This window comes from Paenarthrobacter sp. AB444, assembly GCF_028736865.1.
Classification (GTDB): Bacteria; Actinomycetota; Actinomycetes; order Actinomycetales; family Micrococcaceae; genus Arthrobacter; species Arthrobacter nicotinovorans_B.
Window position 1 is genome coordinate 455,345 of sequence record NZ_JAQZBY010000001.1, and the last position, 57,671, is coordinate 513,015.

Annotated in this window: 45 protein-coding genes and 1 pseudogene (2 of these 46 running past the window's edge); 30 read left to right on the top strand and 16 right to left on the bottom strand. The window is 60.1% G+C overall.

Translation table 11 applies throughout. The features are described 5' to 3' along the window. The 6 genes from PQ627_RS02090 to PQ627_RS02110 form a co-directional block, all read left to right on the top strand. On the top strand, nt 1-1,106 hold the 3' portion of the coding sequence (locus PQ627_RS02090; protein WP_274258156.1) for an aldehyde dehydrogenase (NADP(+)). It extends 364 nt beyond the left edge of the window; the window shows 1,106 of its 1,470 coding nt (coding positions 365-1,470); its start codon lies off the left edge, out of view; it ends in the stop codon at nt 1,104-1,106. After that, entirely contained in the window at nt 1,103-2,278 is a 1,176-nt protein-coding gene (locus PQ627_RS02095) for a fumarylacetoacetate hydrolase family protein (RefSeq protein WP_274258157.1), read from the top strand. The genes PQ627_RS02090 and PQ627_RS02095 overlap by 4 nt, the downstream gene beginning before the upstream one ends. A gap of 145 nt (nt 2,279-2,423) precedes the next feature. Next, entirely contained in the window at nt 2,424-2,990 is a 567-nt protein-coding gene (locus PQ627_RS02100) for an Lrp/AsnC family transcriptional regulator (protein ID WP_274258158.1), read from the top strand. A gap of 33 nt (nt 2,991-3,023) precedes the next feature. Then, complete coding sequence (locus tag PQ627_RS02105) at nt 3,024-3,836, top strand: HpcH/HpaI aldolase family protein (protein WP_274258159.1); 813 nt, start codon at nt 3,024-3,026, stop codon at nt 3,834-3,836. Nucleotides 3,837-4,024: 188 nt separating this feature from the next. Beyond that, nucleotides 4,025-4,444 (top strand): DNA-directed RNA polymerase subunit alpha C-terminal domain-containing protein, encoded by a 420-nt coding sequence (locus PQ627_RS19990; protein ID WP_443192735.1) that lies wholly within the window; start codon nt 4,025-4,027, stop codon nt 4,442-4,444. A gap of 267 nt (nt 4,445-4,711) precedes the next feature. After that, on the top strand, nt 4,712-6,292 hold the full coding sequence (locus PQ627_RS02110; RefSeq protein ID WP_274258160.1) for a DUF5597 domain-containing protein: 1,581 nt from the start codon (nt 4,712-4,714) through the stop codon (nt 6,290-6,292). Between the two features lie 150 nt (nt 6,293-6,442). Here PQ627_RS02110 and PQ627_RS02115 read toward each other — a convergent pair whose 3' ends face one another. Then, nucleotides 6,443-7,096: a TetR/AcrR family transcriptional regulator gene (locus tag PQ627_RS02115; RefSeq protein ID WP_274258161.1), complete on the bottom strand. Its 654-nt coding sequence runs from the start codon at nt 7,094-7,096 to the stop codon at nt 6,443-6,445. Nucleotides 7,097-7,254: 158 nt separating this feature from the next. Between PQ627_RS02115 and PQ627_RS02120 the strand changes: the two genes are divergently transcribed. The 3 genes from PQ627_RS02120 to PQ627_RS02130 all read left to right on the top strand — a co-directional run bounded on the left by PQ627_RS02120 (nt 7,255) and on the right by PQ627_RS02130 (nt 12,740). Next, on the top strand, nt 7,255-8,709 hold the full coding sequence (locus PQ627_RS02120) for an MFS transporter (RefSeq protein WP_274258162.1): 1,455 nt from the start codon (nt 7,255-7,257) through the stop codon (nt 8,707-8,709). Between the two features lie 106 nt (nt 8,710-8,815). Then, nucleotides 8,816-10,828 carry a hypothetical protein gene (locus PQ627_RS02125; protein WP_274258163.1) on the top strand — a complete coding sequence of 671 codons (2,013 nt, stop codon included), beginning with the start codon at nt 8,816-8,818 and terminating at the stop codon, nt 10,826-10,828. Nucleotides 10,829-11,132: 304 nt separating this feature from the next. Then, entirely contained in the window at nt 11,133-12,740 is a 1,608-nt protein-coding gene (locus tag PQ627_RS02130; RefSeq protein WP_274258164.1) for a family 20 glycosylhydrolase, read from the top strand. Between the two features lie 282 nt (nt 12,741-13,022). Here PQ627_RS02130 and PQ627_RS02135 read toward each other — a convergent pair whose 3' ends face one another. From PQ627_RS02135 to PQ627_RS02145, 3 genes are read right to left on the bottom strand one after another with little or no spacing between them, the layout of a single operon-like run. After that, on the bottom strand, nt 13,023-13,778 hold the full coding sequence (locus PQ627_RS02135) for an SDR family NAD(P)-dependent oxidoreductase (RefSeq protein ID WP_274258165.1): 756 nt from the start codon (nt 13,776-13,778) through the stop codon (nt 13,023-13,025). Nucleotides 13,779-13,798: 20 nt separating this feature from the next. Beyond that, nucleotides 13,799-15,445, bottom strand: coding sequence for a hypothetical protein (locus tag PQ627_RS02140; protein ID WP_274258166.1), 1,647 nt, complete (start codon nt 15,443-15,445; stop codon nt 13,799-13,801). Between the two features lie 6 nt (nt 15,446-15,451). Then, nucleotides 15,452-17,206, bottom strand: a complete 1,755-nt coding sequence (locus tag PQ627_RS02145; protein WP_274258167.1) for a DUF5605 domain-containing protein — start codon at nt 17,204-17,206, stop codon at nt 15,452-15,454. Between the two features lie 416 nt (nt 17,207-17,622). Between PQ627_RS02145 and PQ627_RS02150 the strand changes: the two genes are divergently transcribed. From PQ627_RS02150 to PQ627_RS02195, 10 genes and pseudogenes are all read left to right on the top strand, one after another. Continuing rightward, nucleotides 17,623-18,618 carry a LacI family DNA-binding transcriptional regulator gene (locus tag PQ627_RS02150; RefSeq protein ID WP_274258168.1) on the top strand — a complete coding sequence of 332 codons (996 nt, stop codon included), beginning with the start codon at nt 17,623-17,625 and terminating at the stop codon, nt 18,616-18,618. Nucleotides 18,619-18,725: 107 nt separating this feature from the next. Continuing rightward, complete coding sequence (locus tag PQ627_RS02155; RefSeq protein ID WP_274258169.1) at nt 18,726-20,873, top strand: beta-galactosidase; 2,148 nt, start codon at nt 18,726-18,728, stop codon at nt 20,871-20,873. Beyond that, nucleotides 20,860-22,209 (top strand): ABC transporter substrate-binding protein, encoded by a 1,350-nt coding sequence (locus tag PQ627_RS02160; RefSeq protein ID WP_274258170.1) that lies wholly within the window; start codon nt 20,860-20,862, stop codon nt 22,207-22,209. The genes PQ627_RS02155 and PQ627_RS02160 overlap by 14 nt, the downstream gene beginning before the upstream one ends. A 53-nt stretch (nt 22,210-22,262) precedes the next feature. Further along, on the top strand, nt 22,263-23,168 hold the full coding sequence (locus tag PQ627_RS02165) for a carbohydrate ABC transporter permease (RefSeq protein ID WP_274258171.1): 906 nt from the start codon (nt 22,263-22,265) through the stop codon (nt 23,166-23,168). A gap of 2 nt (nt 23,169-23,170) precedes the next feature. Then, nucleotides 23,171-24,094, top strand: a complete 924-nt coding sequence (locus PQ627_RS02170; protein WP_274258172.1) for a carbohydrate ABC transporter permease — start codon at nt 23,171-23,173, stop codon at nt 24,092-24,094. Further along, nucleotides 24,091-24,930: pseudogene (locus PQ627_RS02175) on the top strand (glycoside hydrolase family 43 protein); the annotation flags it as partial. The gene PQ627_RS02170 and the pseudogene PQ627_RS02175, both read left to right, overlap by 4 nt. A 174-nt stretch (nt 24,931-25,104) precedes the next feature. Further along, nucleotides 25,105-25,563 (top strand): hypothetical protein, encoded by a 459-nt coding sequence (locus PQ627_RS02180; RefSeq protein WP_274258353.1) that lies wholly within the window; start codon nt 25,105-25,107, stop codon nt 25,561-25,563. A 4-nt stretch (nt 25,564-25,567) separates the two neighbouring features. Next, nucleotides 25,568-26,527 (top strand): ROK family protein, encoded by a 960-nt coding sequence (locus PQ627_RS02185; RefSeq protein WP_274258173.1) that lies wholly within the window; start codon nt 25,568-25,570, stop codon nt 26,525-26,527. A gap of 343 nt (nt 26,528-26,870) precedes the next feature. After that, a complete protein-coding gene (locus PQ627_RS02190) occupies nt 26,871-28,355 on the top strand; it encodes a beta-N-acetylhexosaminidase (protein ID WP_274258174.1) in 1,485 nt (494 codons plus the stop codon). A 209-nt stretch (nt 28,356-28,564) separates the two neighbouring features. Then, a complete protein-coding gene (locus tag PQ627_RS02195) occupies nt 28,565-30,058 on the top strand; it encodes a carboxylesterase/lipase family protein (RefSeq protein WP_274258175.1) in 1,494 nt (497 codons plus the stop codon). Between the two features lie 352 nt (nt 30,059-30,410). On the opposite strand, the gene PQ627_RS02200 is transcribed toward PQ627_RS02195, so the two are convergent. After that, nucleotides 30,411-30,992, bottom strand: a complete 582-nt coding sequence (locus PQ627_RS02200) for a TetR family transcriptional regulator (RefSeq protein ID WP_274258176.1) — start codon at nt 30,990-30,992, stop codon at nt 30,411-30,413. Between the two features lie 80 nt (nt 30,993-31,072). Between PQ627_RS02200 and PQ627_RS02205 the strand changes: the two genes are divergently transcribed. The 11 genes from PQ627_RS02205 (at nt 31,073) to PQ627_RS02255 (ending at nt 45,256) form a co-directional block, all read left to right on the top strand. Then, nucleotides 31,073-32,554: an MFS transporter gene (locus PQ627_RS02205; RefSeq protein WP_274258177.1), complete on the top strand. Its 1,482-nt coding sequence runs from the start codon at nt 31,073-31,075 to the stop codon at nt 32,552-32,554. Nucleotides 32,555-32,638: 84 nt separating this feature from the next. Continuing rightward, on the top strand, nt 32,639-33,643 hold the full coding sequence (locus PQ627_RS02210) for an SDR family NAD(P)-dependent oxidoreductase (protein WP_274258178.1): 1,005 nt from the start codon (nt 32,639-32,641) through the stop codon (nt 33,641-33,643). A 45-nt stretch (nt 33,644-33,688) separates the two neighbouring features. After that, nucleotides 33,689-35,545 (top strand): flavin-containing monooxygenase, encoded by a 1,857-nt coding sequence (locus tag PQ627_RS02215; protein ID WP_274258179.1) that lies wholly within the window; start codon nt 33,689-33,691, stop codon nt 35,543-35,545. After that, nucleotides 35,542-36,579 (top strand): SMP-30/gluconolactonase/LRE family protein, encoded by a 1,038-nt coding sequence (locus PQ627_RS02220; protein ID WP_274258180.1) that lies wholly within the window; start codon nt 35,542-35,544, stop codon nt 36,577-36,579. The genes PQ627_RS02215 and PQ627_RS02220 overlap by 4 nt, the downstream gene beginning before the upstream one ends. A 39-nt stretch (nt 36,580-36,618) precedes the next feature. Next, the gene (locus PQ627_RS02225) at nt 36,619-37,809 is read left to right on the top strand and encodes an NAD(P)/FAD-dependent oxidoreductase (protein ID WP_274258181.1); all 1,191 of its coding nucleotides are present in this window, start codon (nt 36,619-36,621) and stop codon (nt 37,807-37,809) included. A 68-nt stretch (nt 37,810-37,877) separates the two neighbouring features. Continuing rightward, complete coding sequence (locus PQ627_RS02230) at nt 37,878-39,104, top strand: cytochrome P450 (RefSeq protein ID WP_274258182.1); 1,227 nt, start codon at nt 37,878-37,880, stop codon at nt 39,102-39,104. 29 nt (nt 39,105-39,133) lie between these two features. Next, on the top strand, nt 39,134-39,328 hold the full coding sequence (locus PQ627_RS02235) for a ferredoxin (RefSeq protein ID WP_274258183.1): 195 nt from the start codon (nt 39,134-39,136) through the stop codon (nt 39,326-39,328). Nucleotides 39,329-39,414: 86 nt separating this feature from the next. Further along, on the top strand, nt 39,415-40,422 hold the full coding sequence (locus tag PQ627_RS02240) for an SDR family NAD(P)-dependent oxidoreductase (protein ID WP_274258184.1): 1,008 nt from the start codon (nt 39,415-39,417) through the stop codon (nt 40,420-40,422). A gap of 382 nt (nt 40,423-40,804) precedes the next feature. After that, nucleotides 40,805-41,146 (top strand): hypothetical protein, encoded by a 342-nt coding sequence (locus tag PQ627_RS02245; protein ID WP_274258185.1) that lies wholly within the window; start codon nt 40,805-40,807, stop codon nt 41,144-41,146. Further along, a complete protein-coding gene (mobF, locus tag PQ627_RS02250; RefSeq protein ID WP_274258186.1) occupies nt 41,143-44,703 on the top strand; it encodes a MobF family relaxase in 3,561 nt (1,186 codons plus the stop codon). The genes PQ627_RS02245 and mobF overlap by 4 nt, the downstream gene beginning before the upstream one ends. Nucleotides 44,704-44,722: 19 nt before the next feature. After that, the gene (locus PQ627_RS02255; RefSeq protein ID WP_274258187.1) at nt 44,723-45,256 is read left to right on the top strand and encodes a hypothetical protein; all 534 of its coding nucleotides are present in this window, start codon (nt 44,723-44,725) and stop codon (nt 45,254-45,256) included. Nucleotides 45,257-45,276: 20 nt separating this feature from the next. Here the strand turns inward: PQ627_RS02255 and PQ627_RS02260 are convergent, their stop codons facing one another. The 11 genes from PQ627_RS02260 to PQ627_RS02310 form a co-directional block, all read right to left on the bottom strand. After that, nucleotides 45,277-45,558, bottom strand: coding sequence for a hypothetical protein (locus PQ627_RS02260; protein WP_274258188.1), 282 nt, complete (start codon nt 45,556-45,558; stop codon nt 45,277-45,279). Between the two features lie 100 nt (nt 45,559-45,658). After that, complete coding sequence (locus PQ627_RS02265; protein ID WP_274258189.1) at nt 45,659-46,165, bottom strand: single-stranded DNA-binding protein; 507 nt, start codon at nt 46,163-46,165, stop codon at nt 45,659-45,661. Between the two features lie 51 nt (nt 46,166-46,216). After that, a complete protein-coding gene (locus tag PQ627_RS02270) occupies nt 46,217-47,365 on the bottom strand; it encodes an ArdC-like ssDNA-binding domain-containing protein (RefSeq protein ID WP_274258190.1) in 1,149 nt (382 codons plus the stop codon). 83 nt (nt 47,366-47,448) lie between these two features. Beyond that, nucleotides 47,449-47,949, bottom strand: coding sequence for a hypothetical protein (locus PQ627_RS02275; RefSeq protein WP_274258191.1), 501 nt, complete (start codon nt 47,947-47,949; stop codon nt 47,449-47,451). Continuing rightward, the gene (locus PQ627_RS02280) at nt 47,946-49,256 is read right to left on the bottom strand and encodes a type IV secretory system conjugative DNA transfer family protein (RefSeq protein WP_274258192.1); all 1,311 of its coding nucleotides are present in this window, start codon (nt 49,254-49,256) and stop codon (nt 47,946-47,948) included. The genes PQ627_RS02275 and PQ627_RS02280 overlap by 4 nt, the downstream gene beginning before the upstream one ends. 488 nt (nt 49,257-49,744) lie before the next feature. Then, on the bottom strand, nt 49,745-51,010 hold the full coding sequence (locus PQ627_RS02285; protein WP_274258193.1) for an ATP-binding protein: 1,266 nt from the start codon (nt 51,008-51,010) through the stop codon (nt 49,745-49,747). A gap of 185 nt (nt 51,011-51,195) precedes the next feature. Then, nucleotides 51,196-52,677, bottom strand: coding sequence for an SCO6880 family protein (locus PQ627_RS02290; protein ID WP_274258194.1), 1,482 nt, complete (start codon nt 52,675-52,677; stop codon nt 51,196-51,198). Continuing rightward, nucleotides 52,670-54,085 (bottom strand): type IV secretion system protein, encoded by a 1,416-nt coding sequence (locus PQ627_RS02295; protein ID WP_274258195.1) that lies wholly within the window; start codon nt 54,083-54,085, stop codon nt 52,670-52,672. The genes PQ627_RS02290 and PQ627_RS02295 overlap by 8 nt, the downstream gene beginning before the upstream one ends. Nucleotides 54,086-54,091: 6 nt before the next feature. Then, nucleotides 54,092-54,379, bottom strand: a complete 288-nt coding sequence (locus tag PQ627_RS02300; RefSeq protein ID WP_157372120.1) for a hypothetical protein — start codon at nt 54,377-54,379, stop codon at nt 54,092-54,094. 109 nt (nt 54,380-54,488) lie between these two features. After that, complete coding sequence (locus PQ627_RS02305; RefSeq protein ID WP_274258196.1) at nt 54,489-56,144, bottom strand: DUF6119 family protein; 1,656 nt, start codon at nt 56,142-56,144, stop codon at nt 54,489-54,491. Between the two features lie 509 nt (nt 56,145-56,653). Next, a protein-coding gene (locus tag PQ627_RS02310; protein WP_274258197.1) for a C40 family peptidase crosses the window boundary here: on the bottom strand, nt 56,654-57,671 show its 3' portion. It continues 5 nt past the right edge of the window; 1,018 of the gene's 1,023 nt are visible here — the last part of the coding sequence; its start codon lies off the right edge, out of view; the stop codon is at nt 56,654-56,656.

Consider the following 57,671-nt stretch of genomic DNA (forward strand, 5'->3'; position numbering starts at 1 on the left):
CGAATTTTCCGTTTGCATTCAGCGTCATCGGAGGGGACAGCGCCTCGGCCCTGGCGGCAGGATGTGCGGTGGTGCACAAGGCCCACGATGCCCACCTCAGCCTTGCCACGCTGACGGGTGAAATCGTCACGACAGCATTAGCAGCTGCCGGCGCACCGACTGGGCTTTTTGCTCTGGTCAGCGGCCGTGAAGCGGCCGGAGCTCTGATCGACCACCCGCTGGTGAAGGCCATTGGATTTACTGGTTCAACCGCCGGCGGACGAGCCCTGTTTGACAGGGCCAACCGCCGCCCGGAGCCTATACCCTTCTTCGGCGAGCTAGGGGGTATCAACGCCGTCGTAGTTTCAGAAGGCACATGGAAAGAGCGGCGGGAAGAGACCCTGCATGGCTATGTTGATTCCTTCACTTTGGGGATGGGCCAATTTTGCACTAAACCCGGGCTTCTGCTCATTCCTTCCGGTGACACGGAGGAAGTTCGGCGGACGTTGTCTGATGCGGTGGCCGGCGTAACCCCGGGCCGCATGCTCAGCGACAATCTCCAAGCCGGCTACGTCAACGCTGTCAAGAGGGTCCGAAGCTCAGCTGCCGTGGACGTCCTAGTCGAGGGCGACTTTACCGACAAGCCGAAACCGACGCTTCTGCACACGACGGCTGCAGAGGCTCTGACCGACCCGGGCGTTTTGACGGAAGAGATGTTTGGCCCAGCGAGTGTGATCGTGGAATACACCGGGCAGACCGAGCTTTTGGATGTTATCCAGGCGCTCGAAGGACAGCTCACGACGACCGTTCATGCTGAACCCGGCGAGGACCTGTCCCCCATCCTCACGCGACTCGCGGACATCAGCGGACGCGTAATTTGGAACTCCTGGCCGACCGGAGTGACCGTCAGCTTCGCCCAACACCACGGCGGCCCCTACCCGGCTACAACCTCGACCACCACCTCGGTCGGGACTGCAGCAGTTCGTCGGTTTCTGCGACCCGTGGCATATCAGGGTCTCCCGCAGGAGTTCCTGCCCGAACCAGTGCGATCCGACAACCCATGGAATGTACCGCAACGAATCAACGGCGTTTGGGTACGCCCCTACGAAAGTGAAACCTCCCAGTGACTGAAATCGTTTACCCCGTAGTTCCTGCCGATGCCGGGGAGGCACTGCTGATCGGAAGGGTGTGGGATCCGCTGACATCCGGCCCCCGGGTCGTGGCCGTTCAAGGCGATGGCGTGTACGACCTCAGTGAACTTTGCGGAACCGTCTCCGAGCTCCTGGAGCGCAACAGCCTTCGAGAAGACATTTTGGAAGCGCTCCTGGTTCCTCGTTGGGAGCTCGATGACATCATCCAGGCCTCTCTCGCGCAGGATACGGCGGAGCCCCACCTTCTGGCCCCAGTTGACCTGCAGGTAATCAAGGCATGCGGTGTGACGTTCGTAGACAGCATGATCGAGCGCGTCATCGAGGAGCGCACAGGCGGGGATCCTGCATTGGCGGCCCAAGCCCGAGATCTCGTCAGTGATGCGCTCGGTGACAACATCGCTTCTGTCCGGCCGGGATCCCCGGAAGCGGCAAGGGCCAAGGCCGTTCTTCAGGAACAGGGCTTGTGGTCTCAATACCTGGAAGTGGGCATCGGTCCGGATCCGGAAGTCTTTACCAAGGCTCCGGTGATGTCCTCGGTCGGCATTGGTGCTGGAATCGGAGTTGCCAGGTCATCCTTGTGGAACAATCCTGAACCGGAACTTGTCCTCATCGTTAACTCGGCAAACCAAATTGTCGGAGCCACACTCGGAAATGACGTGAACCTTCGCGACGTGGAGGGACGCAGTGCCTTGCTTTTGGGAAAGGCCAAAGACAACAACGCCTCCAGCTCACTGGGACCGTTCATTCGTCTTTTCGACGACAATTTCAGCCTCGAAACCCTGAGGTCTGAAGAGATCCTGCTGCACGTGGCCGGTAAAGACGGATTCACCCTTGAGGGTCGGAACAGCCTGGCCAGGATCAGTCGCCCCTTCGAAGAACTGGTCGCTGCTACCAGCGGCGATCACCACCAGTACCCTGATGGCTTCGCTCTCTACACTGGCACCCTTTTCGCGCCGACGACAGACCGTGACGATGCCGGACAAGGCTTCACGCACAAACGAGGCGATGTTGTCAGTATCCACAGCCCGCACCTCGGTACCCTCGTGAACACCGTCGCCGCAGCTGAGGAACTGCCGCGCTGGACTTTCGGCGTCGGTGAACTGTTTCGCTACCTGACTGCCCAGAACAGAGCCGCTTCCCAGCACTGAGACAGGTGCGGAGGAAACTCGACATATTCCAAGCGTCAAGCAATTCAGTCGTGTGAAAATTCATTTGATCGGAAAACGTGAGGAGAAGAAGACAGGCGTACTAGGCTCATTCAAGAATCTACAACGCACCAGATGAGGGAGAGCAATGTCCGAGTCCAAGCAGCGAGCAGTAAGTGCGCCACACGGAAAAGCAATAGCCCCGGGCGGCGCCTTGGAAGAGATGCCCGATGAGGTCGACGTTGACGACATTGATCTTTCACTCCTGTCTCTGCTTGCCAACGATTCGCGGGCCTCACAACGACAACTTGGCAGGGCCGTCGAGATGTCTCCGTCGGCTGTGGGTGAACGCTTGGCAAGGCTGGAGCGCCTTGGCGTCATTAAGCAGTACACCGTTTCACTGGACTGGGCACGGCTAGGCTATCCCGTCGTCGTTCATATGCCGGTCGTTGCCGTTACGGGAACAGATATCGGTGAAATCGTCCAGGCTTTGACGGCCCTGCCGGAGGTTGAGTATGTCAGCGTCGTTTCCGGAGCCTACGACCTACTGGCTCAGCTGAGGGTCCGCGATCACCGACACCTCAGTGAACTCCTCCTGGAGCGAATCTGGCCCATCCCCACCGTGCAGCGCACGGAAACCTTGCTTTGTCTGGCTGCCACGAAGCAGCGGCCACTGACCGTAAAACTGCTGGAACAGCTGAGGGCTCAGACCTAGGCTGCTCCACTCAATTGCCATGAAGGACACCTTGTGCAGGAAAATCCCCTAAAAGCCAGTCTACTCAACAACTCGCCGACCCTGGGATGTTGGCTGACCCTGGACTCGACGGCGGTCGCCGAAGTCCTTGCTCACTGCGGCTTCGAATGGCTCGTCATAGACATGGAACATGGGCCCAGCAACGAAATATCGGTGACCCAGCAGATTCGTGCCATCGAGTCCGCAGCCGCCCGCGGAATAAACGTAAGCCCTGTCGTCAGGGTTACCGCCAACGACCCGTCCTACGTCAAACGGGCAATGGACGCTGGCGCGTCCAACATCCTCTTTCCGAACATCATGACCGCGGCCGAAGCGCGCTTGGCCGCCCAGTCGATGCGCTACCCGGTCGGACACCAGGCCGGATCCCGTGGCGTAGCCGGAATCGTCCGCGCAGCAGGATATGGGATGAACCCCGCCCTGGTAGCAAGTGCCAATGATCGAGCATGCACCATTGTCCAAATTGAATCCGCCGAGGCCGTGGACAATGTCGAGGAAATTGCCCGTGTCGACGGCGTCGACTGCCTCTTCATCGGACCTGCAGACTTGGCTGCCAGCCTGGGTCACTTCGGCGATGCCCGCCATCAGGACGTGCAGCACGCCATCATCACCACAATCAAAGCCGCCGAAGTTGCGGGCAAGGCCACTGGCATTTTTGCTGTGAGCCCCGAGGAAGTCAGGCATTACAGGAACCTGGGAGTCAGCTTTATCTCCCTTCATTCGGACGTAGCATGGCTCGCCAGTGGAGCATCCTCCGCTCGGGCCATGACGGAGGACGAACAGGCCACGAGCTTGACCCCGACGTACTAGTCCGGACGGACCGTGCGCCGGTCAGTGCCCTCGCAACAAGCACTGACCGGCTGCTCGGTCCGATTCCGCGAACGCGGCCAGCGGATGGTCCAAAGAACCTCAGTCCCTGAGGCCCTAGCTGCCATGGCTCGATGGGGTTCTTCGAACTAAGTCCGCCTACAAACTCCTTCGCTCACCAAGAGTGGATCATGGCCTGGACCGCCGAATGGGTGAGCACAGCAACCGGCCCACAACGCGTGCATAGGCATACCGTGAATCCAGTTACCGACGAGGCACCCTTCTCTCAGGCGCTCCGCTCGTCTGAGCTCGCCAGATCGCGCCCCATCTCGCACCTCCAACTCCCCTCCCGCGCGTTGCATTCACTTGCCCGCCACGGAATCCTCAACATCGGTGTGCTGATTACGTGGTCTCGTAGTGAGCTGCGCCGAGAGGTCATAGGACTTGGGGACAAATCCCTGGACACAATCGAGTCCTCTCTTGCCACTCAAGGTCTAAGCCTGTCCTTAGAGCCAGCCGCTGGCCGCCCGCAGTCCTTCACGCCACTGACGAACGCCAGGCACATCAGAAACCACAACACCTGGACCAACTCGGAGGATTTAACCAACTAATGGTCCGCCGTCCGGTCCTCATGCAGCCCGGTCTGCTGACGTATCATCTGGAACCTGTCACCACCAAGAACAGCCAGCCTTGACTTTTAACCTTGTTAGCGCTAACAATTGCCTATCTTGATGTTCATGAGCATCCATGATCGCTGAATTCGAGGAAGCCGGCCGAGGCGAATCCGTCGCTCTCGTCGCGTCGTCCGGATCCCAGCCGCCCCTGAGCTGGTAATCAATCAAAAAGAAAGCAATCGCATGCGCCCAAGGATCCAAATCGTGGACGGTTCCCTCCACATCGACGATCAGCCATTCACTGTACTCGGAGCAGAACTGCACAATTCAAGCTCCAGCACCGCGGCTTTGATTAAGACAGCTTTCGAAACGGTCAATGCGGTAGGTGCGAACACCGTTTTGGCACCCGTCTCCTGGGCCCAGATGGAGCCTGTCGAAGGCCGGTTCGATTTCACGTTGACCTCCACCATGATCGCCGAAGCCCGCAAGCGGGGACTCAAACTCATCATCCTCTGGTTCGGCTCCTGGAAAAACGGACAGTCCAGCTACGCCCCTGAATGGGTCAAACGGGATACGACCCGATTCCCCCGCTGCAGCACGCTGCAGGGACCCTTGGAAGTCCTTTCCCCTTTTAGCGATGCCGCTTCCCAGGCCGACGAGATGGCTTTTGCCGCCCTGGCAGAACACATCAGCGTCGAGGATAAGGACGGCGCTGTGATTATGGTGCAGATCGAGAATGAAGTTGGGTTGCTTGGCGACGGTAGAGACCGAAGCGCACTCGCCGAAGAGCGCTGGCACTCTGTCGTACCCGACGCAGTTGTGCGCTCTCTTGAAGACTTCCCTGACAGCCCTCTCCGCAGGGAATGGCAGAAGCACGGCCATCTGGATTCGGGTACCTGGCCTCAGCTCTTTGGCGAGAACGATGCAGCCGAAGAGGCCTTCATGGCTGGGGCATACGCACAGTATGTTCAGCGTTTGGCAGAAGCTGGCAGGCGACACCTCCCGGTACCCTATTTCGTTAATGCGTGGCTCGATGCCCCGCTGCCGCACCCCCAAGAAGAAGGGGCTTCCGATTCTGCGTTGGCAGGCGGACAGCGCCCGGGGGAATACCCGAGCGGCGGACCAGTTTTGCGGGTGACGAACATCTGGCGAGCCTGTGCGCCCAGCTTGAGCCTCTTGTGTCCAGATGTTTACTTCGGAAACTTCGACGAGATCTGCGCAGGCTACGGGACGGCATCATCAGGTCTCTTCATTCCCGAAATGCGGCGAGACGTGACGGGTGTGGCTCAGATGTTCTGCGCCATCGGTCAATTCCGCGCACTCGGTGTTTCGCCATTCGGTGTGGACTCTTTAGACACTGATACCGACGAGGGCCGAATCCTGATCGATGGTTACCAACTCCTGGGACGCGCAGGACAGTTTCTTTACGGTCATGACAAAGAGCGCCGACAAACGGGCGGATTCATGCTTCTGGATACCGAAGAGGCCACCACCCTTAACTTTGACGACTACCAGGTATCAGTAACCGCTCACGCGCCGTTCGGAGGCCGGTCCCAGGAGCCGGGGTACGGTCTGATAATTCAAGAAGTTCCGAACTGCTTCGTGGTGATTGGCAGGGGTTTCACCGCAGGATTTCGTGCGAATGATGGGGCCAACGCTGGAATTCTGGACGTGGCGGAGCTGGATGAATCGGACGAAGTCATCAGCTGGCGCAATGGCGATGAAAGCGGTGCCGGACAGGCGGTCCGATTCAGCAGTTTGCATGGAGAAGCGGGGTCCCCACTGCCGATCCCAATATGGTCGAAGTCGTCAGGTGTCATGCGTGTCAGGTTGTACAAATACTGACGCGAATATGCTTCCGGGGGCAGCCTTCAACGGCTGCTCCCCCGGTTGGCATACCGAACAGCTATCTTCGTTCCGGAGGCGCCATTACAGGGAATGTGGCGTGAAGGCACCGCAATTTGGACGGTTGGACTGACGAGTCAAGTGGCCCGGTCAGGCGATATTTGTAGCTCCTTGCTCCGTCCGCCTGGCAGCCGCAGCAATGGCGCCGGCGATGTCTTCCGGTATCCCGATCGAACGAAGGAGATATCGCAGATGCGCGTCCACATCCATTGACTTGTCGTAGAACCATTGCACCAATAGCCCCTCAGTGGCGGCCTGGATCAGCGCGGCGGCTAGATCGACGTCGGTGTCCTCTGGCAGGCGGTCAGATTCCTTGAGCAACTGAAGCGTGGCCCCAATAACCTCTCGAATGGATTCGTACCTGGCGCCGAAAAAGGAATGCGCTGGGTGATCTGGCTCTGTGGCATCGGCACTCAACCTGAGCGTTAGTTCAAGAAGGCCAGGGGAACTGGCAGAGGCGCCAGCAGCTTCCACGACTCGCTCCGTGAACGAGCGCTGTAGTTCCTGCGGCTCATGGTTGATTGTCGCCGCTAGCAGCTCGTCGCGGTGCCTCAGGATCTCCATGAACAAGTTGTCCTTGGACCCAAAGTAATGCAGCAAACCGTTCTGGCTCAGCCCCACCGCATCGGCCAGTTCCTTGACTGTTGCATTGGAGTAGCCGTTCCGATTGATCACCTCCAGAGCCGTATTCAAGATTTCTGCGCGCTTCTCAATGCCCTTTCGGTACGGGCCCCGTGCTGCCATAACTGCGATTTTACGGTGCCAGCCTCGACTGCTCAAAATCGCATAGCATGCGGTTTCACTTGCAAGAACCAAATCCGCATGTCATGCTGTTTTCAACTAGCCGATCAAGTGACTGGTTTCACAGCGTCGGCCATCATCACTGTCGATGGGACTTTGGCATGACTGGCACTACGGCGACGACGCCGAAAAAATCTGAATCTTCACTCCGCGAGGTCGTTCTCGATCCCTTGGCGCCGGGTATGTCCCCGCTGCTGGTGAGGGGCAAGCGTTCACGGCGTTACCTGACGTGGTACACCATCCTCACGGCGGCAACCACCATGGTGTGGGGCGCAATACTCAACATCGTCTTGCCGAATCACGTTCAAATGTTGGAGTTTGGCACCTGGTTCACGGGCGCGGACGCAACGTTGGACTTGCAGCAGCTCGCTCTGCTGCAACAGCAGGTCGTTGACGGTCTTGTGAGCCCGTCGGCGGAGCAGGCTCGACAGCTCGCTCTTCTTGCGGACTTCAACGCAGCTCGCGCGCAATCCCTCTCGGTCATCACATCCGTCGGCGTTGTGCTGACCATGCTCCTCCAGCCTGTCATCGGCGTCCTCGCTGATCGAACACGGAGCCGTTGGGGCCGCAGGGCCCCTTGGATCCTATTTGGGACGGTGATAGGTTCCGCCTTGCTGTCCTTGGTCCGCTTTGCTCCTTCGATTGCCGTACTTGCAGTGCTCTTCATGCTTGCTCAGGCTGCCCTCAACGTCGCCCTGGGTCCACTTGCAACTACTGTGGCTGACCGCATGCCCGAGCATCGCCGGGGCACTGCCTCCGCTTTGGGGGGCTTTGGGAACTTCTTCGGTGGCCTGGTAGGTGGGCTTGGCGCAGGTGCGTTCTTTGCAACCATGGGCCTCGACCTCTACTTCGTCGTCTCCATGATCGTCACACTTGTCGGGATCATTTTCGTGCTTGCCGCACGCGATGGATCATCCAAGGAACTGCACGTTGAGAAGATCAACTGGAAAGACTTTTTGGTCGGTTTCACCATAGCCCTTAAGTCGCCAAAGTTCCGGTGGGTTTGGGTCGCTCGCATCCTGCTGACCTTTGGCTACACGGTGTCTACGGCACTCAGCCTCTACATGCTGCAGAGCTTTGTAAAGCCCGCTCTCAGTCAAGCTGAAGCGACCCAGACAGCCCCACTTCTGATGCTTGCCGGCATACCGGTCACAATCCTGGCAATTTTCGTTGCCGGTCGGCTCTCTGATAAAACGGGCAAGCGGAAGATCTTTGTCATCGTAGCCTCAGCCCTCATGGCCCTCTCCATGCTGATCCCGCTGCTAATGCCTACTGTCCCCGGACTGTTCGTTCAGGCCATCGTCGGCGGCTTTGCCTTCGGCATTTACCTCCCCGTCGACCAAGCACTCTTCATCGACGTTCTGCCGGACCAAAGTGCTGCCGGGCGGGACCTCGGCGTCGCAGGCCTCGGATCAAACCTCGGCCAGGCAGTTGGACCGATCCTGGCTGGTCTGATCGTCTCGATCTCAGGCGGCTATGCGGGTATATGGGTAGCCGCCTTCGTGCTGGTTGGCCTAGCAGCGGTAGTCCTGTTGCCGCTGAAGGGCATCAGGTAATTCGACAGCCTAGACATCTGGGCGACCGGCTAACCACGCCCGCCTCGAGTACGTAAAACCCTTAAATAAATTCTGAGTCGATCGACTCCAACATCAAGGAGACTCCGTGGCAACACGAGTAGACGTTGACCTCACCTCAATGCAATGGCATGCAGACCCTGCCGACGATTACTTCGGGGCGCCATTCATTGACCAGTCAGAATGGCATGAATCGCCGGTGCCGCACCACTATGTACATGGCGGCTTTACGGGGACTGACACTCGATTCTCATTTTACCTTCCGGAGGAGACGGCCTATGAAGGCCGCTTCTACCAGCACGTGACTCCTGTGCCTCAAAGTGAAAATCTGGCCACACAGGAAGGGGAAGCCGGCTATGACTTGGCATTCTTCCTGGGGACGGGTGCCTACTTCATTGAAACAAACGGCGGGGGCCCGAACGCCGCTAATCCTTTTTCGGGCCTCGACCCCCTCATCGGCGCCTACCGCGCAAATGCAGCAGCAGCAAAGTTCTCACGCTTGGTGGCTGCCGCTCTCTATGGTGACCACCGTCCCTACGGATATCTTTTCGGCGGGAGCGGAGGGGCCTACCGTACCTTGGGTGCCTCCGAAAATACAGAGGGCGTGTGGGATGGCTTCGTGCCCTTCGTTCCAGGCAGCCCCATGTCCATCCCCAATGTCTTTAGCGTCCGCATGCATGCGCATCGGATCCTCCGCGATGTCTTTCCCGAGATTGTAGACGCCTACGACGTGGGCGGCGATCCATCAAGTCTGCGCCTGACAGAAGAGCAGTCTGCAGCCCTTCAAGAAGTCACGCGGATGGGGTTTCCGCCGCGTTCTTGGTTCGGCTGGAAAACGATGGGAATGCACGGATTCAGCGTCCTTTACCCAGGAGTTATGGCCGCCGATCCAACGTATGCCAACGATTTCTGGACAATCGATGGATATCTGGGTGCGGACCCTCGCTCCTCAGTTCACAGGGATCGACTGCAGCTAAAGACAACCATCGAAGAACTGCTCTCCACATCGGCAAATAAGGGTGAGGTCCAAAACGGAGGCGGCGTCGATGAGTCGTTCCTGGCTCTCGGTGGCACTGCTCACTCCGTTACAGCCCTCAGGTTTGCAGATGATGCTCAGGGGTGGTTCCTTGGCGCACAGTTGACAGTGACCAGTGGCGATCATGCGGGTGCCACAATCCGGCTCGCCCAGGTCACTGGCCGCATCGCAGAAGTCGAACCTAATCAGGCGGAAATTATCGCGAAGCTCGAGGTTGGCGATCAGGTTCTTATCGATAACTCCAACTTTCTGGCGGCGCAGACTTATCACCGACACCAAGTGCCTGACAGTGAGTACACAGTCTGGGACCAGTTCAAGAGCGAGTCGGGGGAACCGCTGTATCCGCAGCGTCCGATGCTCGTCGGTCCCCTCTTCGCTAAAGGGGCCGCCGGAACTGTTCCAACGGGCAACGTCAGCGGGAAAGTCATCACCGTCGCCGCGCTGTTGGACCGTGAGGCATTTCCATGGCAGGCCGACTGGCTTCGGCGCCGAGTGGAAAATCACCTGGGCGATGACGCCGAAAACCGTTTCCGGATCTGGTACATAGACAATGCGGTGCACGGGGACGCTGCAGAACAAGAGTTCGCCGATCGCACAGTCAGCTACCTTGGGGCGCTCGAGCTTGCGCTGGTGCAATTGGCGGCATGGGTTGAGCGCGGCATTGAGCCATCGCCGAACAGTGTGTACGAAATTGCCGACGGACAAGTGGCCGTACCTGCGCGTGTCGAGGATCGCGGTGGGATCCAGCCCGTGGCCGTTCTCCTGGCAGATGGGGTTCCGAGTGTCGAGGCCCGGGTCGGCGAATCCGTCAGCTTCACACTTGAGGCGACCGCACCTACCGGGAGTTGCATCGTCGAAGTCGTTCCGGTAGAAGACGGAGTGCTTCAGGAAGCTTTGCCAATAGAGCCTGGCCTGCACGTGACTGTTGGCCTTGAGCGGACCTACGCCGCTCCAGGAACCTACTTCCTCGCCGCTCGTATTGCGGCCCAACCAGAAAGCTACGCTGACTCACCCAACTGTCGGGTACTGAACATCGTTCGAGCCCGCGTGACCGTCAAGGAATAGGGGCGAACGGCAGACAGTTTCCTGCATCCATCACCGCGGGATTCACTCTGGAATCTTGCTGAAAACACGAAGAAGGGCGCCCAGACATGGTCGCCCTTCTTTCGCTCACTTGAGATGCCCCGCAAGGACCTCGGAAGATGCAGTCGCAGCTTGAAGGAGCTCACGTCAGAAAAGGAAGCCATGGATATAAGTAACCCGGAAATCCGACGGTAAATGAATGCGAGACTGAACTAACCATGCTGAGCCCCCTCACGCGCACCCAGGTAGAGGTGTCCACGGTGGTCACCCAGAAGGGAATCAAGCTATGAGCATCCATTCCGTTATCCCGGCGCCGCTACAGGTCACACCCCTTTCATCCTCGGTACCTGTGGGCGCACTCAGATCACTCACGGTCAGTGACGTCCGCTTCCTACCGGTGGCAGCACGATTTCGTGAAGACCTCCGTCTATGGGCAGGCGTGTCGTTGCCCGCCCCGGAAGTGACCTCCGTTCCCCCAACAGGCGGAATCCATGTGACCCGCCCTCACGGAAACGGCGTTCGATCGCGCACACTTAGCAGCAAAGAAGCCTACGGCTTGTCGGTCACCTCTGAAGGCGTCATCGTTGAGGCCCATGACTCCGAGGGACTCTACAGAGGGTTGACTTCCCTAATACAACTCGTGGGGACCGCGGAGGGCGATCTTTCTCAACTGAAAATCGTCGACAAACCTGCATTGAGGTGGCGCGGCCTTTCCCTGGACGTAGCAAGGTCCTTTGTTTCCGTTGAAGACATCAAGCGAACTATCGACGTCATCGCTCTGTACAAGTTCAACACCCTGCACCTGCACCTGACCGACAATGAAGCCTGGAGGCTGGAGATAGAGTCCTGGCCGCTGCTGACACCTCCGCCCTCCCACGGGGAGGCCCGACAGTATTACACCAAGTCGGAGTTTTCGGACATCGTCAGCTACGCCGCTGAGCGTTTCGTATCCGTAGTTCCAGAAATCGATATGCCGGGGCACTCAGCAGCTGCAATCCGCGCTTACCCGCAGCTCAGTTCACAAGGGGTAGCCGCCGCCGATGAACAGTTCCCCGTTGCCAATATGGACGGCGCCCCCGGATTCGTGAGCAAGTTCGTACGGGACGTGCTCAGTGAGTTAGCAGCGATGACACCAGGGCAGTACCTCCACATCGGCGGAGACGAGGCATTCGGGATGACGCCAGATGACCAGGCCGACTTTGTTCGGAGCGTCGTGAGCGTAGTAAAAGACCTCGGCAAAAGCGCAATTGGCTGGCAGGAAACATGTCGAGCTCAGCTCGGCCCTGCTCAGGTCGTTCAATATTGGATAGATTTCGCGGATGAACTGGCCGCGCGGAGCAACGAACCCAGGGCATACGCTTCAACGAGTGCCTCGGAGGACGCGTCGGAAACTGCCCCGGGGCTCGCAGGAGAAACGGCCGCGTTGCTTGCCGAGAGCTTCCTACGAGCCGTGGGTGACAAGGAACGGATCAACGAGCAAAGCACCGATGTCATACTGTCGCCGACACGGAATGCCTACCTCGATCGTCCGTATGCGGAAAGCTCCATATCCATCGGACAAAAGAACCTCGGTGATCGTCTAGGACTGCCGTTCTACCCTCCAACCCACCTTCAGGATTACCTCGAATGGAATCCGGTCGCAGCGGCGCAGCCCATAAATCGGGAACGAATTCTTGGCATAGAAGCAGCACTATGGGGCGAAACAATTCACAGCCCCGAAGACTTGGAGGCGCTACTGCTTCCGCGGCTGCCGGGTCTGGCGGAAGTTGGCTGGGCGGAGCCGGGCACGGCTAAATGGGAACATCACCGGGCCCGCCTTTCCATGCATGCTCGCCTGTGGAACCGGTTCGGGTGGAATTGGTTCCAAGTGGACTCCATCGACTGGAGAGTCTGACGATCGTCATCTTCAAGCAGCCGGTTCCAAGGAGTAGCTGGCTTCCTCCTCGGGGAGCTCACGAACTGCGGCCGTAGCAATCCCCCGGCTCGGGAACCATCAATGTGCCCGAAGAAGAGACCGATCTCCTCAGCAAGCAGTGTTGCGATCAATCCCGGGTCGGACAGGGTTACATTGCCGTCAGCGGAACCAGCGGAGATGCACCCATACTTCGAACCTCCCCCGCAGGGAATACGTCAGTCGAACTGCCCTGACGATTCACCTGCGACGGCGGCCTGGCCCCTATAAGGCGGTGAGGCCGCCGTCGACCGTAAACAGCCCGCCGGTGGCATAGGCGGAATCGTCGCTGGCCAGGAAGACCATGATGCCTTCCACGTCCTCGGCACGACCGGGGCGTCGGAGCATGGTGGCATCCACCAGCCCGGCCCGCTGTTCCGGGTTCTCGGCAATGGTCTGCACCAACGGGGTTTCCGTGTAGCCGGGGACCACGGTGTTGACCCTGATTCCCTCGGCTGCGTAATCGGCGGCGACCACCCTGGCGAGGCCGTGGACGCCGGCCTTGGAGCTGGTGTAAGCAGTGAAAGTGCCTCCGCAGGCCACCACGGCGGTGGGGCTTCCGGTGCAAATGATCGAGCCGCCGTGCTTCAGGGAACGAACGGCGTGCTTGAGGGTCAGGAAAGCGCCGCGCTGGTTGATCCGGACAGTCTTTTCCCACACCTCCAGGTCCAGCTCTCCGACGCGTGCGTCCTGCCCGAAGAGCTGGACCCCTGCGTTCGCGACCACCACGTTCAGCGACCCCTGCTCAATCACCGCAGCGTAGGCCGCTTCGACGCTGGCTTCGTCCGAGACGTCCATCAGAAGCGGCCGGGCAGCCTCCGAACCGGTTTCCTTGGCGGCGACAACGGCAGCCTCGTAGTTCAGGTCAGCGAAGTACACCGTGGCCCCTTCGGCCACGAAACGGCTGGCCACAGCCCGGCCAATGCCGGACGCGGCTCCCGTGACCAGTGCGGTCTTTCCTTCGAGTCGTGCGTTCATCATGATTCCTTTTCCAAAGTTCCTCAGGGCAGCAGCACAGTGGTGGTCTGCCATGGTGCAAGTTCCACGTCCCGGTATTCCCCGGAGGGGCCGATGAACCGTATGGCAGAGGCGAAACCTGTCAGGTTGGCTGCGAACACCAGCAATCCATCCGCCGTCCGTATCGGGTAGGCGGCGACAGTCCCGGGTTCCGTGCAGGTCAGCACCTCCCGCCCACGCAGTGAAGCGAGTTGAAGCAACAACTCTCCTGCCGGAGCCCCAAGCTCGACGCCGTAACTCACGGAGGCCACCCCGGGAACGGTCAAAGCCGCAACACTGCCCAACAGCCACGCCGCCGCGAAAGGTGTCTCCCGCAGAGGATCACGCGATGGAAGTTCCTCCGCAAGAGGGGCCTCCGTGGCAACTGCATTGAACCGGGGAGCCAAGGTCACGGGCCCAAGATGCAGCGGCCTGCTACCTGCAATGCGGCCCGCCTCCCGCGCCGTCAGCGATTGCATGGCCAAGGTCTCGATGACCGCCTCGCGTTCCACGGCGTGCATCTGCGGCGTGATCGAGTAGGTTACTCCCCCGGCTTCCGGAACAGCGCTGCCCGGGTTGCGGTTGAGCTCGGTGAAGTGGCCGCGCGCCCCGGCGAGCAGTTCGCCGTCGTACGTCAATTCCTTGGCCTCAACAGCAACCGCATCCCACAACTCCGCCTCCGTCACGTGGCTGGCGGCACTGTACACGCCAAGCCGCACGACTCGGTCCAAAGGCAGGGACCGCAGTACGGCAACGGCCTCCGCCGGGGAGGAGGCAACAATCCGGGCATCAAGCGGAAGACCCAGCCTGGAAGCCAACTCCACAGCAGCTTCCACGGAGACACAGCCACTCCCCGGCACGGGGTCCAAAGCGAGCTCCGCGAGCAAGGACCCAATCCCAGGCAACGCGCAGGGCCCAGGCATCGGGTCCGAGGCGAGCTCCGCAAGCAAGGACCCAACCCCCGAGATCCCCAACTCCGGAACCACCCCCACGGCCTCCGACCCAACCCGCACCGCCTGCCGGGCACTCAGCCGAAGGCTCTGGCTGACCGTGTCCCCTTCCCGATGCATCACAGGGAAGGGCCGCGACAAGGGTGTGCTGTAGGTCTTGAACGAGGCGTCCGTCCAATTCCGCTGGTCCTCGGTTTCGAACACGTCGCCCTCAAAGTTCAGTTGGTACGCAACACCGTCCCGTTCCCAGGAAAGCGCAGCGATATCCACGAACGGCTGATGGGCACTGATGTGCTCGGGGAAGGCCGACTCCGTAAGGACCCCCGCAGGAGACGTCACCGTCACGGCCCGCCCGGCGTCGTCGGGCCGGTGCAGGACCACCAGGCCGATCCGGTTCGAAGCGAACTCCGCCATGGCGGTCCCCTCGAAGACGACGGAAACGCCGAGACCGTCCAACACCACGGACACCCGTCCCGCGTACCGGTCGGTGTAGCCCTCCCATTCAACGTCCAGGCCCAAGCGCAACGAATCGCCGGTTTCCTCAACCCGGCAGGACACCACCGAAGGGGTCAACGTGAGCCAGTTGCGGTTCCGCACCACGGCCCGGAGCCCCCGCAACACGGGCAATCCCCTGTGCCGGATATCGGCAAGCTCATCGCCACGGAGGTCCACCGTCCACGGACCAAACGCATACATGCCCATGAACCGCTAGGCCTCCACAGCGCGCAGCCGCAGCGCGATGAATTGCCGGCCCGGGAGTTCCACGCGGAAACGCCCGGAGAACGTCCCCGGGAGTGTCTCCATCGTCATGTTCCACGTGTCGATCACGTCGATTTCAAAGGTGATGTCCTGGGGCTTCACGAACCGGCGGTAGGTGGGCTGGAAGAAGCCGAAGTAGATGAGCTCGTGCTGGTTCTCCAACCCCGCACTAACCACGTCCCAGTGTCCCGGGAGCGGTTCGAACCGTCCGCCCGGTGCATCTTCCTGGATGCGGCGGAGGAAGCCGATGCGCTCGGGGCTGCTTCCCTTGAAGGATCCTCCCTTGGCCCACCAGAGCACGTCCTCGGAGTCCATGTACGTTTCGCCGTGGCCTACGTACCCGCCGCGCATGGCGCCTTCCCAGAAGCGGCGCGTCATTTCTTCGCCGGTGATATTGCCCCAGCCTTGGTCGATGTTGCCCTCATAAGCGCATTCATCGATGACGATCGGCTTGCCGTATTGCTCGCGCCATTCGGTGGTCATTTCGGCCGTCTTGTAGATGTCCCGGCGCTGGATGCTGCAGTGCGTCACCCACGGCCGGCTGTGGTCGTAGAACTCGCGGCAGTTGTGGATGGAGAGCAGGTGCGCGTTGGGATCGTTGGCGGTCACGATGTCCGCGATGCGTTCCCAGTCCTCGGTGGACTTCTCGAACATGAGGTCGTATTCATTGGCCAGGGACCACCAGATGTTTCGCTTGGAAGCCAGCCGAGCCACGGCGTACTTCACAAACAAGTCGTCCTGGTCCGGGCTCATGGTAGAGAAACCCCAACGGTCGTAGGCGTGGAACAGGATCAGGTCCGCTTCGATGCCCAGTTCCTCCAGCTGGTCGATGCGGCGCTCCAGGTGTGCCCAGAAAACAGGGTTGGGACGCAGGTAGTCGAAGCCCTCGGCAACTGATCCCTCATACGGGTAGATCTCCGGTTCGTTCTCGTTAAACAGGTAGGACTTCGGGAACACGCACATGCGCATCTTGTTGAATGGGCCCTTGGCCAGGGTCTCCAGGGTCTCCTGTTCCAGGGCGTCGCCCTGATGCGTCCACACGTAGGAAGTGGTGCCGATCGGCAGGTAGGGGGTGCCGTCGTCGTAGGCGAAGTGGAATTGCTCGGCGACCCGCACCAGGCCGCGCGAGGCGGCCTCACCGGCGTCGAACGTTCCACTGATGCCGTTGAGCGAACGGGCGTTGCTGCGCGTCGTGAAGGTCCACCGCCCGGCTTCCGGTACCAGCAGACGAATCCGGTAGGTGCCGTTGCCGTCGTAGAAACCGGGAACGGTGAGCTTCGTGCCGGCGCTGGTGAAGTCCGCAAGAAGTTCGACGTCGGTGAACGGGTTTCCATGTTCGGGCCCCTTGAGCTCCACTTCGAACGGCGACCATTTCGCGGCCGTCGCAGCGAAGCCCGCCTTCGCGCTGCCTTCCGTGGTGCCATCCGCTTCATAGTCCGGCTGCGGGACAGACACGTTCGACGACGGCAGTGCGGGCGTCTGCGACGGGTCGATCGCGGTGATCCTTGCCAGGATGTCGGCACAGAGCACCTCATCGTCCCGGAGGCGCTCTTCGGTGCCAAGGATGAGCCCAAGCGGGTAGTGGTACAGGGTGTGCAGGATCGGGTTGCTCGCCAGTTCGGGAATTTCAGCGGAGATGATCCGATGCGCGGAGGCGTCGCGCATCACATCGAAGAGCGGTGTGTCTGGGGTGAAGGTAGACATGGTTCCTTTCAGGGTCAGCCGGCAGCGCATCCGCGCCATACGAAAGGACCAATGCCACTTCTGACTTTGGCTTTCAGGCGCCGGTGACCATGAACGGCTACTCTACGTGCACAACAAGACTAAAACAGCATCGCATGCGGTTTTAAATTGGACAACCATCTCGACCATACCGTCGCTAAGATTGCTCTGGCATGTGGATATCTCGAGGATGAGGTTGGTCCGAAACTTGCCCTGCTGCGGCCTCGCCACCCGGGCCCCAAACCCATCCGCGGCCTGGCTTGAGCATCCCGATGTCGACCCCGAACACTGGCGCGGCAGCCGCAACCAAGCCGCGGGGCCCGAGCCGCACATCGACTTTCTGCCTGACCCAAGAACCGGTGTTCGCCCCAAGGCGGATAACACGATAGGAATGTGATGTGAAAGCAGCAACGATTTATGATGTGGCCCGCGAGGCGGGTGTTTCGCACCAGACCGTGACCCGGTATCTCCAAGGTTTCGAAGGAATGCGCCCCGCCACGCGCGAACGCGTCGCGGCCGCCTTGCGAACCCTCGACTATCGCCCCAACAGCGCAGCCCGGCTGCTGAGAAGCCAACACACAAACCGTATCGGTGTACTCGCTGACCGCATCGACGAAAGCGGTCCGAGTCGAATTCTCAGAGGAGCTAGCCAACTGGCTCATGAACGGGGATATGTACTGGACATTGTGGTGGCGGACGGCACGAGTCCGGCAGCAGTCGAAGCCTCCCTGGCAGTACTCACGGAACATCAGGTCGCAGGCATCCTCGCCACAGCTCAAACCCAAATCGTCTACGAGGAACTCCGCAGACATTCCTTCAGTGGCCCAATGGTCCTGGGCTCGCAGTTCGGCGTTAGCGACGAAGGCCCCTCGCTGAGTGAACTCGCCGGCCGGCTCGCCGCTGATCACCTGCTGGATCTCGGACATCGCCATATTGGTTATGTCGCAGGATCCCAGATGTGGCTCGCCTCCGCTGGACGTTTGGAAGGATTCCGGCGGAGGGTCGAAGAACGGGGAGGCCAGCTCGCCTGGGTGCGGGAAGGCGACTGGTCTGCCGCCTCGGCTTACCGGGTCTGGGAGGAACTCAGCTCCGCCGAGAGGCGGATAACCGCCGTTGGAGCTGCCAACGACAGTATGGCCATGGGACTGATATCGGCAGCCCACGCCTCCGGCCTGTCGGTACCGAACGACCTTAGCGTCATGGGCAACGACGACATACCGGAAGCGGCATACTACCTTCCAGCTCTGTCTACACTTGCCATGGACTTCGAGGCCGAGGGCCGAGTGGTGCTTGATGCACTCATTCGCGAAATAGAGGGTCGAAACCAGACGGCGAAGCCGTCGCTTGCGAGCCCTCGAATCGTGGCCCGGAAATCTACGGCCCGCCTGCGCTAAGCCATGTAGCAGGTCTACCGGGTCTTGCCATAAGCAGCAAATGAGACTAACCTCACTAGAAATGTTGTCGACAACATACCTAATTCTTCTAAGAAAGCGATTCATTTATGGCTACGAAGCCAACCTTCTCCGGGATCCTTTTCGGGGCCGCGTACTACGCGGAGTACCAGCCGCAGGGGACCCTTGAGAGGGATCTCGATCTGATGCGCAAGGCCGGCTTCAACGTTATCCGGGTCGGCGAATCGGTGTGGTCCACGTGGGAACCGCGAGAGGGTGTATTCGAACTGGATTGGCTGGAGCCGGTCCTGGATGGCGCCTACGAGCGGGGAATCGGCGTCATCCTGGGTACGCCGACCTACGCCATTCCTCCGTGGCTTCAGCGACTCCACCCCGAGATAGCGGCCGAACGGCGGACGGGGACCCGGAATGGCTGGGGTGCTCGACAGGAAATGGACCAGAGCGAACCAGCTTATCGGTATTATGCAGAGCGCGTGGTAAGGAAGGTCATCGCCCGGTACGCGAACCATCCGGCTGTTATCGGCTTCCAGGTTGACAACGAACCGGGCTTCCAGTTGCCACATAACGAGCAAACGTTTCAGCGCTTCATCGAATGGCTCAAGGACCGGTACCGCACGGTAGAGAACCTGAACGAACAGTGGGGTCTGGTCTACTGGTCCCACAGGCTCTCCGACTGGGCGGACTTGTGGAGGCCTGACGCCAACACCGTGCCCCAGTACCAGCTCGAATGGAGACGATTCCAAGCCACACTGGCAACGGAACTCATCGCTTGGCAGACCGCCATCGTCCGTGAATATGCGAACCCCGACCAGTTCATCACGACGTGCCTTTCCTACAGTCGATCTCAAGTTTCGGATGACGAGATCGTCCAGCCTTTGGACGTCGTCGCCGGCAATCCCTATTACAAGATGCAGGACGGACTTGAGCACGGCGTCGAAGTGCCTCGACCGGAACTGTGGTGGTCCACGGGAATCTGGGCCCTGTTTGAATGGGGCGACCGGGCGTACTCCTCTGCTCAATCACAATTCCTGGTCACTGAGACGAATGCGCAATCCGTCGGCGACCCATGGCAGAACCATCCCCCGTATCCGGGCCAAATCAAACAAGCAGCTTTCGCTCTCTTAGCACGCGGCGCTCGAATGATTGAGTATTGGCACTGGCACACACTTCACTTTGGTGCGGAAACTTACTGGGGAGGGGTTCTCCCGCACAGCCAAGAACCCGGTCGGATTTATCACGAAGTCGCCGAACTCGGCGCGAGTCTGGAAAAAATCGGGACAACGCTGGACAACTATGTACCCGACGCTAACGTGGCCATGCTCTACTCCACGGACACGAAATGGTCTTATGAGGCGTATCCCCCACTCCCGGCACCAGAAGGAGGACCAGACCGGAGGGCGTATGAAAAAATCTTTGATGCGTTCTACCGAGGATTGTTCGACGCCGGAGCACAGGTGCGCATCCACCACGTTCGTCAGTTCTTGGACACGCCTTTGAACGACTTTCTGGCACGATTTCCCATCTTGGTGGTGCCCGCACTCTACGTCGTGGACGACGTGACCCTGAAGTGGCTGAAGGAATACGCAGCCGCGGGTGGTCACCTTGTCACCGGAGTTCGGAGCGGCTACGGCGACCACCTTGCTCGTGCCCGAATGGAAGTTGCTCCGCCCCTCATGACGGACGCAGCCGGCCTGACCTATGACGAATACAGCAACCTTGACCGGGAACTGCTCGTACAGGGTGCCGGGAGATTTGACCTCGAAGAGGGCTCGGCGGGCATAGATTGGGTAGACATCCTCAAAGTTGGATCCGCTTCCACCCTGGTTACGTTCGACCACAATGAACTTGGCGCCCATGCAGCAATCACGACCAACAGCTATGGGAAGGGCAGGGTCACCTATGTGGCCACAGTTCCTAACCCAGCCCTGGGAAGGAGTCTGGGACGCTGGCTCGTTCCGGACAACGCCCGTCGGAGGTGGGCAGCTGACCCGGCAGTAACCATCTCCACGGGAACAACGGACAAATCCACTCTCACTTTCGTCTCAAACTGGTCTGCGGAAAGCGCGGAGATCACGGCTCCTTTCTCTGTACGACATCTCGAATCGGGCGCCGAATACAAAGCAGGCAGCCTCGTGACCCTTGAGCCTCGTTCCACCCTATTGTTCGAGGCCGCCCACACCAATCAACTCGCTCATTCACCCTCCCAACCTACGGAAAGAAATCATGAAAACACGTAAGACAGCAATGCTGCTGGGATCGATCACGCTTGCCAGCGCGATCGTGCTAAGCGGCTGCGGCACCTCCTCACCTGGCGCTACCCCCTCGACAGGTCCAGTTTCCCAGGCCGATATTGACAAGGCACTCGACACACCCACAACGCTCACCTACTGGACCTGGATCGACGGCGTCCAGCAGTCAGTTGACATGTTCAAAAAGAAGCACCCGAAGATCGATGTGAATGTTGTCAACGTCGGCTCCGGAGCAGACGAATACGCCAAGCTGCGGGCGGCCCTCAAAGCCGGCAAGGGTTTCCCCGACGTGGCCCAAATCGGCTACGACTATCTCGGTTCCTTCCAGCAGACCGAAAGTCTCCTGAACCTTGCTCCGTACGGAGGCGACAAGCTCAAGGACCAGTTCACTGAATCGACATGGAACCAGGTATCAAACAAGGACGGCGTCTGGGCTGTTCCTCAGGACTCCGGTCCGCTAGGGACTCTGTACCGGGACGACATCTTTAAGAAGGCCGGTCTCGACGGGGCTCCTGCAACTTGGGACGACTTCGCAACCGCTGCGGAAACCATTAAGTCGAAGACCGGTTCCTACATCACCAATATGCCAGGCAATGACATGCCGCAGTGGGTGGGCATGTTCTGGCAGGCCGGAGTGAAGCCCTTCGAATACAAGGGCGGCACCGAAGTCGGCATCAAGGTCAACTCCGACGAGGCCAAGAAGGTCATCGGCTACTGGCAGGATCTCATCAAAAAGGACCTGGTCTCCGTGGACCCTGACTTTACGGATGAGTTCTACCAAGGTCTTGCCAAGGGCAAGTACGCCAGCTGGGTTGTTCCTGCATGGGGCCCCCAGTTCCTTCAAGGAACGGTGAAGGACACCAGCGGGTTGTGGCGGGCAGCGGAACCTCCACAGTGGACCAAGGGTGCCCACGTTTCAGGTAACTGGGGTGGATCATCCAACGCGGTCATAGCCAAGACCGCCAATCCCATTGCAGCTTACGAACTGGCCAAGTTCGTGAACTCCGAGCTTGAGTCCACGATCCACCTCGCTAACGACGCATCCCTTTTCCCAACGACAACGAAAACGTTGGAGTCTGCGGAATTCACCGATGCGAAGAGCGAATTTTTCGGTGGCCAACAGGTGAACAAGCTCTATGCAGAGATCGCAACGAACGTCGATCCAAACTTCGACTTCCTGCCCTTCATGGATTTCGCGAACTCGTCCTTCAACGAAACGCTTGGCACGGCAATCACCAACCGCGGTGATCTCCTCGCCGGTCTGGACGCGTGGCAGGACAAGTTGGTCAACTACGCGAAGCAGCAAGGCTTCACCGTCAAATAACACATCGCCTGCCCGGGGCCAGCCCCGGGCAGGCACCATCAAAGAAGAAGACAATGAGCACAACCACCATCCGGCGCCGCCCCAGCCGCCTGCGTCGACCGCAAACCATTGCGGCTTGGACGCTGATAATACCCTTCCTAGTCGTTTTCGTCGCCATGTTTGTCGTACCGCTGGTCTACTCGGCATACCTTAGCCTTTTCACCTCCCAGCTCGTCGGAGGGACCGTCTTCAGTGGATTCTCGAACTATGCCCGCGCCCTGCAGGACCCTAGTTTTTGGGCCGGGCTCGGCCGGGTCTCTCTGTTCCTGTTTATCCAGGTACCGATCGGCATTGCGCTCTCAATCTTCTTTGCACTCGCGCTTGACAGCGGTCGTGTCCGTGGCAGCAAGCTCGCCCGACTCTTGATCTTTGTTCCGTATGCCGTTCCCAGCGTCGTAGCTACCCTGATGTGGGGATACCTGTACGGCAACAACTTCGGCCTGATCACGCAGATCTTCGAGGCCTTGGGAATGACCAGACCTGACCTGCTGTCAGCCGATAAGATCACCGGATCGATGATGAACATCCTGATCTGGGAATACGTCGGCTACAACATGATCCTTCTCTATGCTGCCCTGCGGTCAATTCCCACAGACCTGTACGAAGCAGCCGAAATTGACGGTGCGGGTCAATGGAGAATCGCATGGAGCATCAAATTGCCCGCCATTCGGCCCGCCATCCTCCTGACCGTCATTTTTTCAATCATCGGATCATTCCAACTCTTTAACGAGCCCAACCTTCTCTTCAACATCGCGCCGAATGCCGTCGGCACCGACTACAGCCCGAATCTCTACGCGTACAGCCTGGCATTCAAGAACCAAGACGTGAACTACGCTGCTGCGATTGCCTTCCTCCTCGGACTCATCATCGCTGTTATCTCATTCATCGTGCAGACGCGCGCAACCCGAAAGGAGCGATAGAGATGACTGCCTTGAAGGAAGAACAATCCACTCAGATGAACCGGACACGCGTCGCACGCCGCAACCCTTCCTCCCCACAGCGAAAGCAGCGGAGCACACTGATCACCGTTTTCCTGTGGATTTCAGTGCTTTACTTCGTGCTGCCTCTACTCTGGTTGTTCGTCTCCACCACCAAGAACAACAGTGATCTCTTCGGAACCTTCGGTCTCTGGTTCGGCAGATCCTTCGAGCTGTTCAACAACGTGGGAAACCTTGTTTCCTTCCAGGACGGAGTCTTCTGGCAGTGGATGCTGAACACCGTCCTCTACGCATCGGTAAGTGCGATCGGCGCGGCGCTCCTGTCGACGGCATGTGGATATGCGCTTGCCAAGTACCAGTTCCGTGGAAACTCGGCGGTGTTCGCCATCATTCTGGGAGCCATCATGGTTCCGCTAACAGCCCTTGCATTGCCTACATACTTAGTCTTTGCAGCAGGCAACCTGACTGACACCCCGTGGGCCATTATCCTGCCCTCACTCGTAAGCCCATACGGCGTCTACCTTATGAAGGTCTATGCCGCGGATGCCGTTGACGATAGCCTCCTGGAAGCGGCCCGGATAGATGGTTCAGGCGAAATGCGCACCTTCGCGACTATCTCCATGCGTTTGATGGCGCCAGGATTCGTGACTGTGTTGTTGTTTCAGCTCGTGGCGACGTGGAACAACTACTTCCTCCCACTCATCATGCTCAACACACCGAATCTCTATCCCGTAACCGTTGGGCTTGCTCAATGGCAGGCAAACGCTTCGGCGGGTGGTGGCGCGCAGGTCCTGTTCTCAACTGTGCTCACCGGTGCCATGGTGTCCGTCATTCCTCTCATCGTAGCGTTCCTGTTCCTACAGCGCTTCTGGGTCTCCGGCCTCGCAACGGGTGGAGTGAAGGGATGATTCCGTCCCGGCCAGTCATTCCAGGATTTCACCCAGACCCGAGCATTTGCCGGGTTGACGGCAACTACTATCTCGTGACCTCCAGTTTCGAATACTCCCCCGGCGTACCGATCTTCCGATCTGATGACCTTGCGAACTGGAGTCAAATCGGCAACGTACTGAACAGGAGTGAGCAGCTCCATAACGTCGGTATTAGGGATTCGGGGGGCATATACGCCCCCACACTCCGCCACCACGAAGGCACGTTTTGGATGGTGACGACAAACGTAACGGATGGGCCGGGGCAAATCCTCGTCACCGCAGAGAACCCAGAGGGTCCTTGGTCAGCCCCTGTACGAATCCCCCAGGCATTGGGTATCGATCCTGACCTCGCTTGGGGAGATGACGGGCGATGCTGGCTTTCGTGGTCGGGACGCCTGACCGGGGGAAATCATGCAATCCTTCAGGCGGAGCTGGATCCAACTAGTGGATCGCTCCTGAGCGAGCCTTCAGCTATATGGCATGGAACTGGAGGCCAGTATCCCGAGGGCCCCCACCTCTTTCGACGAAACGGCTACTGGTATCTCGTCATCGCCGAGGGCGGAACAGAACGTGGTCATGCGGTCACCGTGGCCAGGTCCACAACACCAAACGGTCCGTTTGAGTCCTGTCCCTCCAACCCGTTGTTAACGGCGAGGAGCACGGACTGGCCTATTCAAAATACCGGACATGCCGACTTGGTTCAGCGACCCGACGGATCCTGGGCCGTCGTCTTCCTCGCCGTACGCACCCAGGGCTCCACACCATCTTGGCATGTCCTCGGAAGAGAAACATTTGCCGCGGCAATTGAATGGCAGGATGATTGGCCCGTGATGGGTTCCCCCATTGAACCGACAGATGGGGGCGTTTTCACCGAAGCCCTGGCGGGGTCCGTCCCGCTTTCGTTCGTTTCACCTTCGGGTCTGCCAACTGGGCAGCTGCGAAACCATGATGCGAAATGGGAATTGGAGTCAACAGGGCCACACACCTTCGTGGGCCGCCGCCAAGAGCACCTCTTCACAAGCACGCGTGCCATCCTTGAATCAGGTGCAGCTTTGGAGCTGCGTATCGACTCCCGCCATCACGTCACTGTGAGCGCCGGCGACGGGATACATGCCGTCGCAACAATCGGCGGCATCCAGGTTCATCTTGGTGAACTGGCCACCAACGGCGCGACAGCGGTCGAAATCCTCACCGCACCGCCCACGGGACCTGAAGGCACACCCGAGCACGGTCCAGATCTGGTAGTTGTGCATGCCCATCTCAACAACGAGTGGCAGGAAGTCGGGCGGATCGACGGACGTTACTTCTCCACTGAGGTTGCAGGCGGGTTTACCGGCCGCTTCATCGGAATCAGCACACAGGAACAGCAGGCACTCTTCAGCGACTTCGTCTACCGTGGTAGCGACGACTACGAGCTCCTTCTCTCCGCACTGCCAACGGAGTCATGAAGATATGACTAGCCTTTCCCCTTACCCGGATTCCGGGCAGCACACGATGGGCATCGATATCGGCGGCACAAAAACGCAAGCCGTTGTCCTCGACCGGAACGGCGGTGTTGTAGCGTCGGCATCCCTGCCCACACGACAGGGCGCCGAGTCGGTCATAGAAACCACCCATACTGTCTACGACATGGTCAGCAAATCCACCGGACCAGTCACCAGCATCGGTGTCGGAGTACCGGGGGTCGTCGACGCATCTGGTCGCGTGCAGCATGCAGTCAACGTGGGCCTTGTGGACGTAGATCTGGCCAGGGCCCTCACGTATCGTCTCGGAACCAAGACAGTTGTTAGCAATGACGTCAGCATGGCAGCTCTGGGCGCCGCGCACCACCGCGACGATGCAAAGTCCCTGGCTCTGCTAAACCTAGGCACCGGTCTGGCGGTTGGACTGGTCATTGGAGGCGAACTCTACAAAGGCGAGACATCCGTGGCCGGCGAGATCGGCCACCTCCCCGTCGATGAAACAGGGCCACGGTGCAAATGTGGGCAGCGGGGCTGCCTCGAGCTGTACGTCTCGGGTTCAGCCATCGCCCGCATGTGGCCAACCACTCACGGCCACCCGGCCGCAGATCTTTTCTGCAAAGCCAGCGCCGGGGAACCGGCGGCCTTGGAGATCCAGGAGAGGTTCATATCCCGCCTCGCCTGGACGGTGCAGCAGATTGTTGTCGCCTTCGATGTGGCAGAGGTGGTCATCGCCGGAGGACTGAGCTCCCTGGGGCGGGGCCTGACTGAACCTCTGTTGGATTGCCTCCGAATCAAGGCCAGAGAGTCGCCGTTCGTAGAGTCCCTTGAGCTCGAACGACGGGTTCAACTGCTGCCGGCTGACTACCCCGCCGCCGCCATCGGGGCGGCCCTCCATGGTGCCGGTCTAGCCGGCGGGATGACACGAGACGCGATACCGAGTTCCGCCTAGCGCTGAACACTGTTGGCATGCGGCCGGCAATGACAAAACCCGACTCCCCCTGCTGGTGCCGTTACTAACGAATCCAACACCAAAAACTGCACACCTGAGCCATCTGTCCTCAGAGACGGCTCAGGTCGCTGCCAAGAGACTCTGTGGTCAAGTGCCGCCGCAGAGAAGACATACACAACAACACGAAAGGCAAGACGGAATGAAGAGTAAGTACAGCGCCGTGCGTATACTCGCAGGTGTCATCGCAGCAAGCGTCAGCGTGGGGATGGCCGTTGGAGGGCCTGCAACGGCGGCCCCGAATGACTCCACATCCACAACATCCACGACAACCACATCGCCGCCCGTGACAATTCCCGCTCTACGATCCTGGACCCCCGGACAAGGACAATTCACGTTCACGCCGACAAGCCGTATCCTCATTGCCTCCGGCGACATGCCCAAACTGAAGTCCGTCGCAGACCTCCTTGCCTCCGAACTCGGCAGTAGATTCGGCCGAAAAGTTCAGGTGGCAGGCAACGGGAACAACCCTCGCCCGGGCGACGTTGTGCTGCAGATTCAAGGCAACGCCGCGGACATCGGCGGTCAAGGCTACAAGCTAACTGTGAACAACAGCATCACCATAACCGCAACAACACCAGATGGAGCCTTCAACGGCACACGCACTGTTCTGCAGTCACTAAAAAACGGAACCACGGTCTCCGCCGGGACAGCGACCGACTGGCCAACGTACCCCGAACGTGGAGTCATGATCGATCTGGGCCGCATGTACTTCACGCTCGACTGGCTCAAGGCACGCGTCCGGGACATGGCAAGCCTCAAGCTGAACACCCTAGCCCTTCACCTCAGCGATGATGAAGGTTGGCGTGTGGAGAGCAATCTTGGGCTGCAGTCCGCCCAGTACCTGACCAAGAACGAGATCAGCGCGCTCGTGGATTACGCAGCGCAGTACCACATCACAGTCATTCCCGAAGTCGACATGCCAGCCCACCTCGGAGCACTGTTGCAAAAGTATCCGCAATACCGCCTTGTCGATAAGGACGGCAACGTCTCCCCAACAAAAATCGACTTCACGATCCCTGCGGCACGCCAACTACTCAAGCAGGTCGTCGCTGAGTACCTGCCTTTGTTCCCCGGGAAGTACTGGCACCTCGGTCTCGACGAGTACCTTTCCAACAGCCAGTTCAACAACTACCCGCAACTTCTGAACTACGCCAAGACGACCGTTGGACCCAATGCAACCGCCAAGGACTCCATCATCGCTTTTGGCAACGAGATGAACGCGTTTATCCGCGACGCCGGAAAGACCGGACGAGCCTGGAACGACAATGTTGGACCCGGTACAACAATTGAACTCGACAAGAACATCGTGATCCAGTATTGGACTGACTCCGACAGCGAGGACTTTTTTGGCCCCAACGGCCCCTTCACGCCACAGACGCTTCTCAGTAAGGGCTACGAGATCGTTAACGACAGTCTCCTGCCGACCTACGCGTACCCCACTGGTGGCCAGACACCCCAGATCCATCCGAACTACCTGTATGACTCTTGGTCGGTTGATCAGTTCTACGGGTACCTCTACTTTGAGCAAAACGGCCAGTACGTCAAGGTTGCGCCAACAAAGACAGTGCCAGTCGGTGCTCCCGGCGTCCGTGGATCCATGCTCAACGTCTGGAACAGCGGGGGCACCTGGACTCAGGACGAGGCAGCCGCTGACATCTACCCGCGCATGCGTACCATGGCACAAAAGACATGGAACTCACCTCAACCGGCGGCCAACTACACCGACTTTCTGACCATCATCAATCAGGTGGGATCGCCCAACGACTGAATCGAAGCCGAACAGCCGCCCGCGCGTAAACGTGCCGGCGGCTGTTCGGCCAGACGTACCGCTTGAGCTTCATCGCTGCCCGAACCTCTCGAACGTTCCCATGGCAAGATGCACCACAACGTCACCGATGGACGCCGGCCGTAGGGACTGAGACGTATTCACTAAAGCTCCCCACTGCACAAAATCTGCCGCCATCCGAGAGGGCATCCATGTCGCCACGTTCCACTGATCCAGTCGTCAGAACCGAAACCGGCCTTGTCCGCGGTTTCTGGCGCATCTCTCCCCCCAAGAACCGTGCGTCGGCAGCGTTCCTCGGTATCCCCTTTGCGCAGGCACCCGTCGGGGACCTTCGCTACGCGGCACCAGTACTTCCACAGCCGTGGGAAGGACTTCTCGACGCCACCCAATACGGCGCCACGGCCCAACGCGGTGACCCTGGCATCACCCTGATCCCTGAGCCTTCAATTGCAGGCGACTCCGTCCTGAACGTTAATGTCTTCACTCCTGAGCCTGCGGAGTTGGACGATCCGCTACCTGTAATGGTTTGGATTCACGGTGGCGGCTATATCAGCGGTTCGCCCGCTTCACCCTGGTACGACGGTCGAACATTCAATCGCGGCGACGTTGTCACGGTCACAATTTCGTACCGCCTGGGTTTTGAAGGGTTTGGTCACATTCCCGGGGCTCCATCGAACCGGGGTGTTCGTGACTGGCTTGCGGCCCTGGAGTGGGTCCGCCGTAACATCTACGCATTTGGGGGCGACCCATCGCAAGTTACCATCGCTGGCCAATCCGCTGGCGGCGGGGCGGTGCTTACGCTACTTGCGATGCCGGCAGCCCAGCACCTATTCCGCGGTGCTTGGGCACTATCTGGCGCCCTTGCCGATATCCCCCACCCGCGGGCCGCAGCTTTGTCGGTACAACTAGCTGAACGTCTTGGTGTTGAATACTCGCTGTCGGGCTTCTCTGCCGTGACCGAGCAACAGATCATCGATCTGCAGCAGAAGGCAGCGGTCTCTGAAGAAAATGATGACCTGTCGGCTATAAAAAGCGTCCTTTCATCGGGCCCTGCCATTGGGCCGACGGTCGACGGTGAGCTTCTACGAGAGCCTTCGTTAGAGTCGCTCCGGAAAGGCATCGGAGCCGATAAGCCTCTAGTGCTCGGTTCAACGGATGACGAGTTCACCATGGCCACGGATCACGTGAGGAGCAAACTGCGGTTCGTGCCGCCGTCAATCGCTTTATCGAAACTGGTAAACGGCCGCACGCAACGGCGAGCCTACCTGGCTGACAACCGAGCACAGCGACGCCTGGGGACGGCCGCAGTGGTGGGCCGCTACATCGGCGACGCAATTTTTCGATCGACGGTAGTTAGAACGGCGCAGGCCCGCGGTTCGGCCCCCACTTGGGTGTACCGATTCTCGTGGGCTTCTCCCACCCGCCGCTGGGCTTTGCATTGTGTCGACGTCCCGTTTTGGTTCAACTGCCTGAACGAACCCCACGTAGCTGACATCGCGGGAGACAAACCTCCGCAGAGCCTCGCTGACGAAGTGCACGGCGCTGCGCTCAAAATGATTCGAGAAGGCCGACCTGGGTGGAAGCCCTGGTCAGAAAGCTCGGGAACAACGCGCATTTTTGGAGGGGCGGTTTCCGGCCCTGACGTTGTGCCTGATGGATATCACAGCGTGCGCGCCCTCGTTTAAGAGCCGAGACGCACACTTCCGCCTCCAGCCAAATGCCTAAAGCTCCGGGAGCATCTGCCGGTCCGCCGGTGCTGCGTCCTGTCTGTCTTGGGAATGCCCATGCGGTCGCATGGAACTACGGCTCCGTCGTTCTCGGCCGGACCCTCGACGACGTTCTGACTTCAGAAGCTTGTGGTACGCGCCTGTCGCTTGGACCCGACCCGATAATCTCCCCCGGTACTGCTGCGGGGCTCAGCACGCCCAATGCGCCTAAGCACTTTGACATCCCAGCTCGTGGGGCAAGGACCTGCCATCATGATTTTCTTTCAGATCCCAGCGACGAGGCACGGGGAATCACTGCAGCTTCCAAACACTATCCACCCGACCCGGCGTTCTCGAGGCGTTCGAACACCTCATCGACGATCACCCGAAAGTCCGCTCCGTCCTGCGGGGCCCAACGCTCCCAAGCGACATCGACTGCGGCAAGGCCGGAGGTTGCCAAGATGCGTGCGGTAAAACTGTCGCCGACGTGTTGGTCAAGTGCGGCAACAAGTGCCTCCGTGTTGACGGCACGGCGTTCCAGCAGCCGTCGCTTCAACGCCGGTTCGCTGGCGATCAGCCTCAACCGTGCCCGCAGGGCCTCAGGCTCGGCAGTGGCGGTCAGAACAACAGGTTCAATTGCTGCCCGCACCAAACGCCAACCGCTAGGGATTGACTCTTGGGGCAGCTCCCTAAGCGCGTCTAAATAGTTGATCTTCGCGCTTTCAACGGACGCGACCACAACATCTTCCTTGCTGCCAAAGTATCGAAAGAACGTAGCCCTGGAAATCCCGGCCTCCTTGGCCGCGTCGTCAACTGTTACGGCGTATCCGCGCTTGAGGAACACGTCCAGGACCGTCCTCGCCAAATCAGCCCTTACGGCCTCACGTGTTCTGTCCCGAATGTTCATATCCATAATCCTAGTATAGGATCTGAGATGCAGTATCAAAACAGATATTGAATCTCAGAGATTCCCAGCGCTTTCAAGGAGAGCCAATGAGTTCAGTCGGCACGGCGACGGAAACGTCAGCCACCACTAAGGGAGTACGACCCAGTGCGGTCATTGCCGTGCTCGCGTTCGCGGGCATGAGCGCGTCGTTTATGCAGACCATCCTTATTCCAATTCAGGCCAAGCTTCCCGAGTTGCTGAACGCGGATCGCGGGGACACTGCATGGGTGATCACCGTCACGCTACTGGTCTCAGCGATTTGCACCCCGATCTCGGGGAAGCTCGGCGACATGTACGGTAGGCGCCGCGTCGCCGTCGTCCTTCTCGCCCTTTTGGTGAGCGGATCGATTATTTGCGCATTGTCCTTGGGCACCGTTCCTTTGATCATCGGACGAGGTCTGCAAGGAACGGGTATGGGTGTCATACCTCTTGGTATCTCGATCCTTCGCGACACTGTGCCAAAGGAACGCCTCGGTTCTGCTATTGCACTGGTGAGCGCAACTCTTGGTGTGGGTGGCGCGTTGGGACTGCCTATCAGCGCACTAGTCACCGAACATTTCGACTGGCACGCACTCTTTTGGCTCGCCGCCTGCCTTGGCTTGGTGTCCCTGGTTCTTTACTTCCTTGTGGTCCCCGCAAGAAGCACAAAGACTCATGGTCGCTTCGACTACGTTGGGGCAGCGGGACTGGCCCTTGGACTGACGGGCCTGCTCCTTGCTGTTTCCCGTGGCAATGAGTGGGGATGGACGAGTGCGTCGACGTTGACTTGGCTGGGCGTCGGAGTGATCACTCTCCTGCTCTGGGGGTGGTATGAACTGCGCCAGCAAAACCCGCTGATCGACATGCGAGTCAGCGCCCGCGGAGCTGTCCTAATGACAAATCTCGCGTCAATCGCAATGGGCTTCGCGTTGTTCTCCTCCAGCATCGTCTTTCCGCAACTCCTTGAGCTTCCCGAATCCACCGGGGGTCTTGGACTCAGCCTGCTCAACGCGAGCCTGATCCTGATGCCGTCTGGCCTTGCAATGCTCGCGATGTCTCCCGTCGCCGGCCGAATCGAACGCCTGATTGGGCCAAAGCCCCTACTCACGGCCGGGGCGGTCATTATCGCGGCGGCATACCTGGCGGCGGTCCTCCTGGACATGAACATGTGGCTGGTTCTTGTAATCAACACCGTGATCGGCGTCGGGATAGGCCTGGGCTATGCCGCAATGCCCACCCTCATAATGCAGGCTGTTCCAGCCCACGAGACGGGTGCCGCGAACGGCCTGAATACACTGATGCGGGCGCTTGGCACGAGCGTAGCGGCCGCCGTCATCGCCGCAGTCCTCGCGAACTCCGCGGTAGCTACAGCAGCAGGACCGATACCGACAAAGGCCGGATTCGACCTCGCCCTTATGTTTGGGCTGGCCGCCGCCGTCCTCTGCGCAGTCATTGCAACCCTGATCCCCCGGCCCAAGCGAGCTATCGACAATGAGAACGCCCTGCCGGAAACCATGGCAGAGGAGCACGAACTACTGCCGACGAAGTAGGACCCCCGGCCGCGCTGGAGGCTGCCTGCCAGCGCAAGATGCAAACACAAGTAGAACCAGATTCCGACTAAGGAGACCCACACCGTGAGCAAGACTCCACTGACCTCGAAAAGTACCATTCAGGACTGGCTGAACGACGCCGTGGGCGGCCCCATCCTGCGCGGACTACTCGTCCGGGGAGGCCAAACGGAAGAGGACCTGCGACCGGCGCTCCAGCTCAGCCTCCGCTCCCTTGTCGAGCTTGGTCAGGGACGGTTTCCTGCAGAACTTGTGGACACCCTGGTCAAGGAGGCAAACGGCGGAGTCATCCCCGCAGAAGAGCAGGAAGAAGCCCACCAAACGTCCCGCGGTCAGCGCTTCCTTGGCAGGACTGTGATCGTGACCGGAGCAGGATCAGGCATCGGGCGTGCATCCGCGAGTCGCATCGTCCGCGAGGGCGGCCGTGTCGTAGCCGTGGACGTGGCATCCGGCCGACTCAACGATCTCGCTGCCGCCTGCCCGGACGGATCGCTGGTTCCTGTAACAGCGGACATTACTTCCAGCGAAGGCATCGAAGCGATTATGGCTGCGGCAGGCGAACGGATAGATGGGCTTGCCAATGTTGCAGGAATCATGGACGGCATGACGCCTCTGCACGAAACGGAGGACGAACTGTGGCGCCGCGTATTCTCCGTAAACGTCGACGGCACTTTCGCGCTTAGCCGCGCCGTTCTGCCGGTAATGATCGCACAGGGTCGCGGAGCAGTGGTCAACGTCGCCTCGGAAGCTTCCCTGCGAGGGAATGCTGCAGGCACGGCCTACACCGCTTCCAAACACGCGGTGGTGGGCATTACCAAAAGCGCGGCGTTCCTCTACGGCCCGTCCGGCGTCCGGACCAACGCCGTGGCACCAGGACCCACGGCCACTGGAATCGAAGGCAGCTTCTCCTCAACGTTCACCCGTGATCGCCTCGCCGCTTTTATGGCACTCATCCCGCCGGTCGCCGACGCCGACCAAGTGGCAGCGTCGATCACCTGGTTGCTCAGTGATGATGCCGCCAACGTCAACGGCATCACCCTCGCTTCGGATGGTGGATGGTCCGTGCAGTAGAAGTGCACGGCATCCCCATTCCCTCAAGAAAAGGAACAAACTGCCATGAATCAGACTTCCACATCAGCCCCAGCCAGTAACGGCGTTCAGAACCTCGACATAGAAGCGCTCCGGGCCAAATACCGCCATGAGCGTGATCGGCGCATCCGTCCTGATGGCGCGACCCAGTATCGACGCACGGCCGGAAAATTTGGTTACTACGCAAAAGATCCCTATACCGCGAAGATCGAACGGGAGCCCAAAACCGACAGGGTGGAGGCACTCGTCATCGGGGCCGGTTTCGGAGGCCTGCTGACCGCATCACGTCTGCGCGAACAAGGTCTGCAATCGGTCCGACTGATGGATGAGGCCGGTGATGTTGGCGGCACGTGGTATTGGAACCGCTATCCGGGTATTCATTGCGACATCGAATCCTACGTCTACATGCCGCTCCTCGAAGAGGTCGGCTACATGCCTAAGTGGCGCTACGCCCCAGGGGAGGAGATCCGGCAGCACGCTATGGCCATTGCCCGGCATTTCGACCTCTACAGGGATGCGCTCTTCCAGACTCGGGCGACACGGCTCCAATGGCTGGATGAGCCGGAAGAGTGGCTGGTCGAAACCGATCGCGGTGACCGCTTCCGCGCCCGTTTCGTCATCACATCTTCCGGAACGCTGACGCAGCCGAAGCTCCCCGGTATTCCAGGCATCGAGTCATTTCGGGGCCACACTTTCCACACGAGCCGGTGGGACTATTCCTACACAGGAGGCACCCCCGACGGCGGCCTCGCGGCCCTGGCAGACAAACGGGTCGCGGTGGTAGGAACCGGGGCAACAGGACTGCAGGTGGTGCCGCACCTTGGTGCCGATGCAAAGGAGCTCTTCGTTTTCCAGCGGACCCCCTCAACGGTTGATGTTCGCGACAACCGCCCCACGGACGCCGAATGGGCAGCGTCCCTCAAACCCGGCTGGCAGCGTGAACGTATGCAAAACTTCCTTGCCGTACTCGCAGGGGAACCAGTGACGGAAAGCCTGGTGAAGGACGGCTGGACAGCGACCACGCATTTGCAGCGTAAGATCCTGTCCGGTTCGGTAGACACCAGCCTGTCTGCCGAAGAGCGCGAGCGGCGCGACGAGATCGATGACTTCCTGACTATGAACCGGCTCCGGACCCGCGTGGAGGAGATTGTAGAGGAACCGGAAACGGCTGAAGCGCTGAAGCCTTGGTACCGCTACATGTGCAAGCGCCCGGGTTTTAGTGATACCTATCTTCAAACATTCAACCGGCCGAACGTAACGCTGGTCGACACTGCAGACACCGGTGGCATCACTCGCATGACCGAGACTGCGGTCGTCGTTGGGGACACCGAATACGAAGTGGACTGCGTTATCTTCGCAACTGGGTTCGAAGTGGGCATTTCAGGCGTAATGTCGGGGACGCTGCCGGTCCTCGGGCGCAACGGTCTGCCCCTCCTTGAGGCATGGGCGAACGGGCCCCGCACCCTGCATGGCATGTCCTCCCACGGATTCCCCAACCTCTTCCATCTCAGCGGCCCGCAGACCGCGAACTCGGTGAATTTCGCCAATATCCTCCTCGAACATGCCGAGCACATTGCGGCGGTCATCGGACGAGCACGCCGAGTGGGCGCTCACTTCGTCGAACCCACAGCTGCCGCCGAAGAGCTTTGGGTGCGAACGGTCCTGGATACAGCCGCGGACAACCGGCAATTCCAAGCAGAGTGCACACCCGGCTACTACAACGGCGAGGGAACCCGCTCAATTTCCGGCGCCTCATACAGCCCCGGCCCTGTTGCGTTCCACCGGCTTCTCCGTGAATGGCGAGAGGGTGACATGAAGGACGTCCTTTCCCTCAGCCAGAAAGCAGACCTGCGTGCAACCGAAACCGCGGGCGCAGCGCGATGAATTCCCCCCTCGCTAAATCCCGCTGTCTCGCATCAGCCGCAGCAGCCCTGTTGACTTTGGTCCTTGCGGGCTGCAGCGGCGACATAGCACCGGCCGTGTCCCCGGCGGCCAGCGACAGGACTGCGACGCAGCAAGCCAACCGGGTGATGCGGGTCACTGACGTCCCCAAGACGACCGGCATGACCTTGCTTGAGGGACCAACCTTTGGCGGAGACGGCAATCTTTATGTTGTCGACGTGACCGCACCGTCGGGGGCACCCAAAGTGTTGAGAGTGGACACGCAGAGGAAAAACGTCAGCACCATCTACACCGACGACCGCAGCGTGCTCACGTCCGCGCAGTTCAGCCCCAAAGACGGTAGGCTGTACGTCACGGATTTTGTGAGCGGAGCGATCCGCAGCATGCGCGCTGACGGTCAGGACGTGCGGGATGTGTTCGCTGGACCGGTCGACGGAAAGCCCATGCAGCCGGACGACATTTCCTTTGACGATGCCGGCAACTTGTACGTCACGGACGCAGCCGGAGCCAGTGAGCCGTATTGGGCGGCAAAGGGCCGCGTAATTCGTGTTGACGGTGTCAAAGCCGAGGCTACGGTCCTTGCCGACGGCCTCGCGTCCCCCAACGGCATTGGGTTCTCCCCCGACGGACGCGACCTTTGGATAGGCCTCAATACCGGCAACCGCATCGACCATCTCAAACTAACCATGGATGGCAAGTCCGTAGCCACTGCCCATCCCGCGATCTACGCCTCCGCTGGTGCAGCGCAGGTGGACTCGATAGCAGTCGACGCAGCTGGGAACCTTTACGTGGGACTCCATAACCGCCCCGCTGTACTTATCTACGGCGACAACGGGCAGCTCCTGAAGACGATTGCCGTCCCCGCGGAAGACGCGTCCGAAGTCAGTTCTGCCACAAATGTAGCCATCAAGCCGGGCACAACAGAAGCCTACGTCACCATAAGCGGCAGCGGGGGTGGATTCCTCTACTCGTTTGAGGCGCTGGCACAGGGAATAAGGCAATCAAACGGTGGTTAGGCGCGACCTGACACCCCCATCGACTTTCATGGAGGAGTAATGCTCGAAATTGATCAGGATGTCCTCATCGTAGGCGCCTCGGCTGCGGGGTTGTGTACTGCGGAGGCGCTGCGACGGGAAGGCCACCGGGGCCGTCTGACACTGATGGATGCGGAGCCACTGCACCCCTACGACCGGCCGCCGCTGTCCAAGCAGCTTCTCGCGGGTACGTGGGATGCCAGCAGGGTGTACCTCCGAACCGAAGCTGAACTTGAGGCGCTGGGCGCCGAGTGGGCGCTGGACGAACAGGCAGTGCACCTCGAGACGTCTGCGAGATCAGTGCGAACGGCCACAGGTCGTCTCTTCAGCGCCGACGCTGTCGTCCTGGCCACCGGCTTGGTCCCGCGCCGACTGGGGGGCTTTGAGGACGTGCGCGGCCTGCACGTCTTGCGCAGCCTGAATGACGCGCTGGCCCTTCACGCTCGCCTGCAGGGAGGGGGCGTGCGGCTCGTTGTAGTCGGCAATGGTGTCATGGGTTCCGAAGTGGCAGCCACGGCTGCCGGCATGGGAGTTGAAGTGACGCTGGTTGGGCGATCGAGCCTGCCCATGGCCTCGCAGTTGGGTGACTTTGGGTCTTCCTTGCTCGCAGCGAAACACGTGGCTGCAGGTGTTCGGCTCATCGGGGCACAGGGTGTTCAAGACATAACTGTCTGCGAAGGTGAGGTGAGAGGTGTTGTCCTGCTGTCCGGTGAATTCCTGCCCGCAGATGATGTTGTCGTCGCCATAGGGTCCAGGCCAAATATCGACTGGCTGGCCCACAGCGGACTCAACCGCGAAAACGGCATAGGCTGCGACGCGCGCTGCCGTGCTGCCCCAGGAATCTGGGCCGTCGGAGATGTTGCCCGATGGCACCACCCCCGCTTGGGTGATATTCGGCTCGAGAACCGGACGAATGCTGCCGAACAAGCCATCGCCGTCGCATCCGACATACTCGGTGCAGGTCAGCCCTATGCCCCTGTCCCCTACTTCTGGTCGGACCAATACGGCGTGAAAATCCAGGTCCACGGCAGTATTCCCGCGGGGGCTCGTATGACGATAACCGACGGAGAGCCAAACACCGACCGTTTCGTCGCCGTCGCTGACTCTTCAGAGGGTGCACATCCGACAGGTGTCTTGGGCTGGAACATGCCTAAACAGACGCGCCTTCGGAGAATGGAGCTCGAAGAGGTTCTGGCACCAGCGTTTCCCTAAAGGGCGGTTTGATCACCCCCTGTCCCATCCGTACCGCCTGGCCGTACGTCCAAAAATATGGAGGAAATATGACAGCAATTGACGAACCCTTCAGCACACCCCTGGAAGACTTGACTTTCCCCATGAGCAGGGACGGAAAATGTCCGTTTGACCCGCCACCGGCCGGAATAGCGGCTCAGAATGCAACTCCGCTCCACCGTGTCACTCTGTGGGATGGCAGCCGCCCGTGGCTCGTCACCCGGTATGCAGAACAGCGGGCCCTGCTGAGCGACCCGCGAGTCAGCGCAGATGTCCGGAATCCGGGCTACCCGAGCCCCGCCGCACACTCGGGAGGGGGCGGGTCACTCAGTTTCATCCTGATGGACGACCCCGAGCATGCGCGCTTGAGGCGAATGGTGACTGCACCATTCATGGTGAAGCGAATCGAATCCATGCGTCCGGCTGTCCAGAAAATCGTCGATGAACTGCTTGACGAGATGCTCGCGGGTCCGAAGCCGGTGGACCTCGTCCAGGCCTTCGCGCTGCCCATGCCTTCGCTGGTGATTTGCGAGTTGTTGGGTGTCCCCTACGCCGACCATGATTTCTTCCAGGAGAACAGCAACCTGATAATCAAGCGCGGCGTCAGCAGCGAGGAACAGCGGAAAGCATTGGGGTGGCTTATTGCGTACCTGAGACAGCTGTTGACCGTGAAGCTGCAGCACCCCGAGGAGGACATCCTTACTGATTTGGCCCGTCGGGTGGACATTGGTGAACTCACAGCCGATGAAGCTGCGCAGATGGGCGTTCTGCTGCTGGTCGCGGGCCACGAGACAACAGCCAACATGGTCGCACTTGGCACCTTGGCGCTGCTTCAGCACCCCGAGCAACTGACCCGCTTCCGCCGCATTGAGGACCCCGACCTTAGCTCAGCGGCGGTGGAAGAACTCCTTCGCTACCTCACGATCGCGCATGACGGACGAAAGCGTGTTGCCACCCAGGACATCGAGATTGCCGGCCACGTCATCAAGGCCGGTGAGGGACTGATCATCGCAACGGACTTGGGCAACCGTGATCCGCTTGCGTTCAACAACCCCCAAAGCCTCGATATCAGTCGTGACGCCAGGCATCACGTCGCTTTTGGCTTCGGCGTTCACCAGTGCTTGGGCCAACCACTGGCAAGAATGGAGCTCCAGGTCGCCTACACCACACTATTTCGCCGGTTGCCTAACCTGGCTTTGGCCGCTGAACTCGTAAACCTTCAATTTAAGCACGACGCGGCGGTCTATGGCGTCTACGAACTGCCCGTCACTTGGTAACGGCTGGGAACAACCTACAAAGGAGAAGCATGAAGATAGCCCTCGATCAGGAAAAGTGCGTCGCATCCGGCCAGTGCGTGACGGCCGCGGACGCTGTTTTCGACCAACGCGACGAGGACGGAATTGCGGTCTTGCTTGACGTCAGCCCAGGACCGGAAAGAGAAGCCGAGGTACGCCAGGCCGCCGCGGTGTGCCCTGTTTTGGCAATCCGGATCGAAAGCTGACCCGGCCTCAACCTAGCGCGGCACCAACTTCTGCTGGCTGCAGAGCTTGGTATGAACAAACTTGACGGAAGAATGGAAGAACAAGCATGAAAAAGCCCTTGGAAGGCAAAGTGGCCGTAGTGACGGGCTCCGGTCAGGGCGTCGGCAGAGGTGTGGCTATCCTGCTGGCGCGCAACGGGGCCAAGGTAGTGACCAACAACAGGAAGCCCAAGGACGCAAAGAGCGCTGAAATCGGCTTTCGATCGTCCGCCCTGTCTGGCTCTGTTTCCCTTGACAGCACGGAGGCTTCAAAGCTCGGGGAACTGAGCGGCGACGCCGAGAGCACCGCACGTGACATCATTGCCGAAGGGGGTGAAGCAGTGCCCTTCTTTGGAGACATCACCGATTACGACACCTCCGGTGAATTGATCCAAGCCGCAATCGATAATTTTGGCCGGGTCGACATTCTGGTCAATAACGCCGCGGGGCTCGGTTTTGGCCCCTTCAGCACCGTCACCCCCAGCGACTGGGACTACCAGTTGGGCCCGAAGCTCAACGGAGCCTTCAACTGCATGAAGCACGCCCTCCCCCATATGGTTGCGCAGGGCTACGGCCGCGTCCTCAACACGGCTTCGGATGCATGGCTGGGAATAGCTGCACTTAGCGCCTACAGTGCCGCAAACTCTGGATTGGTCGCTCTGACCAAGTCCACGGCCAAAGAATTCTGGACAGCCGGCATTACAGTCAACGCCTTTTGCCCACAAGCGGAGTCACCCGGGCATGTCAGCTTCAAGGCAACTCTCAGGACCATGCTTAAGGGCAGCGGAACGGAGATAGAAATTGACGAGGAGCGCATGCAAGAGTCGGAGACCGCGCACGGTCCCGCGGAGAACCTCACCTTCCTCGCATACCTCGCGTCTGAAGAAGCTGCCCATATCAGCGGTGCGGTCTTCTCGGTAACCGGAGGGGGCAGCATAGCTCTGTATTCCGAGCCGCAACACATCAGCAATATCGAGAAGCGTGGCGGGGTCTGGACTTTCGAAGAACTCAAGCAGGTCGTCCCCGAAAAGCTGCTGGCCTCGTACACACCTTTGGCCGCTCAGCGGGAATTCTAGGCGGTCCGACACGCGTTGGGGGGCGCGGACGTTTAGGTAGGATGCCCGGCTGCAGTCTCCGGCCGGGCATCCTACATAGACTTTGCACCCATTCGGCGCGCGTCTTTTCCACATGTCCCATTGCCGTCGCTGGCGCAAAGCAGCACGGTCGGCTGATGGCCAGCACATAATCCATTGCGCAAGCCTTTTGCACAAATGCTGGCTGGCGTCTGCAAACGACTCAGACCCACGCTACCCCCCCGCTGAGAAGACCCCTCACTCACGCCAATCTCGTTTTCGCCCGGTCCGCCTGTGCCTTCACACCTCTGGCATCCAAGGTCCGGTATTCCAGGATTGACGTGGATCGTCATGCACACGGGCAGCGGCTTTGCCATGAACGGTCGTGAACAAGAAGAACCCGCCAGCGACAGAGCGCAATAAAACCAGCGACTGCCAGGACCAAATCGACCGCCTCACCACCGAGCTGCGATCGCAGTCCTCCGAGCTCGAACGTCTCCACGCCATCTACGACGAACTCGATACCAGGAACGGCCTCCTCCACAACGAAGTCCTCCGCCTCAAACGAGCCCAGCGCACTAACGTCCAAGACCTCGCACACGTCGCCGCGGCATTGGTCCATGTTTCGAAGCTGAAGGGCGTCGCCCTCGACCCCACAACCGTCGGCATCCTCCGTCGCAGGGGCTGGCTGCCGAGCAAGAGCAGGACCGGGGCGCTTCGTGCATGACCATGTCAATCGCCCGCCTCTCCGTGAAGTCCGGGCTTAGCTACCTGTTCAAATCCACCATGCTCGATGACGCCGCGACTACTCCCCCGGACAGCATCAGCTACTACGTACAATCGGGAACGCCCCAAGGCCAATGGATCGGCAGTGGCCTGCCCGGCATCAGCCGCAAACCCGGCGAGAAAGTCACTGAGTCCGACGCACGGGCAATCTTCCAGGACGCCACCCACCCAGACACAACCCGACCTCTGGGCCGACCGTACAGCCACCCACCGGTCGCGGAGAAGACCACAGGCCAGCCAAATACCAAGCACGCCGTCGCCGGTTTCGACCTCACATTCAGCGTCCCGAAGTCCGTCTCAGCCCTCTGGGCACTCAGCCCCAGGCACCTACAGGAACAGATTCTCCAAACCCACCACGAAACAGTGGAAGCATCCCTGCAGTGGCTAGAGGATCGAGTCATCAACACCCGCTCCGGCCGCAACGGCATCGCACATCTCGGCACCCGTGGCGTGATCGCCGCAGCATTCGACCATTGGGAATCCCGCGCCGGCGACCCGCAACTCCACACCCACGTCGTCATCGCCAACAGAGTCCAGCGCATCACCGACAACGCCTGGACCACCCTCGACTCCCGAAGCCTCTACAAAGCTGTCGTCGCAGCCAGCGAACATTACAACGGCCTACTCTTCGACGCCCTCAAAGCCAATCTCGGCACCGACACCGAAATCCGCATCCCGGCACAAAACAGCCACAACCCCAGCCAACAACTCACCGGCATCCCGGAAGCACTCGTTCGCGAGTTCTCCAACCGCTCCAGGCTCATCGACGTCGAAACCGATCGGCTCGTCAGCGAATGGACGGATAATCATGGGAGCCCGCCGTCGGCCACCACCGTCGTCAAGCTGCGCCAGCAGGCCACCCTCTCCACTCGCGCGCCCAAAGACTCAGCGCCCACTCCCCTTCGCCAGCTCTCCGTTCAATGGCGGGAACGGGCGAAAACCCGTGGTTTCGCTCCGGAAACCGTGGTCGCCTCCACGGTGCGCCGCTCGCGCTCACGCCCGTTTCGCGTCGGTGACGTAGCCCCGGACTGGATTGCCGCCGTCGGGCATCTGACGAGACAGCGCGTGGCAGCCAAACGCTCCACCTGGAACCGCTGGAACCTGATCGCTGAGGGCGAGCGGGTTTGCGCGGAGATCCGTTGCGTCTCCCCCGCGGACCGAAACGCCATGATCGAGGCTGTGGCCACCGAAGCGGAGCACCAATCCGTGCCACTCAACGAATACCGGTACACCCTCCCGACTGACGCTACCGATGACCTCCGCTTCGCCGGCCGCAGCGTCTTCGATTTCCACGGATCGCGCCTCTACACGGACGCGGCGACGCTCGCGTTCGAGGATGAGGTGCTGGCAGCAGCGAACGACGACGGCGGCCCGACGTTAGCAGTCGAGCCCGCCTTCGAGGCACTCGCCTCTTACAGAAGCGACGCTGGCTTTGAACTGGCGGATGACCAACGGGCTGCAGCATCGCAGGTCTTGTTGAGCTCCCATTGCTTGGACGCGATCGTAGGTCCGGCCGGCACGGGAAAGACGACAACGCTGGGAGCGGTGAAGGTGGCCTGGGAAGCCACTTTTGGTGCGGGCAGCGTTGTGGGCTTGGCGCCGGCGGCTGCGAGCGCCGAGGTTCTTGGGCTTGAGTTGGGGATGGTGACGGAGAATGTGGCGAAGTGGTTGCATGAGTCAGTTGGTTCTGGGGCGAGCGAGCGGGCGAGTCGTTACTTCGCAGCGGACGCGTGGCTACGGAATGGATCCGGCGGCCGTCCTGGCGTTGCCTGTGTGGAACAAAAGGTGGCGCAGTTGGCCGCCGAGCAAAGTCAATGGCAGTTCCGACGCAACCAGCTGGTGATTGTCGATGAGGCGTCCATGGTGTCGACGGCTCAATTGGCATCCCTGGTCCGGCAGGCCGGAGAGGCAGGGGCCAAAATTCTCTTGGTTGGCGACCCGGCCCAGCTTGACTCCATCGATGCTGGCGGCGTCCTTGGGTGGTTGGACCGGCAAGGGAAAGCCGCCCGCTTGAGCGCGATTTGGCGCTTCACGAATCCCTGGGAGAGGGCCGCATCTTTGGCCTTGCGAGAGGGGCACCTGGCTGCGGTCAGTGAGTACGAGCAGCACGACCGGATCTGTCACGGCACCTACATGGAGATGGTCGATCGCGCCTACACCGGATGGCATGACGACGTTCTTGCCGGGCGGGTTTCGGTGCTCATTGCACCTGACAACGAGACCGTCGGGATGCTCAATGAACGAGCCCAAGCCGACCGTATCGGTCTGGGAGATGTCGATGCCGAGCGCACGGTCTTTCTGCGGGACGGGCTTCATGCAGGACGCGGCGACATGGTCATTGCTCGACGAAATGACAGATCCATTCGTGACGACCACGGAGCCTTTATTCGCAACGGCACGCTCATGGAAGTCGTGTCCGTTGATAGCCACGGCTCTGTCCGCGCCATCCTCAAGAACAACGGAGCCATGGTCGTGTTGACGAGCATGTACGTTGAAGCTTCGCTGGAGCTGGGTTATGCGACAACCGCTCACCGTTCGCAAGGTCTCACAGTGGATACAGCGCACACGGTCGTCACTCCGGGTCGCCTCACGCGCGAGCTTCTCTACGTGAGCATGACCAGGGGCCGGCACTCCAACAACGCCTACGTCAGCGAGAACGACCCAGACGAAGACGAAATCCTCGACCCCAGCTCACGCGCAAGCTGGAGATCGGTCCTCGGAGATGTCCTGGCGGCAGAGGGCGCCGAACGTACAGCCCATGAGGTTCGAGACTTCGAACACTCCCACTCGGACAGCCTCGAACTCCTGAACCGGGAGTACGATTACCTAGCCCAAATTGCGGCGGGACTGGATCTGGGCAGGTCCATCGAAGCGTTGTCGCCTGGACGCGCAAACGAGATGCAGGGATCTCCAGCGTGGGGCGCAGCCGTCGCTGCCTGGCGCAAAGCAAACAACCACAATCGCCCTGGCGCCCAGCGCGTTCTCTCCGAAGCCCTCGAGTCGGATGCCACCGCCGAGGACCCCGCAGCAGTGACGCACTCACGGCTCCGCCAGTTCTCTTCCCTGATACCCCGGGCCGCTATTGACCCCATGTCGGAGCGGCTCGTCAACGTCCGCGAAGATCTCACCTTCATGCTTCAACAGGTCCGCCGCCGGATCAGCGCGCGAACGGAGAAAATCTCCCGGATTGCCCTGACGGACGACCCTGAATGGAAGACAGCACTTATCGAAGAACTCGGGCGAGCTACCGAAGGCTACGAGCTGGCGACCTTGATTCGCGAAGTCGCTGTCTACCGAGACCGCTGGGGTATCTCCGATTCCTCAATTCCCCTTGGAATCGCGCCCGCCGACTGGGAATGGCAACAACACACGCAATGGCAACAGCTCCTTGACTCAGCAGTCAGCGCTCATCACGGGTTGGCTTTGTCCTCAACTGCCACCTCTTCCCTGTGGATACCGACACAACAAAGTCTTACCAGCAGTGGCTGGCAGCTTTAAACTGGAAACGGAGCAAGGCATGCAAGTCAATCCAGTCCTGAAGCCAAGAATCGCCACACCCGCTTTGATAGTCCTGAGCGCCGTGACGATCGCCGTTGCCCCGACGCTGATGGGGCTTACGGCCGCGCTGACCGGTTCCAATCTCATGGTGGTACCAGTGGGCACAGCGGCTCTCATTCTCGTGGCTACATGGACACATCGGATCCGCGCGCTGCGGCGCTGGGAAAGCGCTACTCGGGAAAAGTGGAGACTGCTCGAAGGCTTCAGGCAAGCGGGCGTGACGACCACTGAAGTCACCTTGCTGTCCGTCGACGAGGTACAGCCAACCGGAACGTGGACTACGATCCACTGGAACCGCTTCGATTACGTCCAGCCGGCCTGGATCGAAGCGCTCGCCGAACCTGTCTGGCCCGGATCCGTACTCCTCATCAAACCAGATCCGCGACAGATCAAGCCTGGAGCTCCCTGGCCTTCAACTTACCGAATCAGCAGCGACGAAGTATTGGCGTGGGCGCCGCTCGTGCGGACCAGACCGCTGAAGCAGTCGAGCTGAGTCCACGGGACAGGTTGGCTCTATAGCGGCCGTCCTCTCCATGACTCCTGGTCCACGCGCTTGACCTGCCCGGCCGGAAACCACTGAACGTGGTAGATGCGCTGGTCATCGACCCACTCGATCAGCCCATAAGACCTCGTGTATTTGATCGCGCGTCCGTAGATCTCGTTGACACGAACCAAGGGCTGCTTGCCTAGGTCCATTTCGATGATCTTGCCGTCGTCCGGCTTAGGGTGCTGGCTGTCGGCGTTCAGTTGGGCCAACATTCGGGCGAAGGCGGCTGAGTCTTGCTTCGGTCTCATAGAGCAAGATTAGAACATATATTCGAATCATCGAACGGCGACAAAGGAAAGCCCACGCCGCTCCAGGAGCAGACGTGGGCCAGCAACAGCGAAGACCGCATCATATCGTCATGTCATTGGTCCGCACTCCGCCGAAAGGGGATGTCACCACCGGACCCTTCGTGGACACGTTGTAAACCGGCCAACCCGTCGCCGTCGTAGCTTCCGGGCCTGTCGCCTCAACCACGGCCTCGGACTCGACAACCGGACGGGCCGCCCGCTGATACGTCGCGGTCCCAAAACGGAGGTCCGGGCCAATCGTGTCAGCGATGATTCGCCGGGCTTCTCGTCGTTCACCGTCCTTGTCGTACGCCCGGAACTCCAGCTCTCCGGAAACCATCACTGGGTCTCCCTTCTTGAGCGAGGATGCGGCGTTCTCAGCCAGCATCCGGAACGCTGAGACGTTGTGAAAGACAGGCTCGCCGTCCCGCCAGGTTCCGTCGGGGTTCTGGATTCGCTGGTTGACAGCAACGCGGAGCTTTGCGTGCGGAGTCCCCGATTCACCAATGGTGAGCTCAGGGTCTGCGACTAGATTGCCCGCAATGGTGATCAGGATCTTCGTGTTCATGATTGTTCCTTCCTTAGCCGACGAGCCGATCCCATCGGACACCTACCAAGTTCAAGGCCCAGCCAATTCGGGACCGCGCATCGACGCACCAGGTCCAGGAACGCCGGCATACGTCGGCACGTCCACGACTCGGCGGTCGGCCTCGATCATGGCGACCTTTCCGCCAAATCCAGGAGGATCCGAAACCGCGAGTATCCCTTTGGTCGCCGCCGTCACCCGCCCCAGAACGGACTTGGCGATGTCCACCCGGGAGGCAGGCACCCGACTATCCAAAGCGTCGTGCCGCAGATCCTTCTCCGCGCTGATAACGGCATCGGCCCAGCCCGCCAGGTAACTCGCTGACCGCGCTGAGCGATCGATGCCGTGTGCGCGAAGAACCGTGTAAGCAACAGACTCGGCCTCGACCTCAGCCAAGCCACGGTGATCCATGCTGCTGCCATAGAGTTGTCCAACGCGGTCTTCCGGCCCGTGAAGCAGGACATGCCCCAGCTCGTGGGCCAGAACTGCAACGCGTTCCTCCGGGTTCATCCAGGCGCCGACGTGGATCCGGCGCTCCGCAAAGTCGGTGAATCCGCTCGTCAGTCCGTACTGCGAGCGCGAGACGTCCAGCTTGAATGCATGCTGCCCAGCGACTTCGGTGAGCGATCGCCAAAGTTCGTCCACATCTACGTCAGACTGCTGACCCGCTCGAGGAACCAGCAGCGGCATCCCTTCAGTTTGCGATACATCGAAGACCGCCTGTCCGCGCCATCCCGTGACGACGCTCTTCTTGCCGGTCGCAACGGCGTCCGGTGGCGCAGCCTGGCTCAACGGCAGCAGCTTCCGTTGCCCGTCGGGCAAACGCAATTCCTGCATCGATGCCGTCCGTGGAGCGATGATCCACAACGCATGCTCGCCTCGGAGGACAGTCCTTCCATGCCGCGCCCATTCCTTGTATCCAGCTACCAGCGAAGGTTCATCGGTTCCCCTCTGGGCCATCTGCATCATCAGGAGTGCGACGTTGCCTCCGGAGTATCGCCATAGGGTCGCAGAAGCGTCCAGTAAGACCTGCCAACGAGCGGGCGATTCGATGGCTTCCTCGAGAGCCGCGTGAAGCCCCGCCGTGAGGGAAGCGATGCGCTCCTCCGGCGACATGCGAGCGCCAGGGTTTGCTTCAGCGTGCGTGCCAACGGCGGGACCATCTTCAATTTGAGGGGCCACGACAGCCACCCTTCGTACTTCTCGAAACGGCATGACAAGGAATCACTCATCCATGACGAATCCCGCCATGAACCGCATGACTTTCAGCCACCGGTCTGATGAGTACCCGACTTCCAGGTCTCGAAATCGACGTCCAATGGCACCACACGCAGAAGAGGTTCCTTGTGGCTTTGCAAACCGACGCAACCTGCCGTTCTGGTGTGGGTGCGGAGACGTTCGACGGCGTGTGGGAGCCTTTCGTGGAAGGCCAGCGGACCGAAGCCGGAATCGTCAGAGGTGAATGAAGCCAGCTCAGCACGCTGGAGTGAATAGAGCTCCGCCACAATTTCGGAATGACGCCACCAGCAATCCGGCACAACGGAGGTCGTCAGCTGATAGGCGCCAACGAACCATCGCACCCATTCGTAAAGGCTCTGCCACGCAGCCTCCGCCTGCTGCGAGGACATGTCGCGCCAGCGGTGCGTTACCCCTATGTTCCGAAGCGACGGCTGAAACGATGACCGGAACAGCTCCGCCGTCAGGTCATCATCCAAGTCCGCCACCCGCCCCACCTCGAAATCGGCATCATCTGCCTGGGTGCTCATAAGTCAGCCTCGCTGTTCGTTTCTTGCCGGCTCAGATGGCCAGCGGCCAGCTCTCGCTCGGTCTCCAACTTCGAACGCCTCAGCTCGGCTGCATCCTTACGCTTATGCCAATCACGTAGATCCAGAAGAATAGGCCGCGTCCGCCGACCCAGCATGAGAGCGGTCCCAACGGGAAGGCGACGGATCTCGTCCAGCCGAATCACCGGACTCTCCCGAATCTGCTCTCCGTCTTGCCGACCCTGCGACGACCAAGACCGTGTGCTCAAGATCAGGCTCCGCTCCCCCAGCAACCCCGCCAGCGAGCGCAGATCACGCTCGTCAGACCCACCTCCGAAAATCACCTTGATGATCGCCGAATCCCAGATTGTGGCGGCCTCTTCAATCGACCATCCGCTTCGCGCCTGAGAAAGGGACTGCAGCACAACTAGAGTCGAGATGCCAATGCCGCCGCCGTCGGACAGCACCACCGGAAGACCAGGCCAAGGGGACAGATTCGCGATCTCGTCCAGAATGAAAGACAGCGGCGGATCCAACCGCCCGCCGGCGGACACGAAAGCCATCTCACGGGCCGCATTGTCGATGTCATCGATGAGCGCAGATAGGTAGGGGCCGGCAGCCGCAGCTCCGGAGCGGGTTCCAATCAGGTAGAGAGTCCCCCGTTGCCTGATGAAGCTTTTGGGATCGAACTCCTGCTCCTCATCTTGCGGATCAAGAGCAGCCATCACCCTTGGCGAGGACAAAGGTGCAACCGCAGCCGAGACCCCGATCCAGGAGTTCGAGGTGTTGCGTGGATCGTCCTCCAGGATTCCCATCAAGTCCGCTTGCCATCCACGTGCCGCTGCAGGGCTCGCGAGTACATCCAATGCTTCCCGCGCCAGAACCGGGCTGGAGGACCAACGGCGGAAGGCTGCAACCCGCCCGCCCGACAACGCGGCAGCATGCAGCAAACACTGCAACACAATGAGCGAGCGCTTCTGCCACGCGGCATTCTCGCCCTTCATCTCCGTGTCGGCAGTGATCACCAGGGCCCGGCGAGTAGCGATGTCCGGGTCGGCGCATCCTCGAACCGGTGACCAGCGAAGCGTCGACGGCAGCCCCGACATCCCCTGCGGATCGAACACTGTGACGGGCCGCCCTTCAGACTTCCGCGCTCGCATGGTCACCACCAGGTTGTCAGCACGCGTGGAGGTCGTCACTACAGCTCCAGGCGCGTCAAGGATCGCGTTAATTACCACGTACAAACCCTTGCCCGACCGGGGCGCACCTTGAATGACCATCGACTCCTCGGTCGACACATGGATGGTCACTCCCCGCGAGCGCCCGAGCGTCCAGGAAACGTCATGGACGCTCGGCTTGCCCAGCCCCGGGCGCGTGTACTGGCCTCGCCGCCGGACCGCCCTGGCCCCGAAGTCCCGAACAATCTCCGCTCTGCCGGCCACTCCGTCCCGACTCAAGATGTCTTGCCGCAACCACGCACCGGATTGCTTCCACATCCGCCAGGTGAGGACACCTCCGACGGCGAGCGCAGCTACCATCACGAGTGCAACGCCCACGAGCCACCAGACTGCCACGACATCAGCACGGCAGTCGCCTATGGATCTTGAGATCCACTCAGGGCGACCAGTCAGCAAGCCCACGCCCGCCGTCGGATTGAAGAACGACGGCGGCCTACCGCCGCACTGCTTCGGCGTGTTCACAGCGGCCGCCTCCTGGACAAGGAAGCAAAAGGCCACGTACCCAGCGACCAACCAAAGACCCACTGAGACCATCGGACTCGTGCTTCCCGCCCGCGTTTTCACAGGTGCATCCGATCGTCAGTGCCGAAAACTTCCAGCTCGTCAGTCGTCACGCGGTTCGCCACGATGAATGAACGGTTCCCCACCTTCCACAGCCCAACGCCCTTCGGCAGATTCTCGATGTGGTCGCATTCCGCCTCCGTCAGACCCAGGGCTTCCTTCGTCAGTCGCATCGCATCATGCTTCTGGCGGTAGATGATGCGGGTGTCCGCTTCCGTTAGGAGGCCCAGTGCCTTCTGACGATGACCGCTCGTACTGTCGCCAATCTCGTTGAGATCCGCCACTTTGTGCATGATCAACAGGTTCGCGATCCCATAAGTGCGGGCGAGCCGCCACTGCTCACTCATCTTCGCCAACATGTACGGATCGGCGAGCATCCGCCAGCCCTCGTCGTACACCACAAGCCGCTTGCCGCCGTCGGGGTTTGTCACCGCAGCCTCAAGCCAGGTGGCGCTACAGGCAGCCGCCAAGGACAGCGCCTGCTCCGAAGCACCTATCAAGGCAGACGTGTCCATGACCATCATGGGGGCGTCGGCGTCGAACGCCACCGTGGACGGCGCGTCGAACATCCCTTCCAGGTCGCCCGAAACGGTCCGCCTGAGAGAGTGGCTGACGGCAACGCCGCCTTCCTTCCCAACGAAGTCCAGTGTCTCTCTCGAAGGGTTGAGCAGATGGTCGAGCACCATGGGAAGGGTCGGCGTGGAATTCTCGGCGGTGGTCTCCATCAACGCCATGTCGAGAGCTGTATGCTCCACGGGATGTAGTGGGGTCCCTTGCCTCATGAGGGAGACAAGAGCCACGAGCAACTGCCTCCGACGCTGCCGCACCACAGCGTGCCACTGCGTATCGCTGAGTGAGCTCGGGCGCGGTCCGGCGTCCAGTGGATTCACCCTCGCGGACCTGCCCGGCCCCACCGAAATGACTTTGCCCCCAACAGCTTCAGCGACGCCGACCCACTCGCCTTTCGGGTCGGATGCGACGGCGGCCTTGCGGCCGAGGGTGATGGAGCGCGCCACCAACGATTTGCCACACATTGACTTGCCCGTGCCGACGGTCCCGATGACGACGATGGATGGTCCGCTGATGATGCCCTTGTCATAGAGGATCCAGGGATCGTAGGAGAATGCACCCGAACCGAAAACGTCCGTTCCGATGTACGTCCCCTCGTGGCCCAGGCCCGATTCGGTGATAAACGGATAGGCCGCGGCGAACGTCAGCGTCGACGCACGATGCGGCGCCGGCCGCAGGCGGTGTGGCCCCCACAACGAATGAGCGTCGCCACTTCCCCAATCACCGAAAAGGCGCTCGCGGTCACTCTGCCGCTCCAGTTCCGTTTCTCGCTGAGACCGAGGCATCCCACGGCCGGGCTTATCGCTTTTGGCTCGCCGTTCGGCCTTCCGGTCCGCGCGCGTGCCCGACGGCGTGTAACTCACCTCATGAGCGTTGACCCTCATCGCAAACCCCGTCCCAAGGGAAGTCCTCCGGCAATGAACGCCGCCCACTGCTGTCCAGCAAGAAGACGAAGCTCTACGAATGCTCCCGCAGCTGCCGACTCGAGTTCATGTCGATGCCGGGCCAGGTCTTCCAGCGTCGCAGCGGTAATGGTGACGAACGCCGTCGGTCGGACATCACCGTGCCCCGCGACGATCTCTTCCTCACGTTGGGATACTTCTTCTTCCTCGGCCCGTTGCTCACGGGTTGTCGGGCGATCGAACCGGGCATTGATCCGCCGGCGGGTTTCATGCGCTTCCTGGGCAGAGCGGATGTCGCGCAGGGCTTCAAGGGTGGGAACTGCCCTAATAACCTGGGTGACGGTGTGCCGGAAATCGCCCACGTAGACGAGAGGATGGAGGAACCCGGGATACACCTTCTGACGCGGCCACTCAGCAACCCAGAACGTCTGGTGAAAACCAGAATCAGTTCGGAGGTAGGTCCAGTGTTCTTCAACGGCCATCGGACCCGAGCTGTGTCGCAAGGAGTCCGTCGCGTTGCTTTGCTCACTGGCGCCCAGCCTGCCTGATCGCTTCGATACGGTCTCCGGATCAAATGCGCCCCTGAAGACCTCGAGCAGGCGCGGCTCAGACAACCACTCTTCAACTCTGACTCCATGGCTGGATAGCGACGTTGTTATCGCGGCGACTTCAAGCCTCAGCAGCCGCTCAAGTCCGTGCTTCTTCCCGCCCGATTCTTTGATCCGGCGACGAGACTTGGACGTGTCGACCACCAGCGAAAGCAAGACATCGTGGCTCATCGCCGACCCGGCCGCGGAGATCAGATCCTGGTACGCCGTCTTACCCCACGAGCTGCGCTCGCTGTCTGCAGCTGGAACGGTCCGGTCATAGAAGTCCTGCAGCGCAGACGACGGATAGGGAACGGTGTAGTCCTGGACTGCCATCCGCGCGATGTCCGACCGCTGAGCCAACCCGGCTTGCACCCTAGACCATGCCTGCGCCGCCCACGCCTTATCGTCATCGTCCAGCAGTGCGAACGAGCGGGTGCTGCACCGGAGCACAATGACCGCTTCCCGGCCCTGCGGGTCGAGCACAACACATTCACCTCGACTGAGCGGCTGCAGTTTGAGGTTGCCCAGTCCTCCCGGAAGCGCGAGCTGCCCTGCCTTGATGGGACGCTCAGGACGAACAAGGTACGTTGCCTGTCCCAAAACACTCCGGACGAAAAACAGCACGATCAACGTGCCCCAGATCGGATACGGAATCCTCGAGTACTGCAGGATTCCGACAAGGACCAACGAAAGCCACATTGGAGCCGTGGCTGCGAGGCCTACGGGGCCGCCAGTTGCTGACGCGATGATCGCCGCGAGTACCCCCGTGGCGACCAACCCAAGCTGGTACCACTTCAGGCCCATGAAGATGCCACGGCGTTCGTACCTTGGAAATTTGACGGGCTCGAGCGCCCGGGTATCGTCACTCATTGGATTTTTCCGGTGGTTGTGGGCGGTAAGTCTGTTGCCGCTTGATTGGCGGTAGGTTCGACGTCGGCAGTGCGCTACTGGGGTTTCTTACTTCGGGGACTCGTGGAGCGCGATTGGGTCCTGGTGTTGAACCGCTTGCGCGGGGACCGGCGCCGGTTCGCGGTCCTTGGGCCGCTGTCGTTCGGCCGCCGGTATCTGAAACAACGTGGCCCTGGATTACGTCACTGCGTGAATCGGATTTCTCTTGCGAAGCCAGCCGATCGGAACCGGTGCTGTTGCCACCCGGGGCGCGTACCGTCGTCGTACTTGTCAGGCTTCTTGGAATTGGAACGGAAGCCGGAAGCACCCTCGTCGGGATGTCCCGGCGACCGGATTGAATGGGTTTCGTAATCGAAGACCGAGCCATCAACGACGCGACCGTAAGCCTGCCGCCGAGCTGTCGGCTCATCTGGCGAGTGGCAATACTGCTGCTCCTCGCGAGGACATGTCCGCCGCCAGCGGTCTGCGCTGCCGCGGCCAGTTCTCCGCCGGCAAAGCTCACGAGTCGTAGCGCCATAAGGGGTGCTCCACAGGCCAAAACCATGCCAACTGTTCCCGCGGCCAGACCAGCGAAGGACTCGGAATCCGCAAACAGCTTGATGGCGGTCGCTAGGACCGTCGCGGCCAAAGGCTTGGCAAGGAGCAGCGCGACAACAATCTCACACCACCGTCCCGCCCATGCCTTGGACTTCTCCCACGGCAGCATCATCAACGCCACCGGGGCGACAGCGGCGAGTACCGCGAGAGCGAAGGTCCTGAAGATCATGGAGCACATGAGGATGAATGCAAGGATCCAGACCACGATCACTGCCATGGCGGTGACGATTGCTCCGCCGACGGCACCTCCCTGGTTGCCGGGCGCGAGCGAGATGACGTTCCATTCCCGCTCTGACCCTGCGGGGGCACGTTCGAACCCGAAGAGGCGCATGAACACGACGTAGGGATCCGTACCGGTGGATTCGAGAAGGGCAGCCGACGCCTCATCGCTGACTCTGGTGAGCTGGCGGACGACGTAGACGGCCGCAGCCACGAGCGGCACTGCCGCGGCTCCGCCGATCAGAGCCCGCAGCAGACGGCGCGGCTGTTGGCTGATCAGGCCGGACAGTAACTGCAGGATCATCACGACGACGAGTGGCGTCAGCATGACGATGACCCACCAGTTGGTGAGTCCACCGATGGCCGTCCACTGGGAGTCGTCGACGTCCGAGACTGTGAAGGCGCCCGTGATGAAGCCCCACATCCATGACGCGATGTTCTGCAGGACGTTCGCGAAGATGGCCGTGATGGAGCCTTGGACGCCATCGTTGGCTTGGGAGACGAGTCCGCATCCTGGTGGCCACCAGCCGTTGAGGTCGCAATCGACAGGCATGGTGATTCAGAAACCGAGCGGGAATGCCGTCTGTGACCAGAGGATGTAACCGTTGATCCCGCCGAGGATGGCCGCGACCGGACCTGTCCACAACAGGATCACTCCCCCGCCGGACGCGAGCCGAGACGATTGGCTCAGCTTGCCGGCCAGGAGCATCGCGGCTCCGATAATCGCCACGATGGCGATGACGATGAAGGCCCCGACGAGGATGCCCCCGCCGATCTGCTTCAACGACTCAAGGAAAGGGAAATTCGCGTTTGGTGTGATCCCAGGATCCACCGCTGCCAGAAACATCTGGTGCTCCATCCAGTCGTCTTCCAATGGAATGAGCTGATTGGGCTCACGACTTCATGGATGGAGAGGGAAGGGACGACATGACTACCTAAGACGAAACGGTGCTCATCTAGGCCGCATCCTCCTGTGCCGTCTCGTCGCCGTCGGACTTCTTTTTCCGGGCTACCTTCTTCACCTCGATTTCATCCATCTCGATCTTGGCCAAAGCAACCTTGAAGCCAGCCCTGGTAACCAGCTTAAGACAACTAGCAATCTGAACTTTTGTGAAAAAGAAGAGGTTATCGCTGAGCGCACCTGCTTTTGACGTGGCGATGGTCAGCACAAAAGTTACATCGCCGCGGTCGAGAGGGACAGCATCCTTGCCTTCAATCTCCTCCCACGCGCGGGTAAGCATCTTTTGATATTTTGGGTCACCCCAGGCAGACGAACTGTCCACAGCCTGTGCGACGAGGTGCGAAAGTGTTGCCGAACTGGATGCGGCCTTGACGCAGAGCATCTCACCGTCCGGGGTCAGCAAATCACTTATCTCAAGCTTTTCGTGGGGTCCAAAGTAGACGAGATCCTTATCAAGAAGTACATACCCGCGTTGGGAAGCAACGAGCTTGTTATACGAACCCTCCGAGGTCTTATCGGACGAATCGGCTTTGAGCTCAGCACTCTTCCACCGAGGCAGGTCCAACTCCTCCGTAAGATCAGGAATAGCCGCAATCTGAGCGTTTACTTGCTTGACGAAATCCTTATGAATTGCAAACCACAAGCCAGCTGACAATAAAAAGTCAGTCCCGTCATGCGTAACCTCCGTTTGCACGTAATCCTTGAGTGGATGGACACGATCGACATTATTGCCATCGGCATCCAGCGCGTATACGCGGACATCGTGTAGCGGACTCTTCTTTTTGTTCAGCTTTTTTATGATGCTGAAGACTGAGGCCGTATCCAAATCTGCAATAGCGAACCTTCCGTCATATGAACAAGTCAGCTCATATCGATCCGGATCCTCCCGTTCGAAGGGGTCCGGCGCTGCAAAGGCAACCGTCGGATCCTGCTTCCGCAACTGCTCCGCCGCGAGTGCATCCAAACTGGGAATTACGGGGTCGCTACGATCTACCGGCGTTACCTGATTTAGGAACGGGAACTTCTTTTCATAGTCTTTGCTTGCGTAAACTTCAAGTACCCGCTCTACTTTGTCCCCAATCAAAGAGAACGAGAAGTCTGGCAACGAAACCGTGAGTGAGTCCGACCCGGAAAGCGATGAAGCGAACTCCCTATCCGCCGATTTACCAGACAGTTGCCGAAGCCAGTCTTCGTCGACTTCAACGTTCAACTCGCTAAACTCTCCATCAACTGGAAGTAAGGTCTTTTGGTCGCGAGAATTGCTTGCAATGCCCCTGGTTTGAACACCACGTATCTGTCTAGCCGCCACCATGTTCGCGGCGACCCTCAGCCCAAAGCCGCGTTCTATGTGAGCCGGATCGAGTGCATGGTAACCAGTCCCAAACGTAACGGCGACAATACGGTCCGAGCGCTGGACGAACACAACTGCACCCAGGCTTCGAGTCTCCAACCCGTCGTCATCGTCGTCTGCCGCCTGAACGTCAGCCAGCAGGTTCAAGTCCGCCAGCCACCCCGGCGTCCTCTTGGGGCCCGCAACCAAATACACCTGCTTGATTGAGGTGTCAGACGAGGTCACTTCGCTTTCCGTCCACTTGGATGAGGCTCGGAGCGATTCGCTGTCCGCCGAAGCCCCTTCACGCAAAAGGTACATAGTTAATCTCAAGATTCCCCCGGTCTCAAAAAAGCTTCAACAGATATTTCGTCTAAACTATACGGCTCGATGTAGCGAGAGGTGACTCTATCGCATGAGAGATCTCGAAGATTACGAACACGAACGGCCTCAGCTTTTCAAAGACGGGTTCTTGCCGGACCCGCACATCGAGTATGGCCAAGCTTCCCAAGAGCAACCTCCCGGGTGGGGCTTACTAGGTGACAACGATTGTTTACAGATGCTCGAACCAAACAAGAATTGTCGATATGGGCAGTGCAGACCAACGACTGGTCCGGCTGAGAAGGTTTGATTCATGAGAATCAAGCCACTTTCAGGTGTGGCTCGATGCGGAGGCAGTTCCAACCATGGCCGAAGAGGGAGTGAGGATGCTTTAGTCACCTAGGGCCTTGCGTAACTGTCGAATGTATCAGCTCAGGCCTTATGGTTCGCGAAATGCAACCTGTCGCGAGTAAGAGCCGAAGCACTTTATTGGCGGGCCTGCCGCTTGCTCAGCCTAGCAAGTCGAAGTATGCCGTACCGGTGTTCCAATCGATTGGGTGTAGAAGAGTTCCGACCGAAGGGTTTAGCGCGCTGTACATCATGCCGTTGCCTGCAAAAATGCCAACATGGCCCCAGTTGTATGGCCCTTGTGGATTCTGCACCACCAGGTCACCGATTTGGGGGTTCGATGTCATCCGCCCGACGCGCCACTGCTCCACTCGCGGTAGCTCAATTCCGACCTGCCGATAGATCCACTGCACGAATCCGGAACAGTCCCACGCCTTGAATGCAGTGCCGCCCCAGACATATGTGCCTCCCACGCCAATCTTGGTGAAGTGGAGTATGTCCTGGCGAATCTGACTCAGACCTTCAGCTGAGGCGACGTCAGGGCTCGCAACGGGCGCGTTCGTACATGCAGGAGCCGGTTCAACCCCACTAAGAGCGTCCACAATTGCGGCCGCTTGCGGCTCCCATCGGTCGTACAACTCCGGGAAGGCCGAAACCTGCACAGCTTGGGCAGCCTGGCCTTTGCTCATCGAGGCCCATCCCGGGATATCCAACAAGCCACGAGGGCTTCCATGGTTGGGTCCTGCCGGCCCTCCATAGAAGGCACGAGCGTTGTAGGCGACATCCATCAGGTCTTGGACGCTCCCCCAGCCAGCGGCTGGTCGCTGCTGAGCCGACCCCACGGAGTCGTGATCGCTCCCAACGCCATCATGCGGAAAGTTGAAGGATTCGGGGACGCTGGTATTGGCCAACATCCGCAGGCTCGACTCCTGTAGTGACATCATGATGGCAGTAACCAACGCCTCACGAGGCAAGCCGAGCCCCTTGCCGACCGAAACGTAGCTGCTGGCAACATGTGTCTGTGCCGCTGACAGCCCGGCGATTCCACCGCCGGCGGGAAGGTCAAGCACATCACCAGCATCAGCGCCAGAGACGCAGGCGACGGCCGCCGTCGGACGATCCCCCACCAAAACAACGGCAACCGCACTGGCGACGACAGAAAATGCGAGCGCGACAACA

What these genes read in the sequence shown, in the direction of transcription:
- PQ627_RS02100 (WP_274258158.1), top strand. Translation starts at nt 2,424, where the DNA reads ATGTCCGAGTCCAAGCAGCGAGCAGTAAGTGCGCCACACGGAAAAGCA.
- PQ627_RS19990 (WP_443192735.1), top strand. Translation starts at nt 4,025, where the DNA reads ATGGCCTGGACCGCCGAATGGGTGAGCACAGCAACCGGCCCACAACGC.
- PQ627_RS02115 (WP_274258161.1), bottom strand. Translation starts at nt 7,096, where the DNA reads ATGGCAGCACGGGGCCCGTACCGAAAGGGCATTGAGAAGCGCGCAGAA.
- PQ627_RS02120 (WP_274258162.1), top strand. Translation starts at nt 7,255, where the DNA reads ATGACTGGCACTACGGCGACGACGCCGAAAAAATCTGAATCTTCACTC.
- PQ627_RS02130 (WP_274258164.1), top strand. Translation starts at nt 11,133, where the DNA reads ATGAGCATCCATTCCGTTATCCCGGCGCCGCTACAGGTCACACCCCTT.
- PQ627_RS02135 (WP_274258165.1), bottom strand. Translation starts at nt 13,778, where the DNA reads ATGATGAACGCACGACTCGAAGGAAAGACCGCACTGGTCACGGGAGCC.
- PQ627_RS02140 (WP_274258166.1), bottom strand. Translation starts at nt 15,445, where the DNA reads ATGGGCATGTATGCGTTTGGTCCGTGGACGGTGGACCTCCGTGGCGAT.
- PQ627_RS02145 (WP_274258167.1), bottom strand. Translation starts at nt 17,206, where the DNA reads ATGTCTACCTTCACCCCAGACACACCGCTCTTCGATGTGATGCGCGAC.
- PQ627_RS02155 (WP_274258169.1), top strand. Translation starts at nt 18,726, where the DNA reads ATGGCTACGAAGCCAACCTTCTCCGGGATCCTTTTCGGGGCCGCGTAC.
- PQ627_RS02160 (WP_274258170.1), top strand. Translation starts at nt 20,860, where the DNA reads ATGAAAACACGTAAGACAGCAATGCTGCTGGGATCGATCACGCTTGCC.
- PQ627_RS02165 (WP_274258171.1), top strand. Translation starts at nt 22,263, where the DNA reads ATGAGCACAACCACCATCCGGCGCCGCCCCAGCCGCCTGCGTCGACCG.
- PQ627_RS02170 (WP_274258172.1), top strand. Translation starts at nt 23,171, where the DNA reads ATGACTGCCTTGAAGGAAGAACAATCCACTCAGATGAACCGGACACGC.
- PQ627_RS02185 (WP_274258173.1), top strand. Translation starts at nt 25,568, where the DNA reads ATGACTAGCCTTTCCCCTTACCCGGATTCCGGGCAGCACACGATGGGC.
- PQ627_RS02195 (WP_274258175.1), top strand. Translation starts at nt 28,565, where the DNA reads ATGTCGCCACGTTCCACTGATCCAGTCGTCAGAACCGAAACCGGCCTT.
- PQ627_RS02200 (WP_274258176.1), bottom strand. Translation starts at nt 30,992, where the DNA reads ATGGATATGAACATTCGGGACAGAACACGTGAGGCCGTAAGGGCTGAT.
- PQ627_RS02205 (WP_274258177.1), top strand. Translation starts at nt 31,073, where the DNA reads ATGAGTTCAGTCGGCACGGCGACGGAAACGTCAGCCACCACTAAGGGA.
- PQ627_RS02215 (WP_274258179.1), top strand. Translation starts at nt 33,689, where the DNA reads ATGAATCAGACTTCCACATCAGCCCCAGCCAGTAACGGCGTTCAGAAC.
- PQ627_RS02220 (WP_274258180.1), top strand. Translation starts at nt 35,542, where the DNA reads ATGAATTCCCCCCTCGCTAAATCCCGCTGTCTCGCATCAGCCGCAGCA.
- PQ627_RS02225 (WP_274258181.1), top strand. Translation starts at nt 36,619, where the DNA reads ATGCTCGAAATTGATCAGGATGTCCTCATCGTAGGCGCCTCGGCTGCG.
- PQ627_RS02230 (WP_274258182.1), top strand. Translation starts at nt 37,878, where the DNA reads ATGACAGCAATTGACGAACCCTTCAGCACACCCCTGGAAGACTTGACT.
- PQ627_RS02235 (WP_274258183.1), top strand. Translation starts at nt 39,134, where the DNA reads ATGAAGATAGCCCTCGATCAGGAAAAGTGCGTCGCATCCGGCCAGTGC.
- PQ627_RS02240 (WP_274258184.1), top strand. Translation starts at nt 39,415, where the DNA reads ATGAAAAAGCCCTTGGAAGGCAAAGTGGCCGTAGTGACGGGCTCCGGT.
- mobF (WP_274258186.1), top strand. Translation starts at nt 41,143, where the DNA reads ATGACCATGTCAATCGCCCGCCTCTCCGTGAAGTCCGGGCTTAGCTAC.
- PQ627_RS02255 (WP_274258187.1), top strand. Translation starts at nt 44,723, where the DNA reads ATGCAAGTCAATCCAGTCCTGAAGCCAAGAATCGCCACACCCGCTTTG.
- PQ627_RS02260 (WP_274258188.1), bottom strand. Translation starts at nt 45,558, where the DNA reads ATGAGACCGAAGCAAGACTCAGCCGCCTTCGCCCGAATGTTGGCCCAA.
- PQ627_RS02265 (WP_274258189.1), bottom strand. Translation starts at nt 46,165, where the DNA reads ATGAACACGAAGATCCTGATCACCATTGCGGGCAATCTAGTCGCAGAC.
- PQ627_RS02275 (WP_274258191.1), bottom strand. Translation starts at nt 47,949, where the DNA reads ATGAGCACCCAGGCAGATGATGCCGATTTCGAGGTGGGGCGGGTGGCG.
- PQ627_RS02290 (WP_274258194.1), bottom strand. Translation starts at nt 52,677, where the DNA reads ATGAGTGACGATACCCGGGCGCTCGAGCCCGTCAAATTTCCAAGGTAC.
- PQ627_RS02295 (WP_274258195.1), bottom strand. Translation starts at nt 54,085, where the DNA reads ATGCCTGTCGATTGCGACCTCAACGGCTGGTGGCCACCAGGATGCGGA.
- PQ627_RS02300 (WP_157372120.1), bottom strand. Translation starts at nt 54,379, where the DNA reads ATGTTTCTGGCAGCGGTGGATCCTGGGATCACACCAAACGCGAATTTC.
- PQ627_RS02305 (WP_274258196.1), bottom strand. Translation starts at nt 56,144, where the DNA reads ATGTACCTTTTGCGTGAAGGGGCTTCGGCGGACAGCGAATCGCTCCGA.